This is a genomic window from Pseudomonas sp. GW822-FHT02E03 (assembly GCF_058802325.1).
The window spans coordinates 26,132-82,136 of sequence record NZ_JBXAOA010000027.1 but is presented as its reverse complement, the minus strand read 5'-3'; the positions used below and the strand labels follow the sequence as shown (position 1 = coordinate 82,136).

At 58.0% G+C, this 56,005-nt stretch carries 52 protein-coding genes, 4 tRNA genes and 1 pseudogene (1 of these 57 only partly in view); 26 read left to right on the top strand and 31 right to left on the bottom strand.

Annotated features, from left to right (window positions below):
• On the top strand, window positions 1-431 hold the 3' portion of the coding sequence (locus tag AC1RQB_RS19815; RefSeq protein ID WP_063340962.1) for a DUF4174 domain-containing protein. The gene continues 103 nt to the left of window position 1, outside the view; 431 of the gene's 534 nt are visible here — the last part of the coding sequence; its start codon lies off the left edge, out of view; its stop codon occupies window positions 429-431.
• A gap of 143 nt (window positions 432-574) precedes the next feature.
• Here the strand turns inward: AC1RQB_RS19815 and AC1RQB_RS19810 are convergent, their stop codons facing one another.
• Together AC1RQB_RS19810 and AC1RQB_RS19805 are read right to left on the bottom strand one after the other, a co-directional pair.
• Window positions 575-1,207, bottom strand: a complete 633-nt coding sequence (locus AC1RQB_RS19810; protein ID WP_063340961.1) for an HNH endonuclease family protein — start codon at window positions 1,205-1,207, stop codon at window positions 575-577.
• Window positions 1,200-2,567: an AAA family ATPase gene (locus AC1RQB_RS19805; protein ID WP_063340960.1), complete on the bottom strand. Its 1,368-nt coding sequence runs from the start codon at window positions 2,565-2,567 to the stop codon at window positions 1,200-1,202. The genes AC1RQB_RS19810 and AC1RQB_RS19805 overlap by 8 nt, the downstream gene beginning before the upstream one ends.
• 501 nt (window positions 2,568-3,068) lie before the next feature.
• Here AC1RQB_RS19805 and AC1RQB_RS19800 point away from each other — a divergent pair.
• Both AC1RQB_RS19800 and AC1RQB_RS19795 read left to right on the top strand, forming a co-directional pair.
• Window positions 3,069-3,446, top strand: a complete 378-nt coding sequence (locus AC1RQB_RS19800) for a DUF6124 family protein (RefSeq protein WP_063340959.1) — start codon at window positions 3,069-3,071, stop codon at window positions 3,444-3,446.
• Between the two features lie 16 nt (window positions 3,447-3,462).
• On the top strand, window positions 3,463-3,726 hold the full coding sequence (locus tag AC1RQB_RS19795; RefSeq protein WP_063340958.1) for a hypothetical protein: 264 nt from the start codon (window positions 3,463-3,465) through the stop codon (window positions 3,724-3,726).
• Window positions 3,727-3,957: 231 nt separating this feature from the next.
• Here the strand turns inward: AC1RQB_RS19795 and ampC are convergent, their stop codons facing one another.
• Window positions 3,958-5,112 carry a class C beta-lactamase gene (gene ampC / locus AC1RQB_RS19790; RefSeq protein ID WP_063340957.1) on the bottom strand — a complete coding sequence of 385 codons (1,155 nt, stop codon included), beginning with the start codon at window positions 5,110-5,112 and terminating at the stop codon, window positions 3,958-3,960.
• 160 nt (window positions 5,113-5,272) lie between these two features.
• Here ampC and AC1RQB_RS19785 point away from each other — a divergent pair, with 160 nt between their 5' ends.
• Window positions 5,273-6,145: a LysR family transcriptional regulator gene (locus tag AC1RQB_RS19785; RefSeq protein ID WP_063340956.1), complete on the top strand. Its 873-nt coding sequence runs from the start codon at window positions 5,273-5,275 to the stop codon at window positions 6,143-6,145.
• 123 nt (window positions 6,146-6,268) lie between these two features.
• Here the strand turns inward: AC1RQB_RS19785 and gudD are convergent, their stop codons facing one another.
• Window positions 6,269-7,612, bottom strand: coding sequence for a glucarate dehydratase (gene gudD / locus AC1RQB_RS19780; protein WP_063340955.1), 1,344 nt, complete (start codon window positions 7,610-7,612; stop codon window positions 6,269-6,271).
• Between the two features lie 23 nt (window positions 7,613-7,635).
• A complete protein-coding gene (locus tag AC1RQB_RS19775; RefSeq protein ID WP_063340954.1) occupies window positions 7,636-8,982 on the bottom strand; it encodes an MFS transporter in 1,347 nt (448 codons plus the stop codon).
• 367 nt (window positions 8,983-9,349) lie between these two features.
• On the opposite strand from AC1RQB_RS19775, the gene AC1RQB_RS19770 reads away from it, so the two are divergent.
• Window positions 9,350-10,063: a FadR/GntR family transcriptional regulator gene (locus AC1RQB_RS19770; RefSeq protein ID WP_063340953.1), complete on the top strand. Its 714-nt coding sequence runs from the start codon at window positions 9,350-9,352 to the stop codon at window positions 10,061-10,063.
• 293 nt (window positions 10,064-10,356) lie between these two features.
• On the opposite strand, the gene AC1RQB_RS19765 is transcribed toward AC1RQB_RS19770, so the two are convergent.
• Both AC1RQB_RS19765 and AC1RQB_RS19760 read right to left on the bottom strand, forming a co-directional pair.
• Window positions 10,357-11,706 (bottom strand): heavy metal sensor histidine kinase, encoded by a 1,350-nt coding sequence (locus AC1RQB_RS19765; RefSeq protein ID WP_008071119.1) that lies wholly within the window; start codon window positions 11,704-11,706, stop codon window positions 10,357-10,359.
• The gene (locus AC1RQB_RS19760) at window positions 11,706-12,386 is read right to left on the bottom strand and encodes a heavy metal response regulator transcription factor (protein ID WP_063340952.1); all 681 of its coding nucleotides are present in this window, start codon (window positions 12,384-12,386) and stop codon (window positions 11,706-11,708) included. Before AC1RQB_RS19760 ends, AC1RQB_RS19765 begins: the two co-directional genes overlap by 1 nt.
• A 152-nt stretch (window positions 12,387-12,538) precedes the next feature.
• Here AC1RQB_RS19760 and copI point away from each other — a divergent pair, with 152 nt between their 5' ends.
• Window positions 12,539-13,075: a copper-resistant cuproprotein CopI gene (gene copI, locus AC1RQB_RS19755; RefSeq protein ID WP_063340951.1), complete on the top strand. Its 537-nt coding sequence runs from the start codon at window positions 12,539-12,541 to the stop codon at window positions 13,073-13,075.
• Window positions 13,076-13,136: 61 nt separating this feature from the next.
• Complete coding sequence (gene queF / locus AC1RQB_RS19750; protein WP_063340950.1) at window positions 13,137-13,967, top strand: NADPH-dependent 7-cyano-7-deazaguanine reductase QueF; 831 nt, start codon at window positions 13,137-13,139, stop codon at window positions 13,965-13,967.
• A gap of 194 nt (window positions 13,968-14,161) precedes the next feature.
• Here queF and AC1RQB_RS19745 read toward each other — a convergent pair whose 3' ends face one another.
• Both AC1RQB_RS19745 and pcrP read right to left on the bottom strand, forming a co-directional pair.
• Entirely contained in the window at window positions 14,162-14,425 is a 264-nt protein-coding gene (locus AC1RQB_RS19745) for a DUF4404 family protein (protein WP_008071110.1), read from the bottom strand.
• Between the two features lie 109 nt (window positions 14,426-14,534).
• Window positions 14,535-15,155 (bottom strand): HAD superfamily inactivated hydrolase PcrP, encoded by a 621-nt coding sequence (pcrP, locus tag AC1RQB_RS19740; protein WP_063340949.1) that lies wholly within the window; start codon window positions 15,153-15,155, stop codon window positions 14,535-14,537.
• Window positions 15,156-15,355: 200 nt separating this feature from the next.
• Here pcrP and AC1RQB_RS19735 point away from each other — a divergent pair, with 200 nt between their 5' ends.
• Window positions 15,356-16,045, top strand: coding sequence for an MlaA family lipoprotein (locus AC1RQB_RS19735; protein ID WP_063340948.1), 690 nt, complete (start codon window positions 15,356-15,358; stop codon window positions 16,043-16,045).
• 71 nt (window positions 16,046-16,116) lie between these two features.
• Here AC1RQB_RS19735 and AC1RQB_RS19730 read toward each other — a convergent pair whose 3' ends face one another.
• The gene (locus tag AC1RQB_RS19730) at window positions 16,117-16,416 is read right to left on the bottom strand and encodes a PilZ domain-containing protein (protein WP_008076018.1); all 300 of its coding nucleotides are present in this window, start codon (window positions 16,414-16,416) and stop codon (window positions 16,117-16,119) included.
• 276 nt (window positions 16,417-16,692) lie between these two features.
• On the opposite strand from AC1RQB_RS19730, the gene rssB reads away from it, so the two are divergent.
• Together rssB and rssC are read left to right on the top strand one after the other, a co-directional pair.
• On the top strand, window positions 16,693-17,874 hold the full coding sequence (rssB, locus tag AC1RQB_RS19725) for a two-component system response regulator RssB (RefSeq protein WP_008076016.1): 1,182 nt from the start codon (window positions 16,693-16,695) through the stop codon (window positions 17,872-17,874).
• Complete coding sequence (gene rssC / locus AC1RQB_RS19720) at window positions 17,874-18,356, top strand: anti-sigma factor antagonist RssC (RefSeq protein ID WP_007897104.1); 483 nt, start codon at window positions 17,874-17,876, stop codon at window positions 18,354-18,356. Before rssB ends, rssC begins: the two co-directional genes overlap by 1 nt.
• 244 nt (window positions 18,357-18,600) lie before the next feature.
• Here the strand turns inward: rssC and tal are convergent, their stop codons facing one another.
• The 3 genes from tal to AC1RQB_RS19705 form a co-directional block, all read right to left on the bottom strand.
• The gene (tal, locus tag AC1RQB_RS19715) at window positions 18,601-19,527 is read right to left on the bottom strand and encodes a transaldolase (RefSeq protein WP_008007128.1); all 927 of its coding nucleotides are present in this window, start codon (window positions 19,525-19,527) and stop codon (window positions 18,601-18,603) included.
• Window positions 19,528-19,705: 178 nt separating this feature from the next.
• Window positions 19,706-20,701 (bottom strand): tRNA dihydrouridine(20/20a) synthase DusA, encoded by a 996-nt coding sequence (gene dusA, locus AC1RQB_RS19710; protein ID WP_063340947.1) that lies wholly within the window; start codon window positions 20,699-20,701, stop codon window positions 19,706-19,708.
• A 203-nt stretch (window positions 20,702-20,904) separates the two neighbouring features.
• Window positions 20,905-21,267, bottom strand: a complete 363-nt coding sequence (locus AC1RQB_RS19705) for a DUF6124 family protein (RefSeq protein ID WP_008076011.1) — start codon at window positions 21,265-21,267, stop codon at window positions 20,905-20,907.
• A gap of 603 nt (window positions 21,268-21,870) precedes the next feature.
• Between AC1RQB_RS19705 and AC1RQB_RS19700 the strand changes: the two genes are divergently transcribed.
• The gene (locus tag AC1RQB_RS19700) at window positions 21,871-22,326 is read left to right on the top strand and encodes a type VI secretion system amidase immunity protein Tai4 (RefSeq protein WP_063340946.1); all 456 of its coding nucleotides are present in this window, start codon (window positions 21,871-21,873) and stop codon (window positions 22,324-22,326) included.
• A gap of 237 nt (window positions 22,327-22,563) precedes the next feature.
• On the opposite strand, the gene AC1RQB_RS19695 is transcribed toward AC1RQB_RS19700, so the two are convergent.
• The 11 genes and pseudogenes from AC1RQB_RS19695 to AC1RQB_RS19645 form a co-directional block, all read right to left on the bottom strand.
• Window positions 22,564-23,355: a transporter substrate-binding domain-containing protein gene (locus AC1RQB_RS19695; protein WP_063340945.1), complete on the bottom strand. Its 792-nt coding sequence runs from the start codon at window positions 23,353-23,355 to the stop codon at window positions 22,564-22,566.
• Between the two features lie 392 nt (window positions 23,356-23,747).
• The gene (locus AC1RQB_RS19690; RefSeq protein WP_063340943.1) at window positions 23,748-24,206 is read right to left on the bottom strand and encodes a hemerythrin domain-containing protein; all 459 of its coding nucleotides are present in this window, start codon (window positions 24,204-24,206) and stop codon (window positions 23,748-23,750) included.
• Window positions 24,207-24,543: 337 nt separating this feature from the next.
• Window positions 24,544-24,813, bottom strand: a complete 270-nt coding sequence (locus AC1RQB_RS19685; RefSeq protein WP_063340942.1) for a heavy-metal-associated domain-containing protein — start codon at window positions 24,811-24,813, stop codon at window positions 24,544-24,546.
• A gap of 89 nt (window positions 24,814-24,902) precedes the next feature.
• A pseudogene (locus tag AC1RQB_RS19680) lies at window positions 24,903-25,115 on the bottom strand (copper-transporting ATPase); the annotation flags it as partial.
• A gap of 133 nt (window positions 25,116-25,248) precedes the next feature.
• Window positions 25,249-25,455 carry a DUF2933 domain-containing protein gene (locus AC1RQB_RS19675; protein WP_063340940.1) on the bottom strand — a complete coding sequence of 69 codons (207 nt, stop codon included), beginning with the start codon at window positions 25,453-25,455 and terminating at the stop codon, window positions 25,249-25,251.
• 30 nt (window positions 25,456-25,485) lie between these two features.
• Window positions 25,486-25,896, bottom strand: coding sequence for a hypothetical protein (locus AC1RQB_RS19670; protein ID WP_063340939.1), 411 nt, complete (start codon window positions 25,894-25,896; stop codon window positions 25,486-25,488).
• Between the two features lie 145 nt (window positions 25,897-26,041).
• Complete coding sequence (copD, locus tag AC1RQB_RS19665; protein WP_063340938.1) at window positions 26,042-26,971, bottom strand: copper homeostasis membrane protein CopD; 930 nt, start codon at window positions 26,969-26,971, stop codon at window positions 26,042-26,044.
• A gap of 3 nt (window positions 26,972-26,974) precedes the next feature.
• Window positions 26,975-27,358: a copper homeostasis periplasmic binding protein CopC gene (gene copC, locus AC1RQB_RS19660; RefSeq protein ID WP_008075987.1), complete on the bottom strand. Its 384-nt coding sequence runs from the start codon at window positions 27,356-27,358 to the stop codon at window positions 26,975-26,977.
• A gap of 55 nt (window positions 27,359-27,413) precedes the next feature.
• Window positions 27,414-28,304 (bottom strand): copper resistance protein B, encoded by an 891-nt coding sequence (locus AC1RQB_RS19655; protein ID WP_063340937.1) that lies wholly within the window; start codon window positions 28,302-28,304, stop codon window positions 27,414-27,416.
• A gap of 10 nt (window positions 28,305-28,314) precedes the next feature.
• Complete coding sequence (locus AC1RQB_RS19650; protein WP_063340936.1) at window positions 28,315-30,108, bottom strand: copper resistance system multicopper oxidase; 1,794 nt, start codon at window positions 30,106-30,108, stop codon at window positions 28,315-28,317.
• 145 nt (window positions 30,109-30,253) lie between these two features.
• Complete coding sequence (locus AC1RQB_RS19645) at window positions 30,254-30,958, bottom strand: murein L,D-transpeptidase catalytic domain family protein (RefSeq protein WP_008075981.1); 705 nt, start codon at window positions 30,956-30,958, stop codon at window positions 30,254-30,256.
• A gap of 81 nt (window positions 30,959-31,039) precedes the next feature.
• Here AC1RQB_RS19645 and AC1RQB_RS19640 point away from each other — a divergent pair, with 81 nt between their 5' ends.
• Window positions 31,040-32,791, top strand: a complete 1,752-nt coding sequence (locus AC1RQB_RS19640; RefSeq protein ID WP_063340935.1) for a L,D-transpeptidase family protein — start codon at window positions 31,040-31,042, stop codon at window positions 32,789-32,791.
• Here the strand turns inward: AC1RQB_RS19640 and AC1RQB_RS19635 are convergent.
• Entirely contained in the window at window positions 32,788-33,270 is a 483-nt protein-coding gene (locus AC1RQB_RS19635; protein WP_008075977.1) for a hypothetical protein, read from the bottom strand. The two genes, AC1RQB_RS19640 and AC1RQB_RS19635, sit on opposite strands and share 4 nt — an antisense overlap.
• 367 nt (window positions 33,271-33,637) lie before the next feature.
• On the opposite strand from AC1RQB_RS19635, the gene AC1RQB_RS19630 reads away from it, so the two are divergent.
• From AC1RQB_RS19630 to AC1RQB_RS19615, 4 genes are all read left to right on the top strand, one after another.
• Window positions 33,638-35,209, top strand: a complete 1,572-nt coding sequence (locus AC1RQB_RS19630; protein ID WP_063340934.1) for a sensor domain-containing diguanylate cyclase — start codon at window positions 33,638-33,640, stop codon at window positions 35,207-35,209.
• Window positions 35,210-35,414: 205 nt separating this feature from the next.
• Window positions 35,415-37,985, top strand: a complete 2,571-nt coding sequence (locus AC1RQB_RS19625; RefSeq protein ID WP_063340933.1) for a bifunctional diguanylate cyclase/phosphodiesterase — start codon at window positions 35,415-35,417, stop codon at window positions 37,983-37,985.
• A 100-nt stretch (window positions 37,986-38,085) separates the two neighbouring features.
• Window positions 38,086-38,880 (top strand): exodeoxyribonuclease III, encoded by a 795-nt coding sequence (gene xth, locus AC1RQB_RS19620; RefSeq protein WP_063340932.1) that lies wholly within the window; start codon window positions 38,086-38,088, stop codon window positions 38,878-38,880.
• 113 nt (window positions 38,881-38,993) lie between these two features.
• Window positions 38,994-39,833: an arylamine N-acetyltransferase family protein gene (locus AC1RQB_RS19615; protein ID WP_063340931.1), complete on the top strand. Its 840-nt coding sequence runs from the start codon at window positions 38,994-38,996 to the stop codon at window positions 39,831-39,833.
• A gap of 81 nt (window positions 39,834-39,914) precedes the next feature.
• Here the strand turns inward: AC1RQB_RS19615 and AC1RQB_RS19610 are convergent, their stop codons facing one another.
• Together AC1RQB_RS19610 and AC1RQB_RS19605 are read right to left on the bottom strand one after the other, a co-directional pair.
• A complete protein-coding gene (locus AC1RQB_RS19610) occupies window positions 39,915-40,259 on the bottom strand; it encodes a BrnA antitoxin family protein (RefSeq protein WP_063340930.1) in 345 nt (114 codons plus the stop codon).
• Between the two features lie 3 nt (window positions 40,260-40,262).
• A complete protein-coding gene (locus tag AC1RQB_RS19605; protein WP_063340929.1) occupies window positions 40,263-40,544 on the bottom strand; it encodes a BrnT family toxin in 282 nt (93 codons plus the stop codon).
• A gap of 255 nt (window positions 40,545-40,799) precedes the next feature.
• Between AC1RQB_RS19605 and AC1RQB_RS19600 the strand changes: the two genes are divergently transcribed.
• The gene (locus AC1RQB_RS19600) at window positions 40,800-42,317 is read left to right on the top strand and encodes a nucleobase:cation symporter-2 family protein (protein WP_048395157.1); all 1,518 of its coding nucleotides are present in this window, start codon (window positions 40,800-40,802) and stop codon (window positions 42,315-42,317) included.
• A 152-nt stretch (window positions 42,318-42,469) separates the two neighbouring features.
• Here the strand turns inward: AC1RQB_RS19600 and AC1RQB_RS19595 are convergent, their stop codons facing one another.
• Window positions 42,470-43,987, bottom strand: a complete 1,518-nt coding sequence (locus AC1RQB_RS19595; RefSeq protein WP_063340928.1) for an efflux transporter outer membrane subunit — start codon at window positions 43,985-43,987, stop codon at window positions 42,470-42,472.
• A gap of 87 nt (window positions 43,988-44,074) precedes the next feature.
• On the opposite strand from AC1RQB_RS19595, the gene AC1RQB_RS19590 reads away from it, so the two are divergent.
• The 3 genes from AC1RQB_RS19590 (at window position 44,075) to AC1RQB_RS19580 (ending at window position 49,079) form a co-directional block, all read left to right on the top strand.
• Window positions 44,075-44,695 carry a TetR/AcrR family transcriptional regulator gene (locus AC1RQB_RS19590; RefSeq protein WP_007905997.1) on the top strand — a complete coding sequence of 207 codons (621 nt, stop codon included), beginning with the start codon at window positions 44,075-44,077 and terminating at the stop codon, window positions 44,693-44,695.
• Between the two features lie 179 nt (window positions 44,696-44,874).
• On the top strand, window positions 44,875-45,996 hold the full coding sequence (locus AC1RQB_RS19585; protein WP_007905995.1) for an efflux RND transporter periplasmic adaptor subunit: 1,122 nt from the start codon (window positions 44,875-44,877) through the stop codon (window positions 45,994-45,996).
• On the top strand, window positions 45,993-49,079 hold the full coding sequence (locus AC1RQB_RS19580; RefSeq protein WP_008075954.1) for an efflux RND transporter permease subunit: 3,087 nt from the start codon (window positions 45,993-45,995) through the stop codon (window positions 49,077-49,079). The genes AC1RQB_RS19585 and AC1RQB_RS19580 overlap by 4 nt, the downstream gene beginning before the upstream one ends.
• A 99-nt stretch (window positions 49,080-49,178) precedes the next feature.
• Here the strand turns inward: AC1RQB_RS19580 and AC1RQB_RS19575 are convergent.
• A tRNA-Asn gene (locus AC1RQB_RS19575) sits at window positions 49,179-49,254 on the bottom strand.
• A 225-nt stretch (window positions 49,255-49,479) separates the two neighbouring features.
• Here AC1RQB_RS19575 and AC1RQB_RS19570 point away from each other — a divergent pair.
• Window positions 49,480-49,710, top strand: coding sequence for a hypothetical protein (locus tag AC1RQB_RS19570; RefSeq protein ID WP_008007186.1), 231 nt, complete (start codon window positions 49,480-49,482; stop codon window positions 49,708-49,710).
• On the opposite strand, the gene AC1RQB_RS19565 is transcribed toward AC1RQB_RS19570, so the two are convergent.
• Both AC1RQB_RS19565 and AC1RQB_RS19560 read right to left on the bottom strand, forming a co-directional pair.
• Complete coding sequence (locus AC1RQB_RS19565) at window positions 49,707-49,907, bottom strand: hypothetical protein (protein WP_063340927.1); 201 nt, start codon at window positions 49,905-49,907, stop codon at window positions 49,707-49,709. The two genes, AC1RQB_RS19570 and AC1RQB_RS19565, sit on opposite strands and share 4 nt — an antisense overlap.
• Window positions 49,908-50,142: 235 nt before the next feature.
• Complete coding sequence (locus AC1RQB_RS19560) at window positions 50,143-51,339, bottom strand: amino acid aminotransferase (protein ID WP_063340926.1); 1,197 nt, start codon at window positions 51,337-51,339, stop codon at window positions 50,143-50,145.
• Window positions 51,340-51,676: 337 nt separating this feature from the next.
• Here AC1RQB_RS19560 and uvrB point away from each other — a divergent pair, with 337 nt between their 5' ends.
• From uvrB to AC1RQB_RS19535, 5 genes are all read left to right on the top strand, one after another.
• Window positions 51,677-53,692: an excinuclease ABC subunit UvrB gene (gene uvrB, locus AC1RQB_RS19555; protein ID WP_063340925.1), complete on the top strand. Its 2,016-nt coding sequence runs from the start codon at window positions 51,677-51,679 to the stop codon at window positions 53,690-53,692.
• Window positions 53,693-53,970: 278 nt separating this feature from the next.
• Window positions 53,971-55,452 (top strand): glutamate--tRNA ligase, encoded by a 1,482-nt coding sequence (gene gltX / locus AC1RQB_RS19550; RefSeq protein WP_008075949.1) that lies wholly within the window; start codon window positions 53,971-53,973, stop codon window positions 55,450-55,452.
• A gap of 190 nt (window positions 55,453-55,642) precedes the next feature.
• Window positions 55,643-55,718, top strand: a tRNA-Ala gene (locus AC1RQB_RS19545).
• A gap of 79 nt (window positions 55,719-55,797) precedes the next feature.
• Window positions 55,798-55,873: transfer RNA gene (locus AC1RQB_RS19540), tRNA-Glu, on the top strand.
• 53 nt (window positions 55,874-55,926) lie between these two features.
• A tRNA-Ala gene (locus tag AC1RQB_RS19535) sits at window positions 55,927-56,002 on the top strand.
• Window positions 56,003-56,005: the final 3 nt, after the last annotated feature.

The window sequence follows — 56,005 nt, the reverse complement described above, 5'->3', positions numbered from 1 at the left end:
GTCCCTTGATTGTCATCGCGCCCAGTTCGGTCGACCCTACTTGGATCAGCCTGAAAAAATCGCTGGATGAACCCGCCAGTCGCAAGGGCTTCACCGAGCGCAACATGGTGCTGTACACCGTGATCAACACGATGGGCCAGCGCGACGGCAAAGACCTCGACCCGCAAACAACGATGGCGTTGATTCGCTCGCTCAAGTTGGGCGCCGGGGCGAAGAGCAAAATCATCCTGGTCGGCAAGGACGGCGAAAAGAAGCTTGAAAAGGATGTGGTCGAGCTGAAAGAGATTTTCAGCACCATCGACGCGCTGCCAGCCGCCGAAAAGGAAGCGACAGTACCGGTGCCAGCGCCGGTGGCTGAAGTTGCGCCGGCCAAAGGTGCAAAGGGCAAACCGGCGAAGCCCGCCAAACCGCCTGAAATGCCGGATGATTGAATTGCCACTGAACTCTGTGGTGATCTTTTCAGGTAGGAGGGATGACTGTGAGGGGATTAGTCCTTCTTCCAGAGGGTGTGTTGAAAATGACTGAGGTGGTCGTTTCAACCGCCTCAGCCCTCTGGTAGACGGTCCTGACTGTTTTAAGGTCGAGCCAGCAAATGACGGATTACATTAACCAATACAGGTGAGAAGGGCTGCAGGCGCCCGGCATCAGGCGTTTGCAAGTCCTCAAGAAGTAAGCCCAAGAAATCTTCGTCCTCATTCTGCAACTCGTCGGGTGGCAGGTTCTGGGTATAAATCAACGCATCAACCAGAGTTTTACGTGCGCCGACAAGACCACGATTGCTTTCCTCGGTATGACCCAGATTCAACGCCTCAATGGACGTATTGGCTCGGTCGGTATGCCCCGTTACCAGACCAGACAGATAGAACTTCAGCTCGGTTTCGCATTCATCCATCAAAGGCGTCAGTGGCAGTGTTCGCGTGCCTCGACCGTGGCCGCATTGATGGGAGCGTTGGCAACTTGCGACTATGTTGGATAAGTCTAAAGTGCGATTTTGCGCCTGATCCTGGGCCTCAATATGCTCGTTATGAGCGTCGTCAATCGTGATTGCCTGGCAGCAATACGCACATAAGCCGTACTGTTCCGAGATACACGCTGAGCGAATGGACCGACTCTCTTCAACGGGCAAATCCCGGTAACGTAATGTGCTGTTCAAGCGCTTCCATCGAGTCAGCGCCTCCGGCTCAATACCCTTGCTGATCTTACGCACGACGCAACTCCAATTTGCGGATCAATAGTGCGGCTTTCGCCAGCTCCAGATGACCGTCTGAAAGCTCCAGTGAGAGTTCGGAAAACAACTTCTTCGCTTCGTCCAGATCACCGTCCTGCAAGCGCTCCATTAACCGATTCAAGCGCTGCTGCACCTCGCTGTTGCGGATGTCGGTGTCCATTACTTCCAGCAGAACCTGATTAGCATCAAGTCCATAAAGACCATTGTGCTCTCGTAGTTCCCCGTCATTCAGCACGTAACACAACACATCTTTTGCGTCGCTGATGACGAGCGGAGAGTGCGTTGTCAGTACAAACTGGCAATTGGGAAAGGTCTCTCTTAACTGCCGAATCAAACTGCGCTGCCATTTGGGATGCAGGTGCAAATCGACTTCGTCGATCAGTACGATGCCATCGCCTTCTAACGGATTGTCCAAAGACTGATTCATCATCGCCAGTCGGCGCGCGATATCCCCGACTAACGCCATCATGGATTTTTCACCCTGTGAGAGCTGGGAGACGTTGAGCGTCACGCCGTCTTTGTCTATCGCCATGTGCAGGCGTGGCTTGCGCTGCACTCGCAAGTTGCTGAAACCGGGCATGAATGCAGCGATGGCGGAGCGAACTGCTGTCAGCTGACGATCGCGGGATGAGGCTTTCACTTGGGAAAGGGCTTTCCAGACCTTACTGTCCTTGCCGAATTTGTCGGAGATCTCTGCCAAGGCTGCGTCGGACACGCCGGTTTCATTTTCGCTGTCTTCGCGCTCGCGAAACCATTCAAAGAAACGTCGAAAATCTACGCCACGATTCAACGAATTGTCATAGCCGTCCAACTGATCAAATGTATGTTTGGTTCGGATTTTCAGGGGGATTTCCAGAACCGAACGTTCAACCGGATAGTAGGCAATCAACGGAAGTGATGCTTTATCAAACGCGGTAAGTTGGTTTCGGTAGTGGTCCGCCAGACGACTCACGCCTCCTAACGAGCTATGGATATGAGCCTTCCGCCCCTGCCTGCCGCGGGCAATGCCCCACGTGAACAGAGCATCTTCGGGGCTCGCATCGGGAGGACTCGAGCGCGCCTGTGACTCGTCTTCTATGCCAATCAAAATTAATGCAGATGAAGCACCGTTTCGAATGTCTTCTTCTGCCAGGTGATTGCCATTGCCTTTCTCAGTACGAATTCTGGCGACCAACCAACTCAGTGAGGTGGCCAGCGACTTTAAAAGAGTGGTTTTACCGGCGCCGTTGTTCCCCACCAGAACCGTCACGTTTGAGGGGTGTTTCGCGGTAGGGGCCAAGGAAACGGTCAAATCGGTGAACCGACCGACATCCTTGAGCTTGAAACTGGTGATTTCCATTACAACGCCCTTTGGGGGTCAGTCGGTTTGAAGGCTTGAGCGCGCATTATGTCATTCCCTGCTACGGATTGATCCGATGCCGTTTAGATACAACGGTTTCGGTCGCATCACAACGGTCATCAATAAAAAGTTAGTTGCAGTGTATGCCCATGAAAATGAGCTGGGGCAAAGGACTGCAATTGCGTCGGACATTTCCTGCAAAACGCAGAGCACTTCATGAACTGGTGCGGTGGCGAGCATGCCGATAACCTTCTCCAGCCGCTGCAAAATCAGTGGTCGGATGTGGAAGTCCGGTGAGTACCGAGAGCGCATGTGCACCTGTAAACACATGTTGGCGTTTTTTTATGCCAACATTGTTGCTTATGGCGGCTGTGCGCAGGAGCACTCTTGAGTGCACTGGGTTTCTCTCGGTATCCCGGACTTCCACACCTGCGTTACAGCTGCCACCCTCTCTGTGGAAGTGAGATCGGCAGTTTTCTTAATTACCGAGGTTCTTCACCCATGAAAAAAATAAGTCCTAACCCGCCCGAAACCCCAACCGATTCCGACCCCCTCGATTCCGTTCCACTGTCCGAAATCACCGAACCCGCCGTCAGCGCTCGCTTGCGTAACCCCAACCACGCCGACCCGATCAGCCATATCTTCGCCATCGTCCCCGGCGTCGACACAGAAACCCTGCTGAGCCACGCCTGTGAAACCCTCGCATCCCTGAACGTGCTGATCACCGACTTGGCCTGCAAGCTGGAAAGCTCCAACCGCAACGTGGCGCTGTCGATCCAGCAGTTGGCGGTAGTCGCGCAATTGCTGGTGAACCGCGCACTGGACAACATCGATTCGCCCGAAGGCGCGCCTGCCGTTCAGCCAAGCACTCAACATTGATCAGGGAGGTTCCGTTATGGTTCGATACATGCCGATTACGGGCATCGACTGCACAATTGCATCGTTGCTGATTGATACCGAGGCGCCTGTGGACGTGTTGCATGACACAGCGGCCTATCGCATCAGAAGCGTGACCCAGCTATTGGAAACCCTTTCCATCGGCGAAGGGATCAGTCGCGATGCATTGCTGTTGCAGGACTTTGCGCGAGTGGCGATTCCGATGCGCGACGGTTGTGACTTAATGGATGTGATCGGACGACGATTGCGGGCGCAGGTTTAAGTGCAGTAAAGAAAAATGGGCGACCTTAAGAGGTCGCCCATTTTATTTGCCAACGCCAAACCCTGTGGCGAGGGGGCTTGCCCCCGTTCGGCTGCGCAGCAGTCGTAAACCCGGCATCAGAGGTCTATCTGATACAACACGGTGGCTGGTTTGGGGCCGCTGCGCAGCCCAACGGGGGCAAGCCCCCTCGCCACAGGTGCGCGGTTGCCCAGCCTCGATGGATTGTCGGGATTATTCGGCCAGCGCACTCATTATTTCGTAAGCGATTTTGACTCGCTCCGGGTTCGGGTAGTTTTTGTTGGCCAGGATCACGATGCCGATGTCCTTCGCCGGGACAAAGGCGACGTACGCGCCAAAGCCGCCGGTTGAGCCGGTTTTGTTGATCAGCACAGTGTCGTGTGGCGGTTGCGGCGGGTTCAGCGGTTGGACCTCATGAGCCTCAAAGGCCATCTGCGACGAGTTGCCCGCCAGCAATGTATCGAGCGTTACCGGATAGTTGTAGAACTCCCACCCCAACCCTTGAGTCATCTCGCCAACGGTGTAGTAACCGGTATGAGTGGTGGCGATGGCTTGCTGCAAGGGCTTTTCCAGCGACGTCGGATTCATGTTCGCTTCAACATAGCGAAGCAGGTCCGAGGCGCTGGTTTTAACGCCATAGGCTTCGGAATCCAGCGCGCCCGGTTCGACCCGCACAGGCTTGTCGTCCTTGTTGTAACCCTGGGCGTAAAGCGCCATCTGATCCTGCGGCACCTTGAGGTAGCTGTGCTTGAGGCCGAGTTTCGGCAGCAAGGTTTTTTCCATCAGCTCATCGAACGGCGCTCCCATGCTATGGGCTGCCAGATAGCCGAACAACCCAATGCTGGGGTTTGAATACAGGCGATGAGTGCCGGCGGCGTAGGCCGGTTTCCACTGTTTGAAATAGCCGAGCATCTTGTCCTGATGGTCCGCATCACCGGGGAATTGCAGGGGCAAACCACCGGCGGTGTAGGTGCCGAGTTGCAGCACGCTGATGTTGTCGAACGCGCTGCCACGTAATGTCGGTAGAACCTGGCTGGCGTTGTCCGACAGGGCCAGTTTGCCTGTCGCGTGGGCATAGGCGGCAAGGGTGGCGGTGAAGGTTTTGCTCACCGAACCGATCTCGAACAGGGTGTCTTCGGTAACGGCTTTGCCGTTTTCTTTCGAGGCCACGCCGTAGTTAAAGTAATGCGGTTGGCCGTTGACTGTAATCGCGACCGCGACACCGGGGATCTGCTGTTGCTGCATCACCGGTTCAACGGCGGCCTTGACGATCGCTTCGATGCGGTCGTCAGCAAAGCTGTGACTGACGCCTAGCAGAAGTGCGAAAGCGCTGTAAGACGCGAGTTTTCTCTGATTTTTTATACGCATGATTGAGTCATTTTCCATGAGTTTCTGTTGTGTTAACCGCTACACTCCGAGCGGTTTTTCAAGCCGGTCCGTTGCTGGGCGAGCCAAATCTATGCAGTTTGGCGAATACCCACAAACGACGATATTTCAGATGAGCCATTAGAAAATTTTGGGAGTGGGCATGATTCGACCTCATCTGCCGCTGAATGCGCTACGCGCCTTCGAGGCTTCGGCACGCCATCTGAGTTTCACCCGGGCGGCGGTGGAGTTGTGTGTCACGCAGGCAGCGGTGAGTCATCAGGTCAAAAGCCTTGAAGCCCAGCTTAACGTGACTTTGTTCAAACGCCTGCCCCGGGGCCTGATGCTGACCAGCGAAGGTGAAACCCTGCTGCCGGTGTTGCGCGACTCTTTCGACCGGATCGCCGAGACCCTGGAGCGGTTCGAGGGCGGGCATTTTCGTGAGGTGCTGACGGTGGGCGCCGTGGGGACTTTCGCGGTCGGTTGGCTGTTGCCGCGATTGGCGGACTTTCAGAAGAAACATCCGTTCATAGATTTGCGCCTGTCGACCAATAACAACCGGGTGGACGTGGCCGCCGAAGGCCTGGATTACGCCATTCGCTTTGGCGCAGGGGCGTGGCATGGGATCGAGGCGGTACGGTTGATCGAGGCGCCGCTGTCAGTGCTTTGCGTTCCCGAGATTGCGCGACAATTGCACACCCCGGCCGACCTGTTGCAACAAACGCTGTTGCGCTCCTATCGCACGGATGAGTGGTCGGAGTGGTTTCAGGTGACCGGTCTCTCGACCCATGCCGCCCCGCCCCGGAGCATCGTCTTCGATTCCTCGCTGGCGATGATGGAAGCGGCGTTGCAAGGGGCTGGAGTGGCATTGGCGCCGCCCTTGATGTTCTCTCGACAACTGGCGGCGGGCGCAATCGAGCAACCGTTCGCCATCGGGATCACCACGGGCAGCTACTGGCTGACCCGCTTGCAGTCGCGCCCTGAAACGTCGGCGATGGCTGCGTTCAAGGACTGGCTGCTGCAAGCTTCGCATTAATACAAAACCCTGTGGGAGCGGGCTTGCTCGCGAAGGGGTCATCACATTCAACATTGATGTTGACTGACACACCGCCTTCGCGAGCAAGCCCGCTCCCACAGGGATTGAGGTGTTTTCAGAGGGTTACCGCACCAGACACGGCCGCTTGTTATCGAATTTCCACCCCGGGATCAGAAACTGCATCGCCACGCTGTCATCCCGCGCGCCCAGCCCCATGCCTTTGTACAACTCATGGGCCTTGGCCAGCTGATCCATGTCCAGCTCAACCCCCAAGCCAGGTTTTGTCGGCACCTGCACGCAGCCGTCGACGATTTGCAGCGGTGCTTTGGTCAGGCGTTGGCCGTCTTGCCAGATCCAATGGGTGTCGATGGCGGTAATTTCGCCCGGCGCAGCCGCCGCGACGTGGGTGAACATCGCCAGGGAAATATCGAAGTGGTTGTTGGAATGCGAGCCCCAGGTCAGGCCCCATTCGTGGCACATCTGCGCGACTCGAACCGAGCCTTGCAGGGTCCAGAAGTGCGGGTCTGCCAAAGGAATATCTACTGACTGCAACTGGATCGCATGGCCCATTTCCCGCCAATCGGTAGCGATCATGTTGGTCGCGGTTTTCAGGCCCGTGGCACGACGGAACTCGGCCATGACTTCACGGCCCGAGTAACTGTTTTCCGCACCGCATGGGTCTTCGGCGTAAGCGAGAACGTGATGCTGATCCCGGCACAGGCGGATCGCTTCTTTGAGCGACCAGGCGCCATTCGGATCAAGGGTGATGCGTGCATCGGGAAAGCGTTCGGCGAGGGCGGTGACCGCTTCGATTTCCTCGTCGCCACTCAACACGCCACCCTTGAGTTTGAAGTCCTTGAAACCATAACGGGCGTGGGCGGCTTCCGCCAGGCGCACAACGGCGTCGGCACTCATGGCTTTTTCGTGACGCACACGGAACCAGTCGTTGTCGGCGTCCGGTTCGCTGCGGTAGGCCAGATCGGTTTCATTGCGATCACCGACATAAAACAGGTAACCGAGCATCTTCACTTCGTCGCGCTGCTGGCCTTCGCCGAGCAGGGCCGCGACCGGTACGTCCAGGTGCTGACCGAGCAAGTCGAGCAGGGCGGCTTCAAGGCCAGTGACCGCGTGAATGGTGATGCGCAGGTCGAAGGTCTGCAGGCCGCGACCACCGGCATCGCGATCGGCAAAGGTCTGGCGCACTTGATTGAGGATCTTCTGGTAAGTGCCGATCGGGCTGCCGACCACCAGTGCGCGCGCATCCTCCAGCGTCTGACGAATACGCTCGCCACCCGGCACTTCACCGACGCCAGTGTGACCGGCGTTGTCCTTGAGGATCACAACGTTGCGGGTGAAAAACGGACCATGGGCGCCACTCAGATTGAGCAGCATGCCATCGTGGCCGGCCACGGGAACAACCTGCATGCTGGTGATGATCGGGGCTTTTGCGGCTTCTTGTGGGTTCATTTTCTTGTCCTTAAAACCAATGTTCAGGCGTGATTAGGTGCTGGTTTACCCAGGGCAACCACAGGTGCGGGTTTCGGTTTATTGCGCGCGGCGAAGACGATGATCGCGGCGATGATCGAGGTGGCGGCCAGGCCGTACAGCCCGCCCTGAATCGACCCGGTGTGTTGTTCCAGCAGACCGAAGGTGGTCGGCGCAACGAAGCCACCGAGGTTGCCCACCGAGTTGATCAGTGCGATCACGCCTGCAGCAATGCGTGCATCCAGGTACGCCTGGGGAATTGGCCAGAACAGCGACGATGCCGATTTGAAACCCAGCGCTGCGAAGCAGATGGCGACGAAGGCGAAGATCGGCCCGCCCGTGGTGGACATGAACATCCCGGCGGCAGCGATCAGCAGCGCAGCGGCGACCCAGGCTTGCTGGTGTTTCCATTTGGCCGATAACGTGGCGAAGGCGTACATGCCGACGATCGACAGCAACCACGGAATCGAGTTGAACAGGCCGACCTGAATGTCGCTCAGGTCGCCCATCTTCTTGATGATGCTCGGCAGCCAGAAGGTCGCGGCGTAGATGGTCAACTGGATGAAGAAGTAGATCACGCAGAACAGGATGATCTGACGATCCTTGAGCAGTGTGCCCAGCGACGGTTTGATCGGCGTCGCGGCTTCGCGGGCCAGTTGTTCGTCATCGATGGCTTTGACCAGTGCGTCCTGCTCAGGAAGGGTCAGCCATTTGGCGTCGTGGGGCTTGGAGTCCAGCCAGAACCAGACGAACACGCACAGCCCGACCGAGAACATCCCTTCAATGAAGTACATCCACTGCCAGCCGTGCATGCCCAAACCACTGATTTGCAGCAGCAGCCCGGACAGCGGGCCGGAGATTAGCGACGCTATGGCTGAGCCGCTGAGGAAGATCGCAATCGCCTTGCCGCGTTCGACGCCAGGCAACCAGCGGGTGAAGTAATAAATCACCCCGGGGAAGAAACCGGCTTCGGCGACGCCGAGCAAAAACCGCAGAATGTAGAAGTGGGTTTCGTTCTGGATGAACGCCATGCAGGCGGCCACCAGGCCCCAGGTCAGCATGATGCGGGTCAGCCAGATTCGTGCGCCGACTTTTTGCAGGAGGATGTTGGAAGGGACTTCAAACAGTGCGTAACCGATGAAGAACAGACCGGCACCGAAGCCGTAGGCGGCAGCACCAATGCCCAGGTCATGCTCCATGTGCGCGCGGACGAAGCCAATGTTCACACGGTCGATGTAGTTGACGATGAACATGATCACGAACAGCGGCAGAACGTGGCGTTTCACTTTCGAGATGGCGGACTTCAGGACCGAATCGGCGCCCTCGGTCATCCCGGATATGGATGTATTCACTGCTTTTTCTCCCACTCGTTATTTTTATGCGGGGTGTGGCTGGATGCTGCGTTGTTGATAGACATCATACAACTAGGCTTTTTTGTCCTACAAGTACCGTCACTCAACAAAATGGTGCTAGGCGGAAGGGTTTTTATTCGTTTTACGGATTTGCATGGCGTATTTGTTGGGTTGTTCACGGATGTGTTCAGCCGATAATTTTCCCTTTGTCGCGGCGGAGCGCTTGGGTGCGATGGTGTAAATCGTCTTTTGTGCAGTAAATATTGAGTGTTGTCATACAAGTTGAGCGGCGTTTTATTGAGATTCCCGTCATCGAAAAGCGCACACGGTGATACGATCCGGATACCCGCTTTACGGATAAATCACCATGCAAGAAGACATCGACGCACCTGCCCGCAAGCGTGCCCATAACCTGGCCCATGATCTGGTGAGCAAACTGACCCAGAGCATCCTGCTCGGCCAGATGGTGCCGGGGGACAAGCTGCCGTCGGAAAACTCGATTGTTCAGGAGCATGGCGTCAGTCGCACAGTGGTGCGCGAAGCGATCTCGAAGTTGCAGGCTTCGGGGCTGGTGGAAACCCGTCACGGCATCGGCACTTTTGTTCTAGAGCGCGCACCGGATCAGGGGCTGCGTCTGAATGTCGATACGGCGCTGGGCGTGCGCAGTATTCTGGAGTTGCGCATGGGCCTGGAAACCCAGGCTGCGGCGCTGGCAGCGGTTCGTCGCACAGACAGGCAGTTGGCGCAGATGCGTGAAGCGCTGGATGACTATCAAAGCCTGTTGGCCAACAACGACAGTTGCGTCGAGGCGGACAAACGCTTTCATCTGCTGATCGCCGAAGCCACTGGCAACGCGTGTTTCACCGAGATCATGCAGCACCTAGGCAGCGCCATGATCCCCCGGACCCGCGTCAATGCCGCCGAGCGCGGGTCGGCGGATTTGAGCAAGCTGGGGCAACTCGCCAACCTCGAACATGAGGCGATTCTCAATGCCATCAGACGCCAGGATCCGGATGCGGCGCGGGCGGCAATGTGGTTACACCTGACTAACAGCCGCGACCGCTTTTCGGCTGATCGGTAGCCGCCGTTGGTCTCCTCGATAGCACCCCTTTTGCAGATTGTCCGACGACAGGCGATAAACGAAACCCGGCCGATGGGCCCAATGTCAGTCAGTTAAGGCGCAATCTATGTGGGAGCGGGCTTGCTCGCGAAGACGGCGGCACAGTCAACATTGATGTCGCCTGATACACCGCTTTCGCGAGCAAGCCCGCTCCCACAGGTTCTGCGCCTTAACTGACTGGCATTGGCCAATGGGCCGGGTTTTTTGTGGGTACAGGTTTATTACGTCATCGTTCTTCGCGGGCACTATTGGCCTCAATCCCCCTTCGGCAACTCAATCACAAACCGCGTCCATCCCTTATCCGATTCGCAACGAATCTGCCCACCGTGGGCGCGGATGATTGACTGGGTGATGGCCAATCCCAACCCCGCATGTTCACTGCTGCCTTCACGGCGCGCCGGGTCTGCCCGGTAGAAGCGGTCAAACAAACGCGGCAACAAGTCTTCAGAAATCACTTCCCCGCTGTTTTCAACCGTCAGGCTCAAGCCTGTCGGCTGTTCGATAATCTTCACCCGAACCTCGCCACCGCCCGGGGTAAACCGCAGTGCATTGTCCAGCAGATTGGACAGCGCCCGACGCAACATGCTGCGGTCGCCCTGCATGCGCGCGCTGCCGTCACGACTCAATTTCACCTGAGCGTCCTCGGCCAGCGGCGCAAAAAACTCCAGCAGCACATCGGCTTCTTCCGCCAGTTCCAGCGCTTCGCGCTTGGGCATCAGCAAGCCGTGGTCAGCCTTGGCCAGGTACAACATGTCATTGACCAGTTGCGCCATCCATTGCAGTTCTTCGAGATTGCTGTGCAGTGCTTCGCGGTAATCCTCGATGGGGCGAGGGCGGGTGAGGGTGACCTGGGTGTGGGTCAGCAGGTTCGACAGCGGTGTGCGCAGTTCATGGGCGATGTCGGCGGAAAACGCCGAGAGCCGCTGAAAAGAGTCGTCAAGGCGTCCGAGCATGGCGTTGAAACTGTGGGCCATTTCCGCGAGTTCTGGCGGCATGTCTGCTTCCGGCAGGCGCGCGTTGAGCGATTGCGCCGAAACACCGCTGGCGACCGCACTCATGCGCCGCAGCGGGCGCAAGCCACTGCGTGCCGCCCAGGCACCGAGCAGGGCGGTGGCCAGCGCCGACAAACCGACCGTCAGCCAAATCAGGTGCTGCATGCGTTGCAGAAAGTGTTGGTGATGGGTGATGTCCAGTAGCAGGGTCAGTTGTGGTGAATCGGGTTTATCGAGGAACAGCGGTGCATTCAGGACGCGGTAGTCAGTACCGTCATCACTCACCGTCGATAGGCCCAACTGGCGCGGCAAGTCTTTGGGTAAGCGGGCTGAGCTGTCGTACAAGCGTTGGCCGTCACTGCCGATGATGCGCAGCGAAAGATCGGCTTGTCGGCTCAATTCATCGGCCAGTTTGGTCTCGCTTTCGCTGGACGGAATGTCATCCAGCGCCCGGCGCAAGCCAATCAGTTTGCCGTCGAGCAACTGCTGGTCCAGTTCGACAAAGTGCGCCTCGCTGGCGCGGCTGAACAACACCCCGGCGAACAACGACACCACTGCGGTGCAGGCCGCAAACAGCAACGCCAGGCGATTGCTTAGTGAAAGTCGGCGCATCAGGCAGGACGCTCTTCAAGGACGTAGCCCATGCCGCGCACGGTGTGGATCAATTTATTCGGGAAGTCGTCGTCGATCTTCAGGCGCAAACGGCGGATCGCCACTTCGATCACATTGGTGTCACTGTCGAAATTCATGTCCCACACCTGGGAAGCGATCAGCGACTTGGGCAGCACTTCGCCTTGGCGCCGTAGGAGCATTTCCAGCAGAGCGAATTCTTTGGCGGTCAGGTCGATGCGCTGGCCGTTGCGCTCGACCCGACGGCGGATCAGGTCCAGGCGCAAGTCGGCCAGTTGCAGGCTGGTTTCCTGAGGCAGGGTGCTGCCGCGGCGCAGCAGGCTGCGAACCCGCGCCAGCAGTTCGGAGAAGGCGAACGGTTTGACCAGGTAGTCGTCGGCACCCAGTTCCAGGCCGTGGACCCTGTCCTCCACTGCGTCTCGGGCTGTAAGAAACAGTACCGGCGTGTCGAGGCCCGCGCCGCGCACCGCTTGCAGAATCTGCCAGCCGTCGCGACCGGGCAGCATCACATCAAGGATCAACAAGGCGTAATCGCCGCTCAACGCCAGTTGCTGGCCGGTGCTGCCATCGGCCACCAGTTCGGTGGTGAAACCGGCCTCGGTCAGGCCCTGACGCAGGTAATGGCCAGTTTTCGGTTGGTCTTCGACAATCAGCAGTTTCATGGGCGACTCGGGCAGTTGGAACAGTGCGTTATACCGTGGGCGGCGGCGATACAGGCCAACCTGACAAAGTTGTAATCTGCCTGTCAGGTGGCTGGCAGAGCCCACGGGTTAAGTTTCCCACAAGCTGAACCTCATCTTGTTGGAGTGCGACTATGTTTTTGCAAAATCGTCTGGTATTGACCGCTTGCTTGCTGACTCTGAGCTGGGGACTGGAGGCTTCACCGGCGCATTCATACGACTTCGGTCAACCGGCGGCAGCGACCAAGGCTACCCGTAGCGTTGAAGTGGTGATGGGCGATATGTCCTTCACTTCCAAGGCGATTGATATCAAGGCCGGAGAAACCGTTCGCTTTGTACTGGTGAATAAAGGCCAGTTACTGCACGAATTCAACCTCGGCGACGCGGCGATGCATGCCCGGCATCAGCAGGAAATGCTGCAGATGCAGCAAAGCGGCATGCTTATGCCTACAGGCATGAAGGCCATGGACCACGGCTCCATGGCCACAATGGACCATTCCTCCAAAGGGCATGGGATGAAACACGATGACCCGAACAGTGTGCTGGTGGAGCCGGGCAAAACCGCCGAGCTGACCTGGACCTTCACCAAGGCCACCAACCTGGAATTTGCCTGCAATATCCCCGGCCACTATCAGGCCGGTATGGTCGGCAAACTGACAGTCAGTCAGTAAGCACTCAAAGGCGGGAGCAAAGGCTGGTAGAATCCGCTGATTCTTCAGTCAGGTTTCCGCCATGCATCCCGCAGCCGAACATTCGCCGCTGGGCAAGTCCAGCGAATACATCGCCACCTACACGCCGTCCCTGCTGTTCCCGATCCCGCGTACCGCGAAATGGGCGGAGCTGGGCCTGACGGCTGAAACCCTGCCGTACAAGGGCGTGGACTTCTGGAACTGCTTCGAGCTGTCGTGGCTGTTGCCGTCCGGCAAGCCCGTAGTGGCGATTGGCGAATTCAGCATTCCGGCGGATTCGCCGAACATCATCGAATCGAAGTCGTTCAAGCTGTACCTCAACTCGCTGAACCAAACAGCGTTTGCCGACACCGCAAGCCTTGAAGCGACGCTGGCAAAAGACCTTTCGGCCGCAGCCGGCAAACCGGTGGGCGTGCGGATTCGCAGCCTGAAAGAGGTTGAGGCCGAAGGCGTCGTGGCGTTGCCGGGTGTGTGTATCGATGACCTGGATATCAGCGTCAGCAACTACGAGCATCCGCGTCCGGAACTGCTGCGGTGCAATGAGTCGCTCATTATTGAAGAGTGCGTACACAGCCATTTGCTCAAATCCAACTGCCCGGTCACCAGTCAACCGGATTGGGGCAGCGTAGCGGTGGAGTATCGCGGCGCGGCGCTGGACCATGCGAGTTTGCTGGAGTACATCGTGAGCTTCCGTCAGCACTCGGACTTCCATGAGCAGTGTGTGGAGCGGATTTTCCTTGACCTGCAACGGTTGCTCAAGCCAGAGAAGCTGACGGTGTATGCACGGTATGTGCGTCGTGGCGGGCTGGACATCAACCCGTATCGCAGCACCGAAGACGTGCAACTGCCGAACCATCGGCTGGTTCGTCAGTAATACAATATCGATCACCATGCAGTTCCATTGTGGGAGCGGGCTTGCTCGCGAATGCGGTGGGTCAGCTGACATCAATGTTGAATGATATGCCGCCTTCGCGAGCAAGCCCGCTCCCACAGGGGGATTGCATTTCAGGTCGCAGAAACGAAAAAGCCCCGCTATCGATAGCGGGGCTTTTTTTGTATATGGCGGGTTCAGATTCCCATGTTGCCCAACGCTTGCACGATGTTGCGCAAGGTGCCGGCAAGGGTCGGGTGTTCAAGTTCGAAGCGATCGACGGCCAGATTCACACTGTCGGCGAGGTTGGTGTCCTGGGTTTTGGTTTCCAGCTCAAGTTCGAGTTCGATCTGTTGCATCAGCGCGTGCAGGTCAGCGCGCTCTTCTTCGGAAAGCGGTGGATTCTGTTCCAATTGCTCGCGCAGTTTGTTGAGCTGTTCTTGCAGTTCGCGGGCAGGCATGGCGTTCTTCCTTTTATCGATAGGCACTGGCATAGACCGCAGCGGCGCGCCAAAGGTCTATGGCTGACCTGTAGATTAATCCACTCCCGGGCAAACTGCATGATCTCGATCAGGGCTTTTCGCCCTTGAGCCGGCGCAGGCTGATATCGGCCAGGCAAGTGTCGAGTTCGCCCAAATGATCGATCACCGAATGCACGCCCAGGCCGAACAACTGCATTGTCGCCTTGCCGCGCAGATGTTCCCGTTCCTTTTGGCTCAAGACCTGCCATTCGCTGGGGGCCAGCCCGCACAGCGAGCCGCAGGACGCCAGGCCAATGGTCCACAACCCGGCATTCAGGCCCGATTGCAGAAGACGCGGTTCACCGCTGACCAGCACGCAACCGTCCAGGCGTTCGACATTCAACGCCATCAACGCTTGCCAGCAGGCGTTCGGGGCCGGCCATGGATTGATTGTTGCCAGGTGTTGCGAAGGTTTAATCCAGTCCGGAAGTGCCGCGGCCAGAGAGTGGCTAAGGGCGGGGGGCAGTTCATCGAGCCAGGCGCAAGGAATCTGTTGGCGCTGCAAGCTGGACAGGCTGTCCAGAGCGCCAAGCGTGACTTCGGCATGCTCGGCAGTCAGTTTGCCGGCTTGGCGAGTACGTGCGCCGAAATCCACCAGGCATCCGCTGAGGCCGAACAGTACAGCGGTCAGGCTGGGGGCGACGAGAGGTGTGTTTTCGGCGCGTGGCATATCAACATCCTTGAAATAGTAACAAGGCTATTCGTGGACGGTGACAGTTGAGTGACACTGATGTGAATCGCTTCCAGCCAGGAGAATCATCCGGAGGCCATCGCGCACGATGCTGCCTAAACCGGGTTTTCCGTCATATACTAGCGGCCTTTGCGCCTGGGCCAAGCCCCCGCGCCAGTACGAATCCAAGGAGTTTCTCTATGCGCTGGAGCAATCGACTCGCTCAGCTTTGTATGTGTGCCAGTGTATTGCTGGTTCCGTTCGCGGCCCAGGCGGCCACGGAAGAAGACCCTTGGGAAAGCATTAACCGCCCGATCTACAAGTTCAACGATTTCGTTGACACTTATGCACTGAAGCCATTGGCTCAGGGCTATCAATTCGTCACGCCGCAGTTTCTGGAAGATGGCATCCACAATATGTTTCGCAACGTCGGCGACGTGACCAATCTCGCCAACGACGTGTTGCAAGCCAAGCCCGCTGCGGCAGGCGTCGACACCGCGCGTTTGATCTTCAACACCACCTTCGGCCTGCTGGGCTTCTTCGACGTGGGCACCCAAATGGGCCTGCATCGCAATGATGAAGACTTCGGCCAGACCCTCGGTTACTGGGGCGTGGGCAGCGGTCCGTACCTGATGTTGCCGCTCATGGGGCCAAGCACCTTGCGTGATGCGCCTTCCAAGTATGTCGACGGCTATACCGGCCCGTACCGCTATATCCACGACGTGCCGGTGCGTAATTCGATCTTCGGCCTGAACATCGTCGACACCCGCGCCAATCTGCTGTCGGCCGAAAAACTGGTCAGCGGCGACAAATACACCTTTATTCGCAATGCATACCTGCAGAACCGCGAATTCAAAGTCAAGGACGGCCAGGTCGAAGACGATTTTTAATCTCGACCGGTAAAACGAAGAAGGCGGCCATTTGGCCGCCTTCTTTCGTTGGCTTGCGGGTAAATTCGGGGCTATTTCATTTTCAGGATTGTAAGCCCGAGTTTCTGATTGCTGCCGTCCTGTGCTTTGACCCACACCACCTCGGTATCGGCCTCAAGGCCTTTGAGCGCTGCATGATCGGAATCGATCCGCACGCTGAGCCGGTCACCGACCCTGAACAAGCGAGGTGCTTCAACCTGCATGCCACTGCTGGAAAGGTCAATGCAGACGGCTGGCACCTCGTCGCCTTCATGAATCAGCGACACATCGGCATCGACCCGCATGCGGATGAAATCGCGCTTTTCGCTGTAGTCCCGACCGGTTTCGCTCATGGGCTCGATCCTTCCTTTGGGTTACGGTTTTGCCTGTTCTTATAACTCCCGGTGATTTGACAAGTAAAGACGTCAAGCGACCATCGGCGTGAGCTTGAAACGCCTCGCGGATGGGAGTACCGTCTGCGCCTTAGAAGGGCACCTTTGGTGTACCTGTAAGTAGGGCTAACGCTCGAAAACGGTGCGGCAGAGAGGCTAGAAAGCGAATCCAGTAGTGTGTGCGGGGGCCAATGCCCAGCCTGCTACGCCAACCTAATTCTGGCGCCGTTTGCCCACATGCCAAAAACCAGTGCCACGCTGCTGATAATCGATGATGACGAAGTAGTGCGCGCGAGCCTCGCGGCCTACTTGGAAGACAGTGGTTTCAGTGTCCTGCAGGCCAGCAACGGCCAGCAGGGTCTTCAGGTATTCGAGCAAGACAAGCCCGACTTGGTCATCTGCGATCTGCGCATGCCGCAGATGGGCGGACTCGAACTCATTCGCCAGGTCACTGAGCTGTCGCCGCAGACCCCGGTGATCGTGGTGTCGGGCGCGGGCGTGATGAACGACGCGGTCGAGGCCCTGCGCCTGGGCGCGGCGGACTATCTGATCAAGCCTCTTGAAGATCTGGCCGTGCTCGAGCACTCCGTGCGCCGGGCCCTGGATCGTGCGCGCCTGCTGCTGGAAAACCAGCGCTATCGCGAGAAGCTGGAAAAGGCCAACCGCGAGCTCGAAGCCAGCCTGAACCTGCTCCAGGAAGACCAGAACGCCGGTCGCCAGGTGCAGATGAACATGCTGCCGGTCAGCCCCTGGAGCATCAACGAGTTCCAGTTCGCGCACCAGATCATTCCGTCGTTGTACCTGTCGGGCGATTTCGTCGACTACTTTCGGGTCGATGAGCGTCGGGTAGCGTTTTACCTGGCGGACGTTTCCGGCCATGGCGCCTCTTCAGCCTTCGTTACCGTGCTGCTGAAGTTCATGACCACGCGCTTGCTGTTCGAATCCAAGCGCAATGGCACATTGCCAGAGTTCAAGCCTTCAGAGGTCCTGGGTCATATCAACCGGGGCCTGATCAGTTGTAAGCTGGGTAAACACGTCACAATGGTCGGTGGAGTCATCGACGAGGAGACCGGTTTGTTGACCTATAGCATCGGCGGTCATCTGCCGTTGCCTGTGTTGTACACGCCAGACAGTGTTCGTTACCTGGAAGGGCGCGGTCTGCCGGTGGGCCTCTTCAATGAAGCCACCTACGAAGACCACGTACTGGAATTGCCGCCAGTGTTCAGCCTGACGCTGATGTCTGATGGCATTTTGGACCTTTTGCCAGAACCCACACTCAAAGATAAAGAAGCTGCTTTGCCTCAACGGGTGAAGGCAGCGGGCGGCAGCCTGGATGGTCTGCGCCAGGTTTTTGGATTGGCCACGCTAGGGGAGATGCCGGATGATATCGCCCTGTTGGTGTTGAGCAGGAATCTTTAATGAGTACCGGTAGAATCCAGTTCGCCGAGCAGGACGGCACCTTCGTCCTGAAGTTCGTCGGTGAAGTTCGCCTGACCCTGTGTTCGGCGTTGGATGCGACTATTGAGCGGATCTTCACCGCGTTGAACTTCAACGCCATCGTGATCGATCTGACCGAAACCCGCAGCATCGACAGCACCACCCTGGGCCTGCTGGCCAAACTGTCGATCCTGTCGCGGCAAAAGGTCGGCCTGCTGCCGACCGTCGTCACCACCCACGAAGACATCACCCGTCTGCTGCAGTCCATGGGCTTCGAGCAAGTGTTCAACATCGTTGACCGCCCGATCCCATGCCCTGAATGCCTGACCGACCTGCCAGACCAGGATCAGTCCGAAGAAGTCGTGCGGGTCAAAGTCCTCGAGGCGCATAAAATCCTCATGGGCCTGAACGACTCCAACCGTGAAGCGTTCCATGACCTGGTGAATGCGCTGGAGCGGCATTGATCCTTTGAAGTGATGGAGGGCCGCTCTGGCCCCATCGCGAGCAGGCTCGCTCCCACACTAATTCTTCGTTGAACACTCGATCTCAGCCATACCATAAACCCTGTGGGAGCGGGCTTGCCCGCGAAGGCGTCCGCACACCCGCCACGCTCACCAGCGCGAAGCCAGCCTAATCCTCACTACCAAACGCGCACAAAAAAGGGCGAACCCGCTAAGGTTCGCCCTTTTTGCACAGCTTCGAACTAGATCAAAGCTTGGCCTGCAACAACGCCTCAAGCTTCTCCTGATCCCGAGCAAACTGACGAATCCCCTCTGCCAGCTTCTCGGTCGCCATCGCATCCTCATTGGACAACCAACGGAACTGCGCTTCATTCAGGCTCAGACGCGCCTCACCAGCATGCCCCGGCGCCAATTTGCGCTCCAGCTTGCCAGTATCCGCCGCCAGCTTCTCCAGCAGATCCGGGCTGATGGTCAACCGATCACAGCCGGCCAGTTGCTCAATCTGATTCAGATTACGGAAGCTCGCACCCATGACCACAGTCTTGTAGTCATTGGCCTTGTAGTAGTTGTAGATACGCGTCACCGACTGCACGCCCGGATCATCCGCGCCGGTGTAGTCGTTGCCAGTGGCCTTCTTGTACCAGTCGTAGATACGGCCCACGAACGGCGAAATCAGGAACACCCCAGCGTCAGCACAAGCCGCAGCCTGAGCGAAAGAGAACAGCAAGGTCAGGTTGGTCTGAATGCCTTCCTTTTCCAGCTTCTCGGCAGCGCGGATACCTTCCCAGGTCGAAGCGATCTTGATCAGCACACGGTCACGGCCAACGCCGGCCTTGTCGTACAGGTCGATCAGACGGTGCGCACGCTTCAATACGGCGTCAGTGTCGAACGACAGGCGCGCATCCACTTCAGTGGAAATACGGCCCGGTACAACCTTCAGAATCTCTTGCCCTACCGCAACGCCAAAACGGTCACTGGCCAGGCCCACATCGCCCTTGCAGTCATGAACGCAAGCGTTCAGCAACTCGGCATAAGCGGGAATGGCCGCCGCTTTGAGCAGCAGGGAAGGGTTGGTGGTAGCGTCCACCGGTTTAACGCGAGCGATTGCTTCGAAGTCGCCGGTGTCGGCAACCACGGTGGTCATTTGTTTGAGTTGTTCCAGCTTGGAAGTCATGAGCGTGCTCTGTCCTATGGGTCTAATGACATTACCCGAGCGCTTGCAGCCACTCAAGGGCGCGTACGTGTATCGATAGCCCCAGCGGCAACAACCTGAAAACGGATGTTTGAAAGGCGGGGCGTGGTATCGGTAGATACGATGCTGAAATGGGGGACAGGTTCAACGCAGGTGACGGTTAGCGCCCCTCCAGCAACTCCGCCGCCTGATCCAGCAACGCCAAAGGCTCTTTGGCCTTATGAATATCCACCGACAACAGCTGCCGAAATTTCCGCGCCCCCGGAAACCCGGTACCCAGCCCCAGAACATGCCGGGTGATATGGTGCATCGATCCACCCGCCAGCAGATGCTCGGCAATATAAGGCCGCAACTGCGCCAGCGCCTCGGCCCGGCTGATCACCGGCGCCGTGCTGCCAAACAGCTGCTGATCCACCTCAGCCATCACATAAGGATTGTGATACGCCTCACGGCCCAGCATCACGCCGTCGAATGTCTGCAGATGCTCGTGACAAGCCTCCAGCGTCTTGATCCCGCCGTTGAGAATAATCTCCAGCTCCGGAAAATCCGTCTTCAACCGCGCCGCCACGTCATAGCGCAGAGGCGGAATGTCGCGGTTCTCCTTCGGCGACAATCCCTCCAGAATCGCAATCCGCGCATGCACCGTAAAACTCGTGCACCCGGCATCCCGAACCGTGCCGACGAAATCACACAACTGCTCGTAACTGTCCCGCCCATTAATCCCGATCCGATGCTTCACCGTCACCGGAATCGACACCGCATCACGCATCGCCTTCACACAATCAGCCACCAACTGCGGATGCCCCATCAGGCACGCGCCGATCATATTGTTCTGCACCCGATCACTCGGGCAGCCGACATTCAGATTCACCTCGTCGTAGCCGTGGTCCTGGGCCATGCGTGCGCAGGCTGCCAGGTCCAGCGGGACGCTGCCGCCGAGCTGGAGAGCTAACGGGTGCTCGGCTTCGTTGTGACGCAGGAAGCGGTCGTGATCGCCATTGAGGAGCGCGCCGGTAGTGACCATTTCGGTGTAGAGGAGGGCGTGCTTGGAGAGCAGGCGCAGGAAAAAACGGCAGTGACGATCGGTCCAATCCATCATCGGGGCGACGGAGAAGCGGCGGGAGAGCGGAGTGGGTGTGGCGGTGATTAGGGGCATTGGCGTTTCTGGAATGGGTGAGGCTGGGAGGTGTGGAGTTTATCAGGATTGGGCTTGCGGGGCTCAGGTGAGTCTTGCTGCGGTAGTTGAGTGGGGGCTGTCAGGAATTTTGTGTGCGGGTCGGTTAGGCCTGCACACAATAAATCTGACAGTTCTGCGGGGCGCGGGGGCTCACTCCTCCCCACGCCGATGTGCAGCATTGATTACTTGGATGGCTCGACGTTATCCAGCGCCTGGTTCACCGCCAGCTCACCCAGCATGACCACTTGCGCAATGCCCAGCAGGGTTTTGCGGTGTGTCCCCTCCAACAGCGCTGCAAAATCACTGAGCATAACCGTGGCCGATCCCAGTGACTCGCAGGCGTTGGCCAGCAAGGATTCGGTGTTGTATGCCGGGTTGGCTAGGAACATGCGCTCGGGTTCGTTGGTCGTGGCCATGATTTGAGCGGCCGGTTTGAGATGATAGTCGAGGGCGCGTTCGGCGGCTTCGTTGAGTTTTTTGGAATCAAGTGATTCGTACGGGGATGCCGGGTCTGTGATCGGTGGATTGGGTGTTGGTTTGAACATAGATAAAACTCCTCATGCCTTAAATAAAGGAGCCATCCAACCTCGCTACCAAACGAAGGTGGCGGCCATGCGCAGGTTGGTAGACCGGGACATGAGGAAGCCGGCGCACCCGAAGGTGCCCTGTGCATGACCACCATAAAGCCGAGACGAAAAACGCCGCGAATGGTGATGCTGTGCAAATCTCATGTACGGGCTACCAAACCCGATCGCTGTTTTTCAGCGACGGGGAAACGATAAAGACCGGACCTTAAGCGCACAAGCCGGTGGATTCTGGCGTAGTCGTAGGCAACGACGCAAGGCGTTGTAGCCTTTGTGAAGTAACCGCGAGTGTCTTTAAACACCCCATTTAAACGAGCGAGTTTCTTCGAAGAAAACAAGGAAATATCTGACGTCTTTTTATGGTTAGCCGTCGTGAATGTGGCGTTCATGTACCGAGTAAGCAGCAGGACGCTATCGCATCAGCTCCGTGACGGAGCTGCTAGACACCCTTCCGCGCAACACACCTTCATGACCCCGTCATTCAGGTCTATGTCACCTCAAGCATGAAGGATTAAACTGCTGCAGATTTTCTGCTTCCTAAACTCAAGGATGAAGTTTGTCTTGATGAAGTATTTGACTGCGGTCTTGGTACTGGCTTGGGCTGCCGCGCCTTCCAACAGTTGGTCCAAGGATGATCCGGCCAACTCCCCACAGGCAGGCGGGCGCACCTACGCGCAAAATTACAAGGATATGGTGCTGGCAGACTGCATCGCTACCGCCTACAAGAGCGAACCTAAAGCCGCCCAGGACGCCGGAAGCAGTGCCAGTGCGCTTATGGACTGGACCTATTTCGATCTGGAGCAAGCACCTCAAGCCGGTAGACCTCTGGTTGACCAGTTTCTGGCTCGTGATTATCACAATCCACTGGTCGAATCAGAGCGCCAAGGCGTTCGCTTTGAACTGCTCAAATGCCTGGACCTGTATCACAGCAAAGAGTTGGACAGCCAGGTAAAACAATTGGTCATCAATCCCCTGCATACCTATCGTCAGGACAACCCGCCGCGCCCCAAAAAGGATTGACCCTGTGTCGCGATTTAAGATGAGCAGCCGTTGACGGGCTTTCGGCCCAGGATGACGACTTAAGATCGTGCCGCCACGCTTCCGGTCCACAGGAAACTGAAAATGATTTCGAGGATGCAACGGCTGAAATACTTCCGCCGTTGCGTCTGCCTGATGCATCGCAAGTTCTGTTTTTGCGACTGCTGCGCAGCCGGACGCAGGCTTCGCCAGCTGCTACATGGAATGGATAGCAGCGGGCTATTTACCCTCTGGCACCGCTATCCACTGACCCAGAATTTTCTGGTAGTTCCCCGTCACCTTGGCCAGATGCAGCCATTGATCGACATACAACTTCCAGCTGATGTCCTCACGCGGCAACAGATAAGCCTTCTCCCCATACTGCATAAATTGCGTCGGGTTGACCGCGCACAAACCCGGTTTAAGTTTCTGCTGGTACAGCGCCTCCGAAGCATCGGTAATCATCACGTCAGCCTTCTTGTCCAGCAGCTCCTGGAAGATGGTCACGTTGTCGTGAAGTTTCAATTGCGCTTTGGGCAGGAAGGCGTGAACGAAGGCTTCGTTGGTGCCGCCGGCTGGTTCGACCAGGCGAACGGAAGGTTGGTTGATTTGTTCGATGGTCTGGTATTGCGCCTGGTTTTCGCAGCGCACCAGTGGGATTTTGCCGTCGACATCCAGCGTGGTGCTGAAGAAGGCTTTTTTCTGACGTTCCAGGGTGACGGAGATGCCGCCGACGCCGATGTCGCATTTGCCCGCGAGCATGTCGGGCATCAGGGTTTTCCAGGTGGTCTGGACCCACTCAACCTTCACACCCAGGCTGTCGGCCAACGAGCGGGCCATGGCGATGTCGATCCCCGAGTATTCGCCGTCTTCACCTTTGAAGGTATAGGGTTTGTAGTCGCCGGTCGTGCAAACGCGCAGTTGGCCTTGTTGCAGGACGGTGTCGAGATGGGAAGGGGGTTGCTCTGCCTGAACGCCGCTGGCTAGCGCGAGCAGGCCACAGAGCATCATTGTGCTTTTTATGGTTTTCATTGTTATCGGGCTTTTGTGATTGAGTGGGGTTCAAGCGGGAGTCAGTGTAGTGAAAGCGCTTCTTGACTGTCATCCACTGTCCCAGTACCCCATTCACTCCAGCACATGATACGTGTCAGGCAAGGCCCGACACGTATCCCTTCACATTAGTTGTTTATCCACAAGCCAAGGACTTCGAACTCTTAAGATGCGCTTCAATCGAGTTGCTGGCAGCGGATCAGCAACAAAATCGAAGTCTTGAATGCCGTCAGGCGGGAACTGAATATAAACCCGTGGCTCCAGTCTCGGGTTTGTCCACCCAGCAGAACCCACCAGACCAATTGCCGATATAGGTAGCTGCGGTGGGTTTTATTTAAGTAATTCAACTTGACGTCCACCGCTTTCATTGCTTTTTAATGCCATTGACGCTTGATTTCCTGCCACTGATTGTCTGACAGCCACTTATCTGCCGCCGGAAAGAAAATATGTTCCTCAGCGTCCATATGATCGTAATATTTTTTGATGAAATCATCGATAGTGTCAGCAATGACTCTCGTTTCCTGAGTTGTGTCCTCGAACATCTTCAGCTGTCCGGCAATGCGCCCAAATGCCTGATGATCTCGCTCGATATCCTTGACCCGTTGGTGGATCGGTGCCTCAGTTGTTAACAAGACCAGCCGAATAAGTTCTTCATTTTCATGGTGGTGTCGCTCTGCATCACCATGCAAGGCTTCCAGCATCTTGAACAACAGCTTGCAGTCATCAGCACCATCGGATTCATGCCTAATTTTCTTCAGCAACTCTTTGATCTGAGTAATTTTCATAGCTACTTCATGATGATAGGCCTGAAGTTCTTTTAATAAGACGTTCATATTAAATCCTCGTTATGACCAAACCATCACGGGTTCCTGCACCTTTAAATTTCAATACCTTGTCAAACACACTCGTCAGCACTATTTAACCTTTTTAGTATAGGTGAGCACAAAGCGCTCACCTCAGGAAATTTGCCGCTCTTGGAAAAAATTGAAATATCAGGTTTATGTTTATATGCACTATTTGATCTGCCGGATATCCGTCAGCGAAAACGGAAGGAAAAAGCAGCGCCCAAAATCGACGCGATCCACTTATTGACTGTCATCCATCACAATAAAGAGGTCGCAGCGGTCAGCACACTGGATGACGATGCCACGACTTCCACCGAGCCCGGGCTTAACGACAGCAACAACCGGCCCCACCGCACCCGGACGTTTTCCTGACCCGCTCGTGACTGTCTGCGGCCAACAGGCTTGCCGGATAACCAGCCTCCGTCAGCGCAGAAATCAGGGTGTTGCTTTGTATATCGCCCGTCACCTTGACCCGGCCATGGGCCAGATCGACCGTCACCTCGCCAACTCCCGCCAGCGGTTGCAGCGCCGCGTTGACGTGTTTGACGCAGCTGCTGCAACTCATGCCTTCGACGTGCAACTCAATACTGTTCATGGATAAACCTCTTTGGTGGCGGCGCCCATCAGCGCTTGAAGTCATCGTTGACCTTGTCACGATGGCAAGGTCAAGCGCTTGTTTCGTGCTCAGTCAATCGAGGCCTGGCGCAGGCGCAAGGCGTTAAACACCACTGAGGCAGAGCTCACGCTCATGGCCAGTGCAGCCACCAACGGAGACAATAGATGCCCGGTCAACGGGTAGCACAACCCGGCGGCGAGGGGGATGCCCATGGCGTTATAGGCCAGGGCAAAGGCCAGGTTCTGGTGCATGTTGCGTACGGTTGCCACCGATAGGCTGCGGGGGCATGTACCCGGGCCGCGCTGGCGGATTTACGGGTGCATGGGGCTTTTCGGTCGCCACCGACTCCGGTGCCTGCTCCTTCTGAGCAGGTGACTTGAGGTCATCCAGATGTCCGTTATGGCGATGCATGGGTCAGTGCCTGCCGCCGTGGTGATGGCCAAACAGGTGCATCAACGGGCACAGCAATAGAATCAGGTAAGGCAGAATCGGTGAGATATGGCCGTAATGTTCGCGAGCCAGGTAAAACAGACCGATTACTAGCAGCATGCCCAGCGCGATGCCGGGTTTACTGCGCCAGAAGGAGGAGGCTGGAGGCGTCGAGGGTGGTGAGTGGTTCATGTGGCGAGCTCCATTCCGACGAAGTCAGATTTATTGGCCCATCGGCATCTTCATCATGCTGGATTGCTGATCCATCATTTTCATCATCATGTCCATCATCGCTGTGCCCGAGCCGTCCTTGCTGCCGGACATGCCCTTGCCCATCCCCATGCCTGTGCAATGGCCGTGCATCATGCCCATGCTGTTTTTCATCGTGGTCATGGCTTCCTGCATCGCCGCCTGGCGTTCGGCCGGGGTTTTGGCGGCGATCATTTTGTCGTGGGCCGCCTGCATTCTTTGCATCTGTTCGCTCATGGTCTTGTCTTGCATGGGCGTGGTTTGGGTTGCGTCGTTCGTGGGGGCGGCAGGCGCTGTTTCGGGGTGATGTTCGTCGGTGGCCAGCACTGGCAATGGGCTGCTGATGAGCAGAGCGGCTACGAGCGATTTGACGTAGATGTGCATGACAATCTCCACAGTATTAAGGGGATCGGCAGCGCTAAGGCAGCTGCGGACCAGAGCATTTCGTGTTCCCGATAGAGGGAATGATTCAGAAATTACGCCCCGACCGGCGGACGTTGTTGATCCATATCAAATAATGCCTCCAGGCTTATTGCGCTGCCATTTCCATCTCCGGGCTCAACGTTCCGAGCCAGGCCACCAACCCCACAATCAGCACAGCAGCCACCCATTCCACCACCACGCTACGCCGCAACGCATTAGCGGCGACGGCGTATTGCCCGTCCCGCAACGATCGCTCCAATAACGGCCCAAGGTGAAACCGGTTCAACGCGGCGAGCACGAGCATCCCGGCAAACAGCACCACTTTGATAAACAGCAAAACCCCATAAGTACTGAGAAACACCTCATCCAGCTTCGGCCCAACGATGAACAGATAATTCACAACCCCCGTCACCGTGATGAGCACCACGATGACCGCGCCAATCACCTCAAATCGATTAACAGCACGAGCCAACAACTTGATGCGCGCTTCGGTTTGCAGCGCATTAATCTTCGCCATCAACGCAAACGCCATCAATGCGCCAAGCCAGGCTCCCGCCGTCAGCAGGTGCAGAATGTCCACCGTGAAATGCCAGAAGCGACGACTGCCTTCATCCATAGCGCCATGCCCGTTCCAGGCCAGGCTGGAAAGGGCAACACCGCCGGCAAAAGCTGCAACCCATAAACTGAAACCAGGCGCACGGAGCATCACCGCTAAACCCGCGACGACCAGCGCAACAATGCGAACCCCCCAAGCCAACCCGACGTTCGTCTCGAACAGCATCATCTCGATGTGCGGACGCAGCTCGGCGAAGTCCGATTCCCCGCTCATGGCACTCGCCATCATCACCATGCTGGCGACGGACAGCAGCGCACCCAGCACTGCCGTCCCCGCCAACATCGACCGAAACGGCAATACCGCTCCCGACAGCCTTTCCTGTCCTTTAAGGCTGTACAGCCCAAAGAGCGCCACCCCAAACAACAGCATCAAATCCACATACAACGCAAACCGCAGGGCAATGCTGACCGAGTCGCTCATCAATCACTTCACTTTGAACGTAACGTTGCCGGTGATCGGGTGAGTGTCCGAAGACACGGCGCGCCATTCGACTTTGTAGCTGCCGGTGGGCAGTGGTGAGAGCGGGGTGATGACCATGGTTTTCGGGTCGCTGCCGCCGGAAACTTTGGCCTTCATCGGCATGGGGGAATGGGCCATGCCGGGCATTTCGGTCATGACCAGTTTGGCGCCGGAGAACTGGGTCACGAGGTTTTCGGAGAAGTGCAGTTCGATGTTGCTCGGCGTCGCGCCTTCCGCGCCTTCGGCCGGGGTGGAGGAGAGCAGTTTCGGATGGGCTTGAGCCAGTGTGCTCATGAGCAGCCCGGTTGAAAGTGCGATGGCAACAGCGGTGGTTTTGATTGTGCGCATGCAAGGCCTCTTACCGCTTTAAGCGGTTGGTTTTTAGGTTTTTGAGTTAAAGCGTTTAGAACCACAACCGAACGCCGAGCACGAGGCGGGCTTCGCTGCGGTCCTCGCCTTCGTCCTTGGCGTAGTCGGCGGTTTTGCCGTAGGTGCGGTTCCAGGTCACCCCGATGTAAGGCGCGAATTCCCGGCGGATTTCATAGCGCAGCCGCAGGCCGGCTTCGGTGTTGGAGAGCCCGGAGCCGATGCCCCGTTGCGGGTCGTTTTTGCCGTAGACGTTGAGCTCGGCGGTCGGCTGCAAGATGAGCCGATTGGTGAGCAGAATGTCGTAGTCACCTTCCAGCCGTGCGGCGGTCTGGCCACCTTCGCCGATGAAGGCGGTGGCCTCGGCTTCGAAGTTGTACAGCGCCATGCCTTGCACGCCGAATGCGGCCCAGGTTTGCGGATCGCCGGGTTTGAAATCCTGGCGCACGCCGGTCACCACGTCCCACCACGGGCTGATCGCGTGGCCCCAAAGGGCCTGGACTTCGGCGTCTTCGGTCTTGCCATTGACGCGTTCACCTTCGGAGCGCAGCCACAGGCGATCGATGTCGCCGCCGACCCAGCCGGACAGATCCCACGCCAATGCGCTGCCGTCGTCGGCGTCCTGCCATTCGAGCTTGTCGGCGAGGAAGTAATAGTTGAGCGCGGTGTCATGCACATTATGGCCAGTGGGGCTGGCGTACACGGCGGCGCGGTCGGCGTCGGTCAATACCGGGATCGGTGTGCGGCTTTGAGTTGGCGCGGCGGGCTGCATCTGGCCGTCGTCCATGCTCTGCATTTGGCTGTGATCCATGCCCTGCATCTGGCTATGATCCATGCCCTGCATGTCGTCGGTGGCGGCCATGGCCGAAGAAACCGTGAGGCCAGCGAGTGCCAAAGCGAGGCGGGTAGAGCGATTCAGTCTGGTCATGGGTAGCGCCTCATTCTTCCACGCGAACTTCACGGAACATGCCCATTTCCATGTGGTACAGGAGATGGCAGTGATAGGCCCAGCGACCGAGCGCGTCGGCGGTGACCCGATAGCTGCGTTTTGATCCCGGCGGCATGTCGATAGTGTGCTTGCGCACCATGAACTGGCCGTTCTCGTCTTCGAGGTCGCTCCACATGCCGTGCAGGTGAATGGGGTGAGTCATCATCGTGTCGTTGACCAGTACCACCCGGATTCGCTCGCCGTACTTGAGTCGCAGCGGTTCGGCATCGGAGAACTTCACGCCGTTGAATGACCAGGCGAATTTCTCCATGTGGCCAGTCAGGTGCAACTCGATGGTGCGACCGGGCTCGCGGCCATCCGGGTCTTCGAAGGTGCTGCGCAGGTCGGAGTAGGTCAGCACACGGCGACCGTTGTCGCGCAGGCCCAGGCCCGGGTCGTCAAGTTTCGGCGAGGTGCTCATGGCTTGCATGTCCACCAGCGGGTTGTCTTTTTCCGTGTCGGGATGGGATTGCATACCGGCCATGCCGCCCATGGCCATGCTGCTGTGATCCATTCCGGCCATGCTGTCCATGCCCTGCATGTCACCGCCATCCATGCCCGTCATGCCTTGCGGTGCACTGTGATCCATCCCCGCCATGTCGCCGCCCATGCTGCCGTGATCCATCCCGCCCATGCCCATGTCATCCATGGTCACCAGCGGTCGCGGATCCAGCGGTGGCACTGGCGCCGACAAGCCGGCCTTCACCGCAAGGGTGCCTCGTGCAAAACCCGTTCGGTCCATCGACTGGGCGAACAGGGTATAGGCGTCCTGGGTCGGCTCAACGATGACATCGAACGTCTCCGCCACCGCGATGCGGAATTCGTCGACGCTCACCGGTTTGACGTGTTGGCCATCCGCGGCGACCACGGTCATTTTCAGGCCGGGGATGCGCACGTCGAAGTAGGTCATCGACGAGCCGTTGATGAAGCGCAGTCGCAGCTTTTCGCCGGGGCGGAACACGCCAGTCCAGTTCATGTTCGGCGCCTGGCCGTTCATTAAGTAGGTGTACGTGGCGCCGCTGACGTCGGCCAGATCGGTGGGGTTCATCTTCATCTCGGCCCACATCTTGCGATCGGCAACTGTCGAGCCCCAGCCTTTCTCGCTGACGTCGTGGATGAAATCGCCCACGGTGCGCTTGTGGTAGTTGTAATAATCGGATTGTTTCTTGAGTTTGCTCATCAGGCCGACCGCGTCTTCATCGGTCCAGTCGGTCAGCATCACCACGTAATCGCGGTCGTACTGGAAAGGCTCCGGTTCCCTGGCGTCGATCACCAATGGCCCGTAAACCCCGGACTGTTCTTGAAAGCCCGAATGGCTGTGATACCAGTAAGTGCCGTTCTGCCGGACCTTGAACTGGTAGACGTACATCCCGTCCGGCTCTATACCGTGAAAGCTCAGGCCCGGCACGCCGTCCATGTTGGCGGGCAGCAAGATGCCGTGCCAGTGAATCGAGGTGCTGTCCTTGAGTTTGTTCTTTACCCGCAGCGTGACGGTGTCGCCTTCACGCCAACGCAGCAGGGGGCCGGGAATGCCGCCGTTGATGGTCATCGCAGTTCGAGGGTTGCCGGTGATGTTGACCGGGGTTTCGCCGATGAACAGGTCGAACTCGGTACCGGCCAGCACGTTCGGTTCGCCGGGGCTGCTGACCGCCCAGACCGGCGTGCGCCATAGCCCGAGGCCCGCGAGGGCTCCACCCGCGGCCAGGCCCTTCACGAAAGTGCGTCTTGAGGTGTTGGAGTGCATGCCGTTTTTCCCATCCGTCAGCCTGATGAAGCCCTCAAATCCATCCTGAGCGGAGGGAGGAGAACTTAATGAGGTGAAGGTTAACGGGCGGCGCCTTTCAGCAGACTGAGGCCAAGATTACATTTCTGACAGTTTCACTCTGTGTTTAGTGACTTCTGTTCGGCTTGGACGAGTCCGCTACGGTGGCGTTACCGCAATTGATATACGAGGAAGACTTCAACCAGCGCTGATCCGGATAGTAAGAAAACAACAGCTGCCCATCTTTCATCGAGTCGATCAGCTGATGCGCAATCGCAGGCCTCACCGCCGGGCAACCCAGGCTTCTGCCGATTCGGCCATTCGCTCGCGCCAGATCCGGACTGACATAGGGCGCGCCATGAATAACGATCGCCCGCTCGAAAGCATTGTCGTTGAAACCCGGCTCCAGACCTTCCATGCGCAACGAGTAACCGTTCTGCCCGACATAGCTGGACTGGGTTCGGTACAAACCAAGACTGGTGGCGAAGCTGGCATTGCGGTTGGAGAACTGACGGGCCATGTTTTCGCCGCTGTTGCGACCGTGGGCGACCAGTTCGTGGAACAACAACTTGCGTTTCTTAAGGTCGAATACCCAAAGACGTTGTTCGGTGGAGGGCAGGGAGTAATCGATGACTGCTAGCCTTTGAGCCGGGGCCGCGCTTTGGGCCCGGCTGCATTGGGAAGCGCGTACGGCCAGGGCAATCACCTTGGCGTTGGCATTGGGGGCCGCTTTGATCAGCGCGGCTTCAAGCGAATCGGCGTAGGCTGCCGGTAAGGTAAAAGCGGTCAGCAACAGGGCCGTCATTAAAAAGCCGAAGCGGTCTAGGGCCATATGCAAGTCTCATCTGATTGTTTCGAGTCTAGCAGCGCGCACGACGCTAGCCGGTTGAAAACGGGAGATTAAGGATTATCCATGGGGCAGTTAACAAGGTTATTCGTCATAAGCCGCATATTTTTTATGGGCTTTCTGATAAGCGGCATGGCAATTGCGGAAACTTCGCCGATTGAGCCGCCATCTCCCGTTAGCGTCGTCGCGGATGCCGCGCCTGGGGATTATGTCGGTCAGGCGATTCAGGCGGCGTTGGCGCCATTGAGTTCGGCGTTTCCCCCGCTGCTCACGTCACCGGGCCATCAACGGGTCGACGTCAATCGAGCGGTGATGGACTTTTATAGCCATCGTGGCTATCGCGCCGCCTGGACGGACGATGACGATGTCGTCCAGTTATTGAAAAGCCTGAGCGACACCGGGGTTGATGGCCTGGACCCCGAGGATTTTCGAATTGCCGAACTGGTCACGGCCAGAAACTCGATGCAGAAAACAGCGCCAACCCCCGGGCAACGGGCGGCTTTTGATATCTCGGCGACCCAGACGTTCATCACGGCGCTGCTGCAGTTGCGGCGCGGCAAGGTCGACCCTTCGCGGCTGGACATCCATTGGAATTTCGACCCGGTCGGCATCGACCCTCGGGAGGACGTCAACCTTTTCTTCGCCGCCCTCGACAGTCATGACGTCGAGCGCGCGTTCGCCCAGGCGCCGCCACAAGAAGCGATTTATGGCACGTTGCGACAGGGCCTGGCGCAACTGCGCAGGGTTCGCGACAGTGGTGGCTGGCCAAAGATTCCAGCAGGGCAGACCCTCAGGCCAGGTATGGACGACGCCTCGGTTGCGCAGTTGCGCGCTCGTTTGGTGGCAGGTGGTTATCTGACCGCGAAAATGAACGCGCGCTCCGACTACGACGACACTGTCATGGCGGCGGTGAAGAAGTATCAGGCCGAGCAATACCTCGGGGCGGATGGTGTGGCGGGGCCGGCGACACTCGCGGCGCTGAACGTGCCGGTCGAGGCGCGAATCGATCAGGTCCGCGTGAACATGGAGCGGGCGCGGTGGCTGCTGTACAAACTTCAGGGCACCTTTGTCATCGTCGACATCGCCGGGTACAAGGTTTCGTTCTATCGCGATGGCAAGCTGATATGGCGCTCCCGGGTGCAGGTCGGTAAACCGTATCGCAGCACACCGATTTTTCAATCCGAGATCACTTACATCACGTTCAACCCGACCTGGACCGTACCGCCGACCATTCTGGTCAAGGACATGCTGCCGAAGATTCGCAACAACCCTGGCTATCTCGATGCAAACCGGATTCGCGTGATCGATCGAGAAGGCAACGTGCTCGACCCGTCGACCGTCGATTGGGACAACCCGCGCGGCCTTACGCTGCGTCAGGATGCAGGGTCGGATAACTCGCTGGGGCAGGTAGTCATTCGCTTTCCCAATGACTATGCGATTTACCTGCACGACACCCCGCATCGCGAGTTGTTTGCGCAATCCAATCGTGCGACCAGTTCTGGCTGTATTCGGGTAGAAAACCCGCTGCAATTGGTGGAGTTGTTGTTCAACGACCCGGTTCGCTGGAACAGTGCAGGGATTCAAAAGCAGTTAGCCAACGGCAAGACAGAGAACATCAGGCTCCCCGTGAAAGTGCCGGTGCTGTTGGCCTACTGGACGGTGGACCTGAGTCTTGACGGGCGAGTGACGTTCAAGCCCGATGTGTATGGGTACGATAAGCCGGTGTTGCGGGCGCTGAATCTGCCTTCGGAACGGCCAACGCTGGACGGGAGGCGAGCGGCGCCTCCCTCGATGGCGGTGGGGCAGAACAAGCTTTAAAGCCCCAGCCCTTCTTGCACCGCCAGAAGCAGGTTGTGTTCGGTCAGCGCGATCGCATCCGGTTGTTGTCCGGATTGCTCGATCGCCTGGAGCCACCAATGCGTCTCGCCGTGTTCATCGACGGTTCGCAATAGGGCGAGTTCCTTGCCTGTCGAGCGAATCTCGATCCGCCCGGCACCGTCGGCGGTGAAGCGAGCGACGGGATCGAAGGTGATGCTGTGGTGGTTGCCTTCGATCAGCAGTTGGTCGATGGCGTAATCGTAACTCGCCTCGTCCGGCGCCCTTTCGAACACGTGCGTGGAATTGCGTCGCAGCTTCAGGCCCACCTCGATCAATGGCTGCAGCCAGGTTTCGATCTGGTGATACAAGTCATAGACCTGGCCCGGCCAGCTGTCGATCGCCTGATCGGCGATGGTCGCGTCGGCACTGGTTTGCCGGGATTGTTTCAGCTTCTCGGCGAGCTCATCTGCTTTACTCATTTCGATTTCCTGTCGTGATGTCAGTTAATCGTAGCTCCTTCAAGGTCATGCGGTTTTGCCTTGCGTCATGCGATTGAAACACCCGCGGTCCTTAGGGATAAATGCCAGTCAGTTAAACGGTAATGCGATCCTGTAGCAGCAGCCTCGCGAGCTCGACAGCTGCTACAAAAAAGTGCGTCGAGGCTAATTGCTTAACTAAAGCTGTCGCGGGTGAAGGCGCTGATTACCCCTCGGCTCGTATTTCACTCGTCGGGAAGTCGATCTCTGTAGATCTGGCGCATTTACCCCGCACAACCCCGTAGACTAAGCTCACAAAAAATAAGGGTTTTGGGCCTTCGCCCATGCCTTACCCTTTCAGGACTCGCTTTTGCCTATCCCCATTCCCGATCCGCACCACGTGCCCGATGGTGCCTTGAGGCGGTTGCCCCTGCTCAAAGCCGCGGTGCTGTTTATTGCGGCGGTGTGCCTCTGCCTCTGCGGGCTGCTTTACCTGCAACTGGAGCAGTCGCGTCGGCACGACCTGGCGTTGGCCGAGGTGTCTTCGTCGAACCTGACCCGGGCCATGGCGCAGCAGGCCGAAGACACGTTCATGAAAGCCGATCTGGTGCTGACCAGTCTGGTGGACTGGATTCAGGCTGAGGGTTTCGACGCTGCCCAGACGCCACGCTTGCAGAAAACCTTCGCCCGGCGGGTGCAGACGTTGCATCAATTGCACGGGATATTTCTGTTCGACAAGCAGGGGCAACGGGTCGTGACGTCGTCCGAAAACCTGTCCCGTGGCCCAGGTGCGGCGGACCGCGAGTACTTCAGGTTTCACCAGCAGAACGTATCGTCCCCGGCACACATCGGCCCGGCGATTCGCAGTCGGGAAAATGGCGAGTGGATCATTCCGGTTTCCAGGCGAGTAAACGACCCGAGCGGCAATTTCCAGGGGGTGCTGGTGGCCGGGATCAAGATGTCGTACTTCGACCAGTTCTTCAAAAGCTTCAGCCTCGATAACAATGGCGCGATGTTTTTGGCGTTGACCGATGGAACACTGCTGGCGCGACGGCCGTTTGTGGAGTCGCAGATTGGCACGTCATTGGCTCAGGGGGAGATTTTTCAAAAACTTCTGCCCAGTGCGACATCCGGCAACGCCATGATCGACTCGGTGGTGGATGGCATCGTTCGGTTGTATGGCTACCGACAACTCGATACCTATCCGGTGGTGGTCGCGGCGGCATCTTCCAAAGACGCGATCCTCAAGGACTGGTATGACACGGCGATTCAATCCAGTGTGATCGTCGCTCTGGTCGTCCTCGGCGTGGGGTTGTTCGGTTGGGTGTTCATTCATCAGGTGCGCGCGGGCGAGCGCATCGAGGCGGATTTGCGCGAGGCGCAGAAAACCCTGGAATTGATCGCCACCCACGATAGCCTGACCGGGTTGGCCAACCGTCGATTGTTCGAGCGGGCGCTGGAGATCGAGTTCGGGCGCGGTGCCCGGCGGTCGAGTCCGCTGAGCCTGATCATGCTCGATATCGATTATTTCAAGCGCTATAACGACGCCTACGGTCATGTGGCGGGGGACCATTGCCTGGCCGAAGTGGCGCGGGCGCTGAAGAGTTGCTGTCACCGCAACGCCGATCTGGCGGTGCGTTACGGCGGTGAAGAGTTCGCGGTGTTGCTGCCGGACACCGATATTCATGGTGCACTGACGATCGCCGAGCAGATCCGCCGAAGCGTCATGGACAAAAACATCATCCACAGCGGCTCTCCCACGGGTTACGTCACGGTCAGTCTTGGCTGTTATTCGTTTGTGCCGACGGGGCACGATAGCACCGAAATGTTGATCAAGCGCGCGGATGCGGCGCTGTACCAGGCCAAGCATTCGGGACGAAATCGTTCGGCAGTGTTGTCGATGGAAGGGGGCGTCGAAGCGCTGATGCGCTCGGACCGCTAATGCTAGTCAGTTAAGTGCAATCCATGTGGGAGCGGGCTTTGCATTGGTCGTCATGGATTGCTTTTATGCGTGCCGCTGACTTGCGTTATTCAGGGACGGTGACCGGGCAGGGCTGCTATGGTCAGTGGAGAGCCTGGCTTTCATGACGACAGACCAGACCCGCAGGCCTCACCCGATAAGGCGATCGATCGACAGGATCAAGTGCATGGATTTGACTGCCATTACCACCGCTGCACCCGCACGTCATACACCGATTACCCGTAACCTGATATTCGTCATCGGCCTGCTTTTTGTGGTTGGGGTGCTGATTGCACTGATCGCCTTGTTCAGTATTGCCGGACGGCTCGATGCTCAGGATCTGAGCAAAACCACGTTCTACACGCAACGCGCACTTGAGAACCGCATCACCGCCTCGAAAAACTACATCGTCAGCTACGCCAACTGGACGACCGCCTACGACCACCTGAACGACAAGGTCGATGTGCAATGGGCCTATGTCGAGCAGAACGTGGGTAAAACTCTGTTTACCATCGATCACTACGACGCGGTTTTCGTAATCGATGGTCAGCGAACCAAATACGCCACGGTGCGCGGGCTGCTGGTTCAGGATCAGGCGACAGCCTATCTGTCGACCTCGATGGCGACGCTTGTAGACGAGGTTCAAAGTCAGGAAAGCCTCATCGAGCCCGTCAGCCGGTACACCTTGTTCGAAGGCAAACCGGCGCTGTTGACGGCAGCCGCGATCGTGCCCAATGACGAACGCCCTGCGGTCGATCCCAAGAGCACCTCAGTGCTTATATACGTCGACCAGTTGAACCCTGAAAAGCTCGCTACCTTGAGCGCCGATTACGGTTTGCATGACTTGAGCCTGACGGCCGACGACGTCATTGTTCCCGGTCAACCAGCCGTCGCTCTGACCGGCACCGGTTACAGCCTGGTCTCCCGGCTTGAGCAGCCGGGTCACCAATTGCTTTGGTCGTTGCTGCCACCACTGGGCGGGGCGCTGTTGATTCTGGCGTTATTGACGGCTTACTTCTTTCGTTATGTCCTGCGCACGTCGGGGCATGTGGATGCCAGTTACACCAGCCTCGATTTGTCGAACCAGGCGCTTGAGGCCAGTGAAGAACGTTTTCGTGCGGTGGCCGAAGCGGCGTCCGACTGGATCTGGGAAACCGACGACCAGCATTGCATCACTTATCTGTCGGGGCGCTTCAGCACCGTCACCGGGTTCTCGGATCAACAATGGCTGGGGCAGAACATCGGGCAACTGCTCAATTGCGAAACCATGCCCTTGTCGCTGTGGCTGAACAAACTTGATGAAGAGCAAGCCGTCAGCCACTTGCGCTGTTCCTACCGTGATCAATCGGGGCAACAGCGAGTGTGCCGGGTGTCGGCGCGACCGATCCAGCGCAAGGGCGCGCTATTGGGTTTTCGCGGGACGGCCAGCGACATCACTGATGAAGTCGCCGCCCATGCGCAGATCCAGCATCTTTCGATGCACGACGCACTGACGGGCTTGCCGAACCGCAACAAACTGGCGCGCTACCTCGAAGACGCACTGGCCCTGAAAGAGCAATCGACGGCGTTGACGTTGTTGATGATCGACCTGGATAACTTCAAGCCGATCAATGATTCCCTCGGCCACCCGGCGGGCGATGCGGTATTGCTGGAAGTGGCGATCCGTTTGCGCGAATGCACGCGGGATATCGATCTGGTTGCGCGATTGGGGGGCGACGAGTTCGTGCTGGTGCTTCACGGCATGGACAGCCACGCGGAAATCGACCGCTTTTGCGAGCGCTTGCTCGACAGCCTGCATCAACCGATTCATTACGATCACCACACGCTGCACATCGGTGCGAGCATCGGTATCGCCCTGAGTCGGCGCCAGGGGCATCTTCCGGAGGAGCTGATTCGCTGTGCCGATATCGCGTTGTATCAGGCCAAATCCAATGGCAAGAAGACCTGGTGCTACTTTGCGGCGCACATGAACGATCAGATCCAGCACCGCCGACAACTGGAAAGCGACCTGCGTCAGGCGATCAAGAACAACGAATTCGTGATGCATTACCAGCCGCGTTATCACGTCGATGGCAAGCAGATCGTCTCGGTCGAAGCGCTGTTGCGCTGGCAGCATCCGGTGCAAGGCTTGTTGAACCCCGACGCGTTTATTCCATTGGCCGAGCAGACCGACTTGATCGTGCCATTAGGGCGCTGGGTGTTGCGCGAGGCGTGCGAGACGGCCCTGACCTGGCCGGGCGCGATGATGGTCTCGGTCAACCTGTCGCCGGTGCAGTTTGCCCGTAGCGATGTGATCGAGGACGTCCGGGAGGCGTTGATTCAGAGCCGATTGCCCGCCAGTCGACTGGAACTGGAGATCACTGAAAACGTGATGCTCATCGACGTCGATGGCGCTCTGGCGACCATGAATGCGCTCAAGGAGTTGGGCGTACGGCTGAACATGGACGATTTCGGCACCGGTTATTCTTCGCTGGGTTATCTGCGTACGTATCCGTTTGACGGGATCAAGATCGACAAGCGCTTCATTGCGTCCATGAGCAACGGCAGCAATGATCGCGCCGTGGTGCAGGCGATCATCAACCTGGGCAAGGCCATGGGCCTGACTGTCACCGCAGAGGGCGTCGAGACGCTGGAACAACTGGACTTCCTGATCTCGGATCAGTGCCATGAAGTGCAGGGGTTCTACCTCAGTCGACCGGTGGACAGGCATGCACTGCTGCCGTTGCTCAAGGCATCATGGGACGATCACCCGCTGTAAGTCTCGCGCCTTTAGTCGCCTGTTTCATTCGCCGCGGCAACTGCCGTGGCGCACCCCGGTCACAACTGGATACCGCCTCATCCGTTGCGAGCGTCGGATCATGAAGAACCTGAAAATCGCCACCTTCAACGTCAACGGCATGCGCGCCCGCTTGCCGAATCTGCTGGCCTGGCTTGCGCGAGAACAGCCAGACATCGCCTGTTTGCAGGAACTCAAATCGGTGGATGGCGCATTCCCCGTCGCGGAGTTGGAGGCGGCCGGGTATGGCGCCGTCTGGCACGGCCAGGTGTCGTGGAACGGGGTGGCGATTCTGGCGCGCGATGCGCAGCCGTTGGAGAGCCGGCGCGGTTTGCCAGGTGATGACAGCGATACCCATAGCCGCTACGTGGAAGCCGCCGTGCATGGGGTTCTGGTGGGATGTCTGTACCTGCCCAACGGCAACCCGCAGCCGGGACCGAAGTTCGATTACAAACTGGCGTGGTTCGAGCGGCTGATCTCGCACGCCAAGGACTTGCAGAGCAGCGACCATCCTGTGGTGCTGGCCGGTGATTACAACGTGGTGCCCACCGATCTGGACATCTACAACCCGCGTTCCTGGCTCAAGGACGCGCTGCTTCAACCCGAGAGTCGCGCGTGTTATCAGCGCCTTCTGGACCAGGGCTGGACCGATTCGCTGCGTTATCTGTATCCAGAGGAGCGGATCTACACCTTCTGGGATTATTTCCGGCAGCACTGGCAGAAAAACTCGGGGTTGCGCATCGATCATCTGCTGCTCAACCCGGCACTGAGTCCTTACCTGCAGGAGGCTGGCGTCGATGCCTGGGTTCGCAACGAACCTCATGCCAGCGATCATGCACCGACATGGATTCGAGTGGGGTCGCGCAAGCGGCGATAGGTCTGGCACGTGCGGCGATTGGCTAAATCAATTGTCAGTCCGACCGTGTTATCCCTTATACATGGCGCCCATCGGCGGAGCGATCCGCGGACCTCTGCATAAAGGATTGAGCGATGAGCGAGACACGACTGACGAATCTTGCGCTGTACCTGCAACGCCTGGGCTTCGATGCGCCTCCGGCGCCAACCCTGGAAACCCTGCGCCAACTGCAACTGCGTCACACCGGTGCCTTCCCGTTCGAAAACCTCACCACATTATTGGGCGAACCGGTGCTTATCGATCTGCCGTCCATCGAGCAGAAAGTCCTGCACGAAGGTCGTGGTGGCTACTGCTACGAACTCAACCACCTGTTCCTGGCCTTGCTTCAGACGCTGGGTTTCGAGGCGCGCGGCATCACCGGTCGCGTGGTCATGAACCAGCCGGAAGGCGCATGGACCGCTCGCACTCACCGCTTGAGTCTGGTGACCCTCGATGGCGTGCGCTACATCACTGACGTCGGCTTCGGCGGCATGGTACCCACCGCACCGCTGATGCTGGATACCAAAGCTGAGCAGTTCACTCCCCACGAACCCTATCGCATCGAACCGCATGCCGACGGCTACACCCTGCGCGCCAACGTCGGTGGTGAATGGCGGGCGATGTACATCTTCGACCTGCAACGTCAGGAAGACATCGACTACACCCTCGGCAACTGGTACGTCTCGACCCATCCTGAATCGCCCTTTCTCAAGCAATTAATGGTGGCGCGGACGGGGGAGGGATGGCGACGCACATTGAATAACGGCAGTTTTGCCATTCATCGCACGGGCAGCGAGAGCGAGCGGCGGCAGGTGGCGGATGTGGATCAGTTGATCGGGTTACTGGAAAGCGAATTCGGGATTCGAGTGCCGGCGCAGGAAGTGTTGAAGCGGGCGCTGGGGCGGTTGATTGAGCCTGTGTCGCAGGCAAATTGAGCTCCACGCAAAGGGGCGGATTTGATCAATTCGCTCCTTCTTCTTTTGCTCGATCCAGGCGTGGGTGTGTTGGTTTTGTGCCTAGGAACGAACCTCAAGCTCCATCACGTGATGGATTTCGCTGAGGACCTCTGACAACTTTTTCTCCAGGCTTTTCAGCTCGGAGGCGGTGAGGCCTTTTTTGAGATGCCCGACATTGGCAACAGCCGTGTTCTGATCGGGCTTCGCCGCTTTGCCTTTATCGCTGAGCAGTGCCTGGCGCAGGGTATTGTTGATCACCGTCTGGTAGCCGTACCCCTCGCTTTCTGCCAGCACGCGCGCGGCCTCTATGACGACATCATCGAGCATGATGGTGATTCGGGTCTTGCCTTTGCTGGAGGCAACCGCTCCACGCTTGGCATTGCTGAAGTCGTATTCATCTTTCATCGGTCAAGCCTCCATATAGTGGCGACGCTCGTTTTTGGTGGCGATGCGCGCGGAAATGATTCGCACGAAATTCGGGTCGCGGTAGGTGTATGCAACGACCAGCAGTCGACCTTTGGCATCCAGCCCGATGATGATCCATCGCTGCTCATCATGGTTGTTGTCCTGAAGCATCAGAGCTCGTTCGTCATAAAACACGGGTTCTGTCTCGGCGAGGCTGACGCCTTGATGCTTCAGTTTGTTGGCCGCGTTCTTTGCCTTGTGGTACTGAATTTCGAATGACTTCATTATGCATACTTTATATGTATAAGCGAGGGGCGGCCGTGCCGGCGGTCGCTTGGAAAGCAAAAGATTAGCGGTGGGGAGGGAAAGGGGAGGAAGGATGTATTTCAAGAGTTTTTTAGGCCGGGGGCTCTACGGCGAAAGGGCTGTGTGAACATCTGTCCGTAATCTGACTGGTTAGTTGTATACAACTCTATAGACATTTGTCCTGACTATTGAATACAGTGTGCGCACAACAAAAAACCAGGGAACCCCCCAACCATGAAAACGCCCCATGTTTCACAACAACGGCCCGAGGATGAGAATCTCGGGATCGGCGCGAATATGGCTTACGGCCTGCAACACGTTCTGACCATGTACGGAGGTATCGTCGCGGTGCCCTTGATCATCGGCCAAGCGGCCGGGCTCTCGCCGGCGGACATCGGTTTGTTGATTGCTGCTTCATTGTTTGCAGGGGGGCTGGCGACGTTGCTGCAGACCCTGGGTTTACCGTTTTTCGGTTGTCAGTTGCCGCTGGTGCAGGGCGTGTCGTTCTCCGGCGTTGCGACCATGGTGGCGATTGTCAGTAGCGGTGGGGAGGGTGGCTTTCAGTCGATTCTCGGGGCGGTGATTGCCGCGTCGTTGATCGGCTTGCTGATCACGCCAGTGTTCTCGCGAATCACCAAGTTCTTTCCGCCGTTGGTAACCGGCATTGTGATCACCACTATCGGCCTGACGCTGATGCCGGTGGCCGCGCGCTGGGCCATGGGCGGCAACAGCCATGCCCCGGACTTCGGCAGCATGGCAAACATCGGCCTGGCGGCGGTGACGTTGGTGCTGGTACTGCTACTGAGCAAGATCGGCAGTGCAACTATCTCCCGTTTGTCGATCCTCTTGGCAATGGTCATTGGCACCGTCATCGCCGTGTTCCTCGGCATGGCGGATTTCTCGTCCGTCACCCAAGGCCCGATGTTCGGCTTCCCGGCACCGTTCCATTTCGGCATGCCGACCTTCCACTTCGCCGCGATTCTGTCGATGTGCATCGTGATCATGGTGACCCTGGTGGAAACCTCCGCCGACATTCTGGCCGTCGGTGAAATCATCGACACCAAAGTCGACTCCAAACGCCTGGGCAACGGCCTGCGCGCCGACATGCTGTCGAGCATGATCGCGCCGATCTTCGGCTCCTTCACCCAGAGTGCTTTCGCCCAGAACGTCGGGCTGGTGGCGGTCACCGGAATCAAGAGCCGTTTCGTGGTGGCCACCGGCGGTGTGTTCCTGGTGGTGCTCGGTTTGCTGCCCTTCATGGGCCGGGTCATCGCTGCCGTGCCAACCTCCGTACTCGGCGGCGCCGGCATCGTGCTGTTCGGCACTGTGGCGGCCAGCGGCATTCGGACACTGTCCAAGGTCGACTACCGCAACAACGTCAACCTGATCATCGTCGCCACCTCCATCGGTTTCGGCATGATCCCCATCGCCGCACCGAATTTCTACGACCACTTCCCCAGCTGGTTCGCGACGATCTTCCACTCGGGCATCAGCTCCTCGGCAATCATGGCCATCGTGCTGAACCTGGCCTTCAACCACCTCACTGCCGGCAACTCGGATCAACAATCGGTGTTTGCGGCCGGTACCGAGCGAGTCTTGCGTTATCAGGATCTGGCGGCGTTGCGGGAAGGGGATTACTTCAGCGAAGGCAAGCTGCGTGACTGCGACGGGAACGAGATTCCGGTGGTGGAGGCAGAGCATGGGCATGCCGAGCCGCGGGCGGTGCATGCGAAAAGCAGTGAGCATGTTTGACGGCGGTACCCGGTAAAAAGGCAGGTAGATCAAAAGATCGCAGCCTGCGGCAGCTCCTAAGGAAATTCGTGTGAGATGCGATCTCCGTAGGAGCTTCCGCAGGCTGCGATCTTTTGACTTTATGGCGAGCACAAAAAAGCCCCTGAATCTTTTTATTGGAGTTCTTTCGATATCCCTGGATCAGGAAAAAACATTCGAGTTCCCGCTCTTTTTGAGATAACGCGAGCATCTGAGTCGTCCCGCTGCCAACCGCCGCCCAATGCTTTGAACGTGGCCACTGCAGCGCGAGCCGATTCAGTTTGTGCCTGAGCTCTGCCATCAGATGCCGCTAAAAGGTGTTCATCGGCATCCAGCACTTCGATCAGGCTGACCACGCCTTTTTCATAAGCGACAAACGACGTCGCTCGGGCTTTCGCATACGCCGACTCACCCTGGGCGAGTTGTGTCGATTGTTGCTCGCGGTTGATCAGCGCTGAAAAAGCGCTTTCCACATCTTCGCAGGCCCGCAGAACGGACTGGCGGTAAGCGGCTAAGGCTTCGGCTTCCTGGCCTTTCGCCAAATCAATTTGAGCGTTGATGCGGCCAAAATCGAACAGCCTCCAACGTAATCCCAGTGCCGCCGAAGCCTGACTGGCGCCGTTGCTGAACAGGTTTGTGCTGGATACCGAGGTAGCACTGCCGAGCAGCGCCCCCACAGACAGTTTGGGGTAGTACTCGGACATGGCTTCGCCGATGCGTGCGTTGGATGCCGCAAGTCGGCGCTCAGCGACGATCAAGTCTGGACGCCGACGCAGCAGGTCGGCCGGAGCCCCCATGTCCGAGAGGCCTGGCACATCAGGGATGGGCGCCGGCTTAGTCAACTGCGCGCTATAAGTGCCGGGCGCCTTGCCCAACATGACATCCAGCGCATTCATTGCCGCGTCAATGCCTGCTTGCAGTACCGGAACGGTGGCCTGCGCTTGATTCAGCGCGCCTTGGGTCTGGTTCAACTGCAGTTCAGCCGCCAGGCCTTTTGCGTAGAGATGTTCGATGGTGGTGAGCAGTTGTTGTCGTGTGTCTACTTGCTGGCGGGCTATTTCCAGGCGTGCTTGAAGGCCACGGAGGCTAATGTAAAGATCGGCTGTCTGCGCGACCACTGCCAGGCGTGTGGCAATCGCCCCGGCTTGTGAGGCCTGATAATCGGCGAAGGCGGCTTCTTTACCTCGGCGCAGCCCGCCAAACACATCCAGCTCCCAACCGGCATTCAAATTCGCCTCATAGGCACTGCCGTAGCGATTGTAGGAAGGGGCTGAATTCAGCACTTGACCCAACGGAGTCTCCAATGACTGACGGGCTCGGGCCGCTTGACCGTTGACGGTAGCCGACGGCAGGAGAGCTGCGTTAGCTGCGCCCAAACCGGCGCGAGCCTGCTCGATCCTTGCGCTTGCCTGGGCTAAATCGAGGTTCTGTTCAAGTGCTCGATTTATCAGCTGATTGAGTATCGGGTCATTAAATGCGTTCCACCAAGCGGCGAGATCGGCATTTGCGGCGCCCACTTGTCGTGCCTTGGACGTTTGCGCCGAGAAATGCTCGGGCAATTCCACACTGGGTTCTGAGTAGTCGGGGCCCACTGCGCAACCTGCAACCATACCCAAACACAGTAAGACGGCGAAACGAGGAGGAGGGTGCATGCGATACCTGCGAAAGGGTCGTTTTGTGACGATATTACAATTTGGTCACAAGTTGTCAACCACCTTTGGGATGAGTAAGCTGCTCGCATGAATCAGCCATCAGTTTCTTCGCCCAGCGCCCGTGGCCCAGTCGATCATGACATTCGAGACCAGATTGTCGCGGCGGCCAACGAGCATTTCAGTCAGTACGGTTATGGCAAAACAACGGTTTCTGACCTAGCCAAGGCCATCGGCTTTTCCAAGGCTTACATCTACAAATTCTTTGAATCCAAGCAGGCGATTGGTGAAGCAATCTGTACAAATTGCCTGACTGAAATCGTTGCGGCAGTTGAGCAGGCCATCAATGTAGACGGCATCTCGCCGACTGAACGTTTTCGGCGCCTGGTCAAAACCTTAATCGCTACAGGTGTGAGCCTGTTCTTTAATGACCGTAAACTCTATGACATCGCAGCGTTCGCCGCATCGGAGCGCTGGCCCAGCTCACAAGTCTATGACGCTCAGATCAAGAGCTTCGTGTCGCAAATCGTGCGTGAGGGGCGAGAGCTCGGCGAGTTTGAACGCAAGACACCGCTGGACGAGACGGTAGAGGCGATTCATCTTGCTCTACGGCCCTTTATCAATCCTTTGCTATTGCAGTACAACCTCGATTTTGTTGAAGAAGCCCCTTCTCTTATCTCCAATCTTGTTCTGCGCAGCCTGATGCCTTAAACCGTCCGCTGACGGATGCGCTGCGCATCCGTATCAGCGTGTGCGCCTGAAAAAACCAGATATCAAGCCTCTCTGCCTTGCTCTGATCAAGTTGGGGAATGTTCATTCGTCTCGGTGGTGACTATTGACAGAATTGGTCACTTGAATAAGCATGGTGCATCCGCTACCAAGAGGTCTTTATGATCCAGCGCCATCGCATGTCACTCATTTTCATTGCCTTGTTGCCGTTTGCCCTGGCGGCCTGCAACGAGGCCACGCCTGCCGATCCTCGCCTTCAAGTGCCCTTGGTGCGCATCGGCGTGGTTCAACCCTCCGCGCCTGCGGCACGGGTATTCACCGGTATCGTCGCGGCTCGAGTTCAGAGCGATCTCGGTTTTCGGGTGCCTGGGAAAGTCTTGGAGCGCTTGGTGGACGCTGGGCAGAGTGTCAAACGTGGGCAGCCACTTATGCGCATCGATGCCAACGACCTGACGCTGACCGCCAGGGCGCAGCAGGAAGCGGTGCTGGCCGCTATGGCCCGAGCCCGGCAGGCCTCCGATGATGAACTTCGCTACCGTGATTTGGTGTCCGTCGGTGCGGTATCTGCCTCAGCTTACGCAGGGATCAAAGCGGCTGCCGACTCGGCGAAGGCTCAGCTAAACGCTGCCCGGGCTCAGGCTGATGTGGCGAAAAACGCGACCGGTTATTCGACGTTGCTGGCGGATGCTGATGGGGTTGTAGTGGATACCTTGGCGGAGCCGGGTCAGGTGGTTGGCGCAGGACAGATGGTGGTACGCGTTGCCCATTCAGGGCAGCGCGAGGCCGTGATCCAGTTACCCGAGACGCTACGTCCTGCGCTGGGCTCGGCGGCGACGGTTGAGCTCTACGGGCAGAACCAGCGTGCAGGCAGCGCCCGTTTACGTCAGCTGTCCGACTCTGCAGACCGACAGACCCGAACGTTTGAAGCGCGTTATGTGCTGGAAGGGGCGCTCTCCAACGCCACCCTGGGTTCGACGATCTCAGTGGTTATCGCCGACACGGATGTTGCTGATGCCAAGGAATTCCAGGTGCCCATGGGAGCCCTCTACGACGGGGGTAAAGGCCCGGGTGTCTGGGTGGTTGGGGGAGAGCCGGAGCATGTGGTATGGCGCCCGATCAAGGTTCGCAGCCTGAATAACGAGGCCAGCGTGCGCGTGACGGGGGATCTGCAGGTGGGTGATCGTGTTGTCGCATTGGGTGCTCACTTGCTGAGCGAGGGAGAGAAGGTCAGGACTGAACTCGCCGATGCTCCGCAAAATTCAGTGGTTGAGGTAAGTCGATGAGCGGCTTCAATCTTTCGGCGCTGGCCGTACGCGAGCGCTCAATCACCCTGTTTTTGATCCTGCTGATTTCTGTGGGTGGGTTGTACGCCTTCTTCAAACTGGGGCGTGCGGAAGACCCCGCATTCACCATTAAACAAATGACGGTGGTCACCGCCTGGCCTGGGGCGACGGCCCAGGAGATGCAAGACCAGGTGGTAGAAAAGCTGGAAAAACGCATGCAGGAACTGCGTTGGTACGACCGGACCGAGACCTTTACCCGGCCCGGCTTGGCATTCACCACGGTTTATCTGCTTGATAGCACGCCGCCCTCAGCCGTCCAGGAGGAGTTTTACCAGGCGCGCAAGAAAATCCTGGATGAGCAGAAGGGGTTGCCGTCAGGGGTGATCGGCCCGATGGTCAATGATGAGTATTCCGATGTCACCTTCGCGCTCTATGCGCTCAAGGCCAAGGGCGAGCCGCAACGTCTGTTGGTGCGCGAAGCCGAGAGCTTGCGCCAGCGTCTGCTGCATGTGGCGGGTGTGAAGAAGGTCAACATCATCGGTGAACAGGCCGAGCGCATTTTTGTCGAGCTGTCCTACGAGCGTCTGGCGACATTGGGCATTTCCGCACGAGACATCTTCAGTGCGTTGAACACGCAGAACATGATAACGCCGGCCGGCTCGGTTGAAGCTAAGGGCCCACAGGTTTTCATCCGCCTGGATGGCGCGTTTGATGACCTGCAGAAGATTCGTAATACCCCACTGACGGTGCAGGGCAGAACCCTCAAGTTGTCCGATGTGGCTGAGGTCAAGCGCGGCTATGAGGACCCTGCGACGTTCCTGGTACGCAACAATGGCGAGCCCGCATTGTTGCTCGGCGTGGTTATGCGCGATGGCTGGAACGGTCTGGATCTGGGGAAGTCGCTGGAGGCCGAGGCAACAGCGATCAACGAGCAGATGCCTTTGGGCATGAGCCTGACCAAGGTCACGGATCAGGCGGTGAATATTGGCGCATCCGTCAACGAGTTCATGGTGAAGTTTTTTGCTGCCCTGGGCGTGGTGCTGCTGGTGTGTTTCCTCAGCATGGGCTGGCGTGTCGGCGTTGTGGTTGCCGCGGCGGTGCCGCTGACCCTGGCGGCCGTGTTCATTGTCATGGCGGCCACGGGCAAAGACTTCGATCGAATTACCCTGGGTTCGTTGATTCTGGCATTGGGGCTGCTGGTGGACGATGCAATCATTGCCATTGAAATGATGGTGGTGAAGATGGAGGAGGGCTACGACCGAATCAAGGCCTCCGCTTATGCCTGGAGCCACACGGCCGCGCCGATGTTGTCGGGGACATTGGTGACGGCGATCGGCTTTATGCCCAACGGTTTTGCCAAGTCGACCGCAGGTGAATACACCGCGAACATGTTCTGGATCGTTGGCATTGCGCTGATCACTTCCTGGGTGGTGGCCGTGGTATTTACCCCTTACCTGGGCGTCAAACTGCTGCCGCAGATCAAGGTGCCTGAAGGCGGGCATACGGCGATTTACGGTACACCGAACTACCAGCGTTTCAGGCGCCTGCTGGGCAGTGTGATCCGCCGCAAAGGCCTGGTGGCTGCATCCGTCGTTGGCTTGTTTGTTGTTGCGATTCTGGGCATGGGCGTGGTCAAGAAGCAGTTCTTTCCAACGTCCGACCGACCTGAGGTGCTGGTTGAGGTGCAGATGCCTTACGGCACCTCTATAGAACAGACTGATGTGGCCGCGGCCAAGGTCGAGGCGTGGTTGGCTCTGCAGTCGGAAGCCAGGATCGTCACCGCTTACATTGGCCAGGGCGCACCGCGCTTCTATTTGGCGATGGCCCCTGAGCTACCCGATCCATCCTTCGCAAAAATCGTCGTCCTGACCACGAGTCAGCAAGAGCGCGAGGCGCTCAAGCTCCGCCTCAGGCAAGCCGTAGCCGATGGCTTGGCGCCTGAAGCCCGGGTGCGGGTGACGCAGTTGGTATTTGGTCCTTATTCACCGTATCCGGTGGCCTTTCGGGTGATGGGCGCCGACCCCGCAGTGTTGCGGGATATCGCCGCGCAGGTGCGTGAGGTCATGACCGCCAGCCCCATGATGAGGACCGTCAACACCGATTTGGGCGAGCGCGCGCCGGCACTTCATCTCACGCTGGATCAGGATCGCCTGCAAGCATTCGGCTTGACCTCGACCGATGTCGCGCAACAGCTGCAATTCCTGCTCACGGGGGTGCCTGTCACCGAGGTGCGTGAGGATATTCGTTCGGTTCAGGTAGTTGCTCGCTCGGCGGGAGAGACGCGTCTGGATCCGTCGAAAATTGCCGCCTTCACGCTGACCGGTGCCCAAGGGCAGCGCGTGTCGCTGTCCCAGGTAGGGGCGGTGGATGTGCGCATGGAGGAACCCATTCTGCGACGTCGTGATCGTACGCCGACGATAACTGTGCGTGGTGACGTGGCTGAAGGTCTTCAGCCTCCCGATGTCTCCAACGCCTTGATAACGCAGTTGCAGCCCATCATCGAAAAACTGCCGGCGGGCTACCGGATCGAGTTTGCCGGCTCGATCGAGGAGTCGGGTAAAGCGAACAAGGCATTGCTACCGTTGTTCCCGATCATGATCGCGCTGATGTTGCTGACCATTATTATTCAGGTGCGCTCGATGTCGGCAATGATGATGGTGTTCGCTACTGCGCCTTTGGGCCTGATTGGTGTGGTGCCAATTCTGCTGCTGTTCCAGCAACCCTTCGGGATCAACGCCTTGGTGGGACTGATTGCCTTGTCAGGGATTCTGATGCGCAACACGCTGATCCTCATCGGGCAGATTCACTCCAATGAGCAAGCCGGCCTGTCGCCTTACAACGCCGTGGTCGAAGCCACTGTGCAGCGCGCGAGGCCCGTGATTCTCACGGCGTTGGCGGCAATGCTGGCGTTCATTCCGCTGACCCATTCGGTGTTCTGGGGAACGCTGGCCTACACCCTGATTGGCGGTACGTTTGCCGGCACCGTGCTGACCCTGGTGTTCCTGCCAGCGATGTACGCCCTCTGGTTCAAGATCAAGCCCGAGCCCGCGTATGAGCTTGCAGCGAACACTCATGTTGCTTGATACCTGAGTGCTGACAAAACGCCAAAACGAAAAAAACCCGCCAAAAGGCGGGTTTTTCGGGGGTTCAGAGATTTTGGAAACTTTCTCTGTAACCTTGTCTGGCTCCACGACCTGGACTCGAACCAGGGACCCAGTGATTAACAGTCACTTGCTCTACCAACTGAGCTATCGCGGAATGGCGTCTATGTTACTGATTCAAAAAGAGAAGTCAAGCCTCTGTCGGCGGTTTGATGTTTTCATCGGATTGGAGGGGGTTATCGGCCATTGGCGGTTACCAGAATCGCGGTAGAGGTCTACCATGGTCGCCCGGAAGTGGTGACACGCGCTGCCGGCCCTCAGCCGAAAAGGTATGCGCCATGAATCATCCAGCCCTCACACCTCAAAACAGCGGGGTGTTCGCATGAGCATCGCTCAGATCAGCCTGCCCAAAGGCGTTGGTCCGCACGCCGAGAAACTGTTCGACGCAATCACTCAGGCCAGTACCGCTGATGAATTGAACCGGGCGGGCGGCAAGGCCGAAGGTTTTGTTTTGGGCCTGGAAAGCACCAAGGCGATCAAAAGCCAGGTGGCCGAGTCGCTTTATGTGGCCTATGACGACGCGGCCAGCCAGCGTGCAACCGAATTGGCTTAACCGCCGAAGGTAATGGTGCCGAGCATCAGCTTGGCGTACAGCATCGTGGCGGCCAGTTGCACCAGCCACAAGGCCAGGCCGCCAAGGAACACGCCAGCAGCCACTTGCAGCACCAGGTTATTACCGCGTTTGGCCGAAGTGCGGGGCACGAAATGGTCCAGCTCGTCGCGGTCGGCGCGTAGGTCATCGTTTTTCATGTGGGTTCTCAAGAATTCTCGGGTGTACTCATAACCTGTGGGAGCGGGCTTGCTCGCGAAGGCGGCGGCACATCCAGCATCAATGTGACAGATAGACCGCTTTCGCGAGCAAGCCCGCTCCCACATGTTTGATCTGCGTGCAGTCTAGAGCGACCGGTCGCCGAACTGGGAATTATCAAAGACAAATAAAAAACGGGAAACCCTATGGCTTCCCGTTTTCATATCACGCAACCACTCAGATCACCGCAACGATGGCCTTGGTCACGACGTCGATGTTGCTCTGGTTCAGCGCGGCAACGCAGATGCGGCCGGTGTCCAGGGCGTAGATGCCGAACTCGCTGCGCAGACGGGTTACCTGCTCAACCGTCAGGCCGGAGTAGGAGAACATGCCGCGCTGGCGACCGACGAAGCTGAAATCGCGCTGTGGAGCGTTTTTCGCCAGCAAGTCGACCATCTGGGTGCGCATGCCGCGAATCCGCAGGCGCATTTCTGCCAGTTCCTCTTCCCACTGGGCACGCAGTACCGGGCTGTTCAGCACGGCGGCGACGATGCTTGCACCGTGGGTCGGCGGGTTGGAGTAGTTGGTGCGGATCACGCGTTTGACTTGCGACAGTACGCGCGCGCCTTCTTCTTTCGATTCGCTGACGATCGACAGGGCGCCAACGCGCTCGCCGTACAGCGAGAAGGATTTGGAGAACGAGCTCGAGACGAAGAAGGTCAGGTCCGATTCGGCGAACAGGCGCACGGCCGCGGCGTCTTCATCGATGCCGTCGCCAAAGCCCTGGTAGGCCATGTCGAGGAATGGCACGTGACCTTTGGCCTTGACCACTTCCAGTACGTTTTTCCAGTCCGCCGGGCTCAGGTCCACGCCGGTAGGGTTGTGGCAGCAAGCGTGCAGCACAACGATGGAGCCGGACGGCAGGGCGTTCAGGTCTTCGAGCAGGCCTGCACGGTTAACGTCGTGGGTGGCGGCATCGTAGTAGCGATAGTTCTGCACCGGGAAACCAGCGGTTTCGAACAGGGCGCGGTGGTTTTCCCAGCTCGGGTCGCTGATGGCCACGACAGCGTTCGGCAGCAGTTGCTTGAGGAAATCAGCACCGATTTTCAGCGCGCCAGTACCGCCGACGGCTTGGGTGGTGATAACCCGGCCAGCGGCGATCAGCGGCGAATCATTGCCGAACAGCAGTTTTTGCACGGCTTGGTCGTAGGCAGCGATGCCGTCGATCGGCAAGTAGCCACGGGAAACGTGTTGAGCGGCGCGAATCGTCTCGGCTTCGACAACGGCGCGCAGGAGTGGAATTCGGCCCTCCTCGTCGCAGTAAACACCGACCCCCAGGTTGACCTTGTTGGTACGGGTATCGGCATTGAATGCTTCGTTGAGGCCCAGGATTGGATCGCGTGGTGCCATTTCGACAGCGGAGAACAGGCTCATTATTGCGGCGGCTCTGAATGGAGTGTGGAGGGACGTGTCGCGCTCCAGCCGAATGCACTAGAGCGGTGCACAAACGGGGAGCTAGTATAGAGGCCATCAGCGATTGATGGCGACAGGCGATTCGGCTTTTACCGTAAGTTTTTCCAATTATTTTTCGATCATGGGTCGAGTGGTGTCGTCAAAGGTTTTGCCCGATGTAGGACGTTTGCCTTGAAAGCGATGGCAATCGGCTCCACATTGAGCACAATCCAGTTTTTTCCTTGGGCGACATCGGTCGTTTGTGGTTTTTTTCGTCGCTGTCCGGTTTGACTGGGCAGGCGCGAATCCAGAGGTATGTATGTCTGAATTCCAGCTAGTCACCCGCTTCGAGCCCGCCGGCGATCAGCCGGAAGCCATCCGCCTGATGGTCGAGGGCATTGAGGCCGGGCTGGCGCACCAGACGTTGCTCGGTGTGACCGGCTCGGGCAAGACCTTCAGCATCGCCAACGTGATCGCCCAGATTCAGCGCCCGACGCTGGTGCTGGCGCCCAACAAGACCCTGGCCGCGCAGTTGTATGGCGAATTCAAGACGTTCTTCCCGAACAACGCCGTTGAATACTTCGTGTCTTATTACGACTACTACCAGCCCGAAGCCTACGTGCCGTCGTCCGACACCTTCATCGAGAAGGATGCCTCGATCAACGACCATATCGAGCAGATGCGCCTGTCCGCGACCAAGGCGCTGCTGGAGCGCAAGGACGCGATCATCGTCACCACGGTGTCCTGCATCTACGGTCTGGGTAGCCCGGAAACCTATCTGAAGATGGTGTTGCACGTGGATCGCGGCGACAAGCTCGACCAACGCGCGCTGCTACGTCGCCTGGCCGACCTGCAATACACCCGCAACGACATGGATTTCGCCCGGGCGACCTTCCGGGTGCGCGGCGACGTGATTGATATCCATCCGGCGGAATCCGATTTCGAAGCGATCCGCATCGAGCTGTTCGATGATGAAGTGGAGAGCCTGTCCGCCTTCGATCCGCTGACCGGTGAAGTCATCCGCAAACTGCCGCGTTTCACCTTCTATCCGAAGAGCCACTACGTGACCCCGCGCGAAACCCTGCTCGAGGCCACCGAAGGGATCAAGGTCGAATTGCAGGAGCGCCTGGAATACCTGCGCTCCAATAACAAACTGGTGGAAGCCCAGCGACTGGAGCAGCGCACCCGTTTCGATCTGGAGATGATCCTCGAGCTGGGCTACTGCAACGGCATCGAAAACTATTCGCGCTACCTGTCGGGCCGTGAATCCGGCCAGGCGCCGCCCACGTTGTTCGACTACCTGCCGGCGGATGCCTTGCTGGTGATCGACGAATCCCACGTCAGCGTGCCGCAAGTCGGCGCCATGTATAAAGGTGACCGTTCCCGGAAAGAGACGCTGGTGGAGTACGGCTTCCGTCTGCCGTCCGCGCTGGACAACCGGCCGATGCGTTTCGATGAGTTCGAAAGCATCAGTCCCCAAACGATTTTTGTCTCGGCCACGCCGGGCAATTATGAGGCGGAACATGCTGGCCGAGTGGTCGAGCAATTGGTGCGCCCGACCGGTCTGGTGGACCCGCAAATCGAAATTCGCCCGGCGTTGACTCAGGTCGACGACTTGCTCTCGGAAATCACCAAGCGTGTGGCCCTGGAAGAGCGGGTGCTGGTTACCACGCTGACCAAGCGCATGTCTGAAGATTTGACCGATTATCTGGCCGACCACGGCGTGCGCGTGCGTTATCTGCACTCGGACATCGACACTGTGGAGCGGGTCGAAATTATCCGTGACTTGCGTCTCGGCGTCTTCGATGTGCTGGTGGGGATCAACCTGCTGCGTGAAGGCCTGGACATGCCGGAAGTCTCGCTGGTAGCGATTCTCGATGCGGACAAGGAGGGTTTCTTGCGTTCCGAGCGCTCGTTGATCCAGACCATCGGCCGGGCGGCGCGCAACCTCAATGGGCGGGCGATTTTGTACGCAGATCGCATCACCGGCTCCATGGAGCGGGCGATCGGCGAAACCGAGCGTCGACGCGACAAGCAGATCGCCTTCAACCTGGCCAATGGCATCACGCCGAAGGGGGTGTTCAAGGACGTCGCCGACATCATGGAAGGCGCGGTCGTGCCGGGTTCGCGCAGCAAGAAGCGCAAAGGCATGGCCAAGGCCGCCGAGGAAAGTGCCAAGTACGAGGCCGAACTGCGCTCGCCGAGCGAGATCAGCAAACGCATTCGTCAGTTGGAAGAAAAGATGTACCAGCTCGCCCGCGACCTGGAATTCGAAGCCGCGGCGCAGTTGCGCGACGAAATCGGCAAGTTGCGGGAGCGGTTGATCGTTGTTTGATTTGTGGTGTCTGACAGGGCCTCTTCGCGAGCAAGCCCGCTCCCACAGTTGACCGAGTTGTCCAGGCGGATGCGGTCTACTGTGGGAGCGGGCTTGCTCGCGAAGGCGTACGACTGAACGCCATATTCATCAGCTAAAGTGCTTCCCCCAGCCCTCAACCCACCTCGGCCTACGAGTGATGTGGAGGTAAATACCCCACTCACTGGAGCCGGGCGGCTATCGCCTGTTACCATTCGCCTCTTGTTTGATCTTCGCTTTTATTCTTTTCGAGACATGCCATGACCACCGTCCGCACTCGCATCGCGCCATCGCCTACCGGGGACCCCCACGTAGGTACCGCTTACATCGCTTTGTTCAACTACTGCTTTGCCAAGCAGCATGGCGGTGAGTTCATCCTGCGGATCGAAGACACCGACCAGTTGCGTTCGACCCGCGAGTCCGAGCAGCAGATTTTCGACGCCCTGCGCTGGTTGGGTATCGACTGGAGCGAAGGCCCGGATGTCGGCGGCCCGCACGGTCCTTATCGTCAGAGCGAGCGCGGCGATATTTATCAGAAGTACTGCCAGCAATTGGTCGACATGGGTCATGCCTTCCCGTGCTTCTGCACGGCTGAAGAACTGGACCAGATGCGCGCCGAGCAAATGGCCCGCGGCGAAACCCCGCGTTACGACGGTCGTGCGCTGTTGCTCTCCAAGGAAGAAGTCGCGCGCCGCCTGGCTGCCGGCGAGCCACACGTGATCCGCATGAAAGTGCCGACCGAAGGCGTGTGCGTGGTGCCTGACATGCTGCGTGGCGACGTCGAGATCCCGTGGGATCGCATGGACATGCAAGTGCTGATGAAGACCGACGGCTTGCCGACGTACTTCCTGGCCAACGTTGTCGATGACCACTTGATGGGCATCACTCACGTTTTGCGCGGTGAAGAATGGCTGCCTTCGGCGCCGAAACTGATCCTTTTGTACGAATACTTCGGCTGGGAACAACCGCAGCTGTGCTACATGCCGCTGCTGCGTAACCCGGACAAGAGCAAACTGTCCAAGCGCAAGAACCCGACCTCGGTGACCTTCTACGAGCGCATGGGCTTCATGCCGGAAGCGATGCTCAACTACCTGGGTCGCATGGGTTGGTCGATGCCGGACGAGCGCGAGAAGTTCTCCCTGCAGGAAATGGTCGATAACTTCGATCTGAGCCGCGTCTCCCTCGGCGGGCCGATTTTCGACATCGAGAAGCTGTCGTGGCTCAACGGCCAATGGCTGCGTGACCTGCCGGTGGAAGAGTTCGCCGCTCGTCTGCAAAAGTGGGCACTGAACCCTGAATACATGATGAAGATCGCACCGCATGTGCAGGGCCGGGTTGAAACCTTCAGTCAAGTCGCACCACTGGCCGGCTTCTTCTTCGCTGGTGGCGTGAACCCGGACGCCAAACTGTTCGAATCCAAGAAGCTCTCGGGCGATCAGGTTCGTCAGTTGATGCAGTTGATTCTGTGGAAGCTGGAAAGCCTGCGTCAGTGGGAGAAGGACAGCATTACCGCGACGATTCAGGCGGTGGTCGAATCCCTGGAGTTGAAGCTGCGTGATGCCATGCCGCTGATGTTCGCCGCGATCACGGGGCAGGCCAGCTCGGTGTCGGTGCTCGACGCGATGGAAATCCTCGGTCCGGACCTGACCCGTTTCCGTCTGCGCCAGGCTATCGACCTGCTGGGCGGCGTGTCGAAGAAGGAAAACAAGGAGTGGGAAAAACTCCTGGGCGCTATCGCTTAAGGCTGTTTAACCTTGTGTAGGAGCTGCCGAAGGCTGCGATCTTTTGATCTTGCTCTTCGGCGCCACCCCCGTTTTTCGGGGGGAGGGCGGTAAGTGATTGTTATGTGGGCAAAAAATTTTGGAAATTGTTAAAAATAAGTTTGACAGCCTTCCGATGCGCCATTAAGATTCGCCCCGTCCTCAGCGATGAGGGGCTATAGCTCAGCTGGGAGAGCGCTTGCATGGCATGCAAGAGGTCGACGGTTCGATCCCGTCTAGCTCCACCAATTTACACTTCAAGGTCTGGCCACACCGGCCTTGAAGCGATCAACACTCAGCGTTGATCAGTTGTATAGAAGGGTTTGCGTCCCCTTCGTCTAGTGGCCTAGGACACCGCCCTTTCACGGCGGTAACAGGGGTTCGAGTCCCCTAGGGGACGCCAGTTTTACAGAAGCGATGTTGCAAGATGTCGCTCCGCCGCGAGGCGAAAAATCCGGGGCTATAGCTCAGCTGGGAGAGCGCTTGCATGGCATGCAAGAGGTCGACGGTTCGATCCCGTCTAGCTCCACCAATT

Bases quoted from the DNA above. Each gene is read 5' to 3' on its own strand.
- AC1RQB_RS19805 (WP_063340960.1), bottom strand. From the start codon at position 2,567: ATGGAAATCACCAGTTTCAAGCTCAAGGATGTCGGTCGGTTCACCGAT.
- AC1RQB_RS19800 (WP_063340959.1), top strand. From the start codon at position 3,069: ATGAAAAAAATAAGTCCTAACCCGCCCGAAACCCCAACCGATTCCGAC.
- AC1RQB_RS19795 (WP_063340958.1), top strand. From the start codon at position 3,463: ATGGTTCGATACATGCCGATTACGGGCATCGACTGCACAATTGCATCG.
- ampC (WP_063340957.1), bottom strand. From the start codon at position 5,112: ATGCGTATAAAAAATCAGAGAAAACTCGCGTCTTACAGCGCTTTCGCA.
- AC1RQB_RS19785 (WP_063340956.1), top strand. From the start codon at position 5,273: ATGATTCGACCTCATCTGCCGCTGAATGCGCTACGCGCCTTCGAGGCT.
- gudD (WP_063340955.1), bottom strand. From the start codon at position 7,612: ATGAACCCACAAGAAGCCGCAAAAGCCCCGATCATCACCAGCATGCAG.
- AC1RQB_RS19770 (WP_063340953.1), top strand. From the start codon at position 9,350: ATGCAAGAAGACATCGACGCACCTGCCCGCAAGCGTGCCCATAACCTG.
- AC1RQB_RS19765 (WP_008071119.1), bottom strand. From the start codon at position 11,706: ATGCGCCGACTTTCACTAAGCAATCGCCTGGCGTTGCTGTTTGCGGCC.
- AC1RQB_RS19760 (WP_063340952.1), bottom strand. From the start codon at position 12,386: ATGAAACTGCTGATTGTCGAAGACCAACCGAAAACTGGCCATTACCTG.
- copI (WP_063340951.1), top strand. From the start codon at position 12,539: ATGTTTTTGCAAAATCGTCTGGTATTGACCGCTTGCTTGCTGACTCTG.
- queF (WP_063340950.1), top strand. From the start codon at position 13,137: ATGCATCCCGCAGCCGAACATTCGCCGCTGGGCAAGTCCAGCGAATAC.
- AC1RQB_RS19745 (WP_008071110.1), bottom strand. From the start codon at position 14,425: ATGCCTGCCCGCGAACTGCAAGAACAGCTCAACAAACTGCGCGAGCAA.
- pcrP (WP_063340949.1), bottom strand. From the start codon at position 15,155: ATGCCACGCGCCGAAAACACACCTCTCGTCGCCCCCAGCCTGACCGCT.
- AC1RQB_RS19735 (WP_063340948.1), top strand. From the start codon at position 15,356: ATGCGCTGGAGCAATCGACTCGCTCAGCTTTGTATGTGTGCCAGTGTA.
- AC1RQB_RS19730 (WP_008076018.1), bottom strand. From the start codon at position 16,416: ATGAGCGAAACCGGTCGGGACTACAGCGAAAAGCGCGATTTCATCCGC.
- rssB (WP_008076016.1), top strand. From the start codon at position 16,693: ATGCCAAAAACCAGTGCCACGCTGCTGATAATCGATGATGACGAAGTA.
- rssC (WP_007897104.1), top strand. From the start codon at position 17,874: ATGAGTACCGGTAGAATCCAGTTCGCCGAGCAGGACGGCACCTTCGTC.
- tal (WP_008007128.1), bottom strand. From the start codon at position 19,527: ATGACTTCCAAGCTGGAACAACTCAAACAAATGACCACCGTGGTTGCC.
- dusA (WP_063340947.1), bottom strand. From the start codon at position 20,701: ATGCCCCTAATCACCGCCACACCCACTCCGCTCTCCCGCCGCTTCTCC.
- AC1RQB_RS19705 (WP_008076011.1), bottom strand. From the start codon at position 21,267: ATGTTCAAACCAACACCCAATCCACCGATCACAGACCCGGCATCCCCG.
- AC1RQB_RS19700 (WP_063340946.1), top strand. From the start codon at position 21,871: ATGAAGTATTTGACTGCGGTCTTGGTACTGGCTTGGGCTGCCGCGCCT.
- AC1RQB_RS19695 (WP_063340945.1), bottom strand. From the start codon at position 23,355: ATGAAAACCATAAAAAGCACAATGATGCTCTGTGGCCTGCTCGCGCTA.
- AC1RQB_RS19690 (WP_063340943.1), bottom strand. From the start codon at position 24,206: ATGAACGTCTTATTAAAAGAACTTCAGGCCTATCATCATGAAGTAGCT.
- AC1RQB_RS19685 (WP_063340942.1), bottom strand. From the start codon at position 24,813: ATGAACAGTATTGAGTTGCACGTCGAAGGCATGAGTTGCAGCAGCTGC.
- AC1RQB_RS19675 (WP_063340940.1), bottom strand. From the start codon at position 25,455: ATGAACCACTCACCACCCTCGACGCCTCCAGCCTCCTCCTTCTGGCGC.
- AC1RQB_RS19670 (WP_063340939.1), bottom strand. From the start codon at position 25,896: ATGCACATCTACGTCAAATCGCTCGTAGCCGCTCTGCTCATCAGCAGC.
- copD (WP_063340938.1), bottom strand. From the start codon at position 26,971: ATGAGCGACTCGGTCAGCATTGCCCTGCGGTTTGCGTTGTATGTGGAT.
- copC (WP_008075987.1), bottom strand. From the start codon at position 27,358: ATGCGCACAATCAAAACCACCGCTGTTGCCATCGCACTTTCAACCGGG.
- AC1RQB_RS19655 (WP_063340937.1), bottom strand. From the start codon at position 28,304: ATGACCAGACTGAATCGCTCTACCCGCCTCGCTTTGGCACTCGCTGGC.
- AC1RQB_RS19650 (WP_063340936.1), bottom strand. From the start codon at position 30,108: ATGCACTCCAACACCTCAAGACGCACTTTCGTGAAGGGCCTGGCCGCG.
- AC1RQB_RS19645 (WP_008075981.1), bottom strand. From the start codon at position 30,958: ATGGCCCTAGACCGCTTCGGCTTTTTAATGACGGCCCTGTTGCTGACC.
- AC1RQB_RS19640 (WP_063340935.1), top strand. From the start codon at position 31,040: ATGGGGCAGTTAACAAGGTTATTCGTCATAAGCCGCATATTTTTTATG.
- AC1RQB_RS19635 (WP_008075977.1), bottom strand. From the start codon at position 33,270: ATGAGTAAAGCAGATGAGCTCGCCGAGAAGCTGAAACAATCCCGGCAA.
- AC1RQB_RS19625 (WP_063340933.1), top strand. From the start codon at position 35,415: ATGGATTTGACTGCCATTACCACCGCTGCACCCGCACGTCATACACCG.
- xth (WP_063340932.1), top strand. From the start codon at position 38,086: ATGAAGAACCTGAAAATCGCCACCTTCAACGTCAACGGCATGCGCGCC.
- AC1RQB_RS19615 (WP_063340931.1), top strand. From the start codon at position 38,994: ATGAGCGAGACACGACTGACGAATCTTGCGCTGTACCTGCAACGCCTG.
- AC1RQB_RS19610 (WP_063340930.1), bottom strand. From the start codon at position 40,259: ATGAAAGATGAATACGACTTCAGCAATGCCAAGCGTGGAGCGGTTGCC.
- AC1RQB_RS19605 (WP_063340929.1), bottom strand. From the start codon at position 40,544: ATGAAGTCATTCGAAATTCAGTACCACAAGGCAAAGAACGCGGCCAAC.
- AC1RQB_RS19600 (WP_048395157.1), top strand. From the start codon at position 40,800: ATGAAAACGCCCCATGTTTCACAACAACGGCCCGAGGATGAGAATCTC.
- AC1RQB_RS19595 (WP_063340928.1), bottom strand. From the start codon at position 43,987: ATGCACCCTCCTCCTCGTTTCGCCGTCTTACTGTGTTTGGGTATGGTT.
- AC1RQB_RS19590 (WP_007905997.1), top strand. From the start codon at position 44,075: ATGAATCAGCCATCAGTTTCTTCGCCCAGCGCCCGTGGCCCAGTCGAT.
- AC1RQB_RS19585 (WP_007905995.1), top strand. From the start codon at position 44,875: ATGATCCAGCGCCATCGCATGTCACTCATTTTCATTGCCTTGTTGCCG.
- AC1RQB_RS19580 (WP_008075954.1), top strand. From the start codon at position 45,993: ATGAGCGGCTTCAATCTTTCGGCGCTGGCCGTACGCGAGCGCTCAATC.
- AC1RQB_RS19570 (WP_008007186.1), top strand. From the start codon at position 49,480: ATGAGCATCGCTCAGATCAGCCTGCCCAAAGGCGTTGGTCCGCACGCC.
- AC1RQB_RS19565 (WP_063340927.1), bottom strand. From the start codon at position 49,907: ATGAAAAACGATGACCTACGCGCCGACCGCGACGAGCTGGACCATTTC.
- AC1RQB_RS19560 (WP_063340926.1), bottom strand. From the start codon at position 51,339: ATGAGCCTGTTCTCCGCTGTCGAAATGGCACCACGCGATCCAATCCTG.
- uvrB (WP_063340925.1), top strand. From the start codon at position 51,677: ATGTCTGAATTCCAGCTAGTCACCCGCTTCGAGCCCGCCGGCGATCAG.
- gltX (WP_008075949.1), top strand. From the start codon at position 53,971: ATGACCACCGTCCGCACTCGCATCGCGCCATCGCCTACCGGGGACCCC.